Source organism: Bacillus sp. HMA207, assembly GCF_003402455.1.
GTDB lineage: Bacteria > Bacillota > Bacilli > Bacillales > Bacillaceae_G > Bacillus_A > Bacillus_A cereus.
Window position 1 is genome coordinate 1 of sequence record NZ_BEZT01000007.1, and the last position, 56,540, is coordinate 56,540.

Consider the following 56,540-nt stretch of genomic DNA (forward strand, 5'->3'; position numbering starts at 1 on the left):
AGCGTTCATCCTGAGCCAGGATCAAACTCTCCAATAAAGTTAGTTTGTCTAGCATCTAAAATAAAAATTGACGTTTCACGTTGTTTGTTTCGTTCAGTTTTCAAAGAACTACTTGATCGCTCGTTTGCGACTTCCTTATGTTAACATCTTCGTTAGTTAATGTCAACTAAGTTTTTCAATTTCTTTTTGTCGTTTTCTGCGTTTCCGCATCAGCGACGGTTATTAATTTAACATATACAAACTATTAACGTCAACACTTTTTAATAAAAAATTCTTTTTCTTACATAACGAATACATTCTTCTGTGTTAGCTACTCTCCGGAATAAACAGAAAATGATTTTATATCTTTCTTCCATGGCTTTTTTTACAACTTCATGAATACGCTCATCTTCAAAATCAAATAAAAGTTCCTCTAATTCTCTCTTCAATATGTATTCCATTTCTTTTCTCTCTTCTTTTGTCAACATCAGCCCAAGCAAACAATCACCTCAATAATTCCTTACGCAACAATAAACGTTCCGCTCATTTTCAATTATCACAATCCTATCATCCATTATATCCACTACTTACGATATTAATCCTTTGTTCTCTTTTTTATATTTCCAGCATATATGTAACTGAAAAGGATTGGACAAAGGGGCGTAATATTATGTTTTTCTTTTTTATTACGAGTAAGAGAAATTTTAAACACATTAGCTTAATAGTGATACTGTCCTTATTTACAGCATGGCTACTCTTTTTAAAAACATATTCACATGAATCTGCTTTTTCAACTGCTACAGGCCCTAAAGTAATTTACAAAGGAGACACCGCTAAAAAGCAAGTTGCATTTACGTTTGATATTAGTTGGGGAGACAAAAAAGCAATTCCAATCCTAGATACTCTTAAAGAAAAAGAAATTAAGAATGCAACCTTCTTCCTTTCTGCTGCATGGGCCGAAAGACACCCCGATATTGTAGAGCGAATCATGAAAGATGGACACGAAATCGGTAGTATGGGGTACAATTACACATCCTATACTTCTCTAGAGACAAATGAAATAAGACGAGACCTTTTACGAGCACAAGATGTTTTTACGAAACTTGGTGTAAAACAAGTCAAGCTGTTACGTCCACCTAGTGGCGAATTTAACAAAGCAACCCTTAAAATCGCAGAATCACTTGGATACACCGTCGTGCATTGGAGTAATAATTCAAACGATTGGAAAAACCCAGGTGTAAATAACATCGTTTCCACTGTCTCTAATAATTTGAAAGGTGGAGATATCGTCTTATTACACGCATCCGATTCTGCCCTTCAAACAAATAGAGCTTTACCGCTGCTCCTGCAAAAAATAAAAAGTGATGGATATGAGCAAATATCCGTTTCACAACTTATTTCCAACACAAGTACGAAAAGTGAGGATGTGAAGTAGCTTCTTCCCTACTACTCTTCACGCATAAAAAGCTCTACTACCTTTCAAGAAGGTGGTAGAGCTTTTTTAATCATACCATTTACAACATTATAACTGCTGTTGTATAAAACCTCTCTATTAAGCTGATTTACTTGTTTTTCCGATTAAACGATGTAATACAAGTAATTGATATGCATTACATAACAATAGCGGTATAACCATTAAATATAACCAATCTGTATCATTAATCCGAAGCGCCGGTACCCATTCAAGGATCGTTACAACAACCATAAAGAACAGAGCTGGCACAAATGCTTTTTTATTTGTTTCTTTACTTTTTACATAAGCAACAATTGCTCCAAACACAAATAACATTCCAGCAACAAGTATATTATTCCCTAACGAGACTTCCCCATTTGCAATAAGTACAGATCTTAAATACACAAAATCAAATAATACGAATGCAATAAAGAAGAGCTGGACTGCATTCCATAAAGAAGATGAGCGAAACATCCCTAGTCCAAAACGGTGGATTGTTAAATATGCAAAGAATCCCATTTGACTTATAACACTAAAAATAAATCCTACACCCATCAGCCAGAAAGATACTGCTAAAATCTCCTTACCGTCGAAATTTTGAAAAAATTTATCATACTTGTCCCACTCCAAAACAAAACCAATAATAACTGTGCTAATCCCACCAAGAAACAACGTCGTTAAAAATAGTCGTACCCACTTGCGGCTATTCACAACACATCCCCCATTATCCTTATATTTCTAATTAAATTGTATCAATGACAATTTCAAAAAGCTAGCCATGTTCATGTATAAATTCCTTAAAGATATTTATATTAAAAAGAGAGAACTGTGCTGAAAGGAGTTCCAACTTATGAAACGGATGCTATTCATTTTCGTTTCTTCTTTTCTACTTATCGCACTTGCAGCATGCGCACAAGGAAAAGAAACGAAATCCGAACTAGATTACGATCAAACAAAGAAAATGATTGTTGATATTTTAAAAACAGATCAAGGTAAGAAAGCTATTCAAGATGTATTAACTGATGAAAAAATGAAACAAGCACTCATACTAGATGAAACAGTAGTAAAGAAAACGATTGAAGATGCCATGGTATCCGATAAAGGGCAACAATTCTGGGAAAAGCTCTTTAAAGATCCTGAGTTCTCATCAAAATTTGCTAAAAGTATGGGGAAAGAACAAACTCAATTAATGAAAACCTTATTAAAAGACCCTGAATACCAAGCAGGCGTTATAGAAATTATGAAAAATCCTGAAGTAGAAAAAATGATGTTACAAACAATGAAGAGTAAAGAATACCGTCAATATCTACAACAAGTACTAACAGAAACTGCTGAAAGTCCACTCTTCCAAGCCAAGATGATTGATATCATTAGTAAAGGTGTGCAAAAAGCTGAAAAAGGCGGATCTGGCAAGAAAGAAGCAGGCGGTGACGGTGGTTCTCAAGGCGAGAAGAAGGAAGAACAGTAAAAAATAATAACTATAATAACGAGTGGACAATTTATATATTGTTCACTCGTTATTACTTTATCTTGCTATTAACAGACAAAATGGACCCCTCTAATTAAGCGAAAGGTTTACTAGCAACAAAAGCCTTATTGTTGTCAGTAACAGGTGAACCCCACTGATTAAAGTTTCACTTTATTTTTGTGTAACAGCTGTTTTATCAATTACTGTTTCAGCTATTTTACTATAAATAATGCCCGTTGTATGTGTATTTTCATATACTGAAGGAGCAAAGTCTTCTTTATTCCAATCGGGTTGTTGCAGTGGAATACGACCAAGAACATTCGTTTGTAATTCGGTAGCTAACTTATCTCCCCCACCTTTTCCAAATACATATTCTCTCTCACCAGTTACCTTACTTTCAAAATATGCCATATTCTCAACAACACCAAGAATACTATGTTCAGTGCGCAATGCCATCGCTCCAGCACGCGCTGCTACAAACGCAGCTGTTGGATGAGGCGTCGTTACAATAATCTCTTTGCAAGATGGCAACATTGAGTGCACATCTAACGCAACATCACCTGTGCCTGGTGGCAAATCTAGTACTAAATAATCTAAATCGCCCCATTCTACTTCTGTGAAGAAGTGGTTTAACATTTTCCCAAGCATAGGTCCTCTCCAAATAACTGGTGCATTATCCTCTACAAAGAAGCCCATTGAGATTACCTTTACACCTAAACGTTCCACCGGAATTATCTTGTCACCTCTTACGATAGGACGTTTTTCTATCCCCATCATGTCTGGCACACTAAAACCGTAAATGTCCGCATCAATAATACCAACTTTTTTTCCTAAACGAGCTAAAGCAACTGCAAGGTTAACGGAAACAGTTGATTTTCCCACGCCACCTTTTCCACTCGCTACTGCTAAGAATGTTGTTTTTGAATTAGGTGACAATAAAGATTCACTTTGCTCTTCTTCTTGTTCCGGTGCAAACTGAGCTAATTCCTCTTCTGTAAATTCTGCAAAACGAAGTCCAACTGTTGCTGCCCCAAGTTCTTTTACTAACTTTACAATTCCAGACTGCAACTGCATTTGTTCCGCTGTACCGGTTTTTACGATTGCAATTTTGACACTCACATGTTCCTTCTCTGGCTTGACTGTTACCTCTTTAATTGCACTTGTTTCTTTTAATGTTTTATGTAAAAACGGATCTACAATCCCTTCTAACGCTTCAACCACTTGCTCTTTCGTTACCATAATTAGCCCAGCCCCCTGTATGAAAAATAACGTAATGTTAATTGAATTTATCTCTGCTTATCCTTGAAATAAATGCGTTTACATTTCCAGTATAACATATTTTCCGAAAACTTCGTTAACGAGAGAAGCTCAAAAAAATCCTCCTTATTCTGGAGGATTTCCTTTTTCCGTGAAATAACGTAATATACCACGGTATATTGCAGCTGCTACCTTTTGCTGATATTTCTCCGAATTTAACATATACCTTTCGTTCACATTCGATAAAAAGCCAGCTTCAATTAAAGCACCTGGTGTTTTAGAATACTTTAATAAATATACATGCGAAATTGTCTTAGCAGAACGATTCGTGTTCTCTAAACTTGTTCTCAATTCAGCCTGTATAAATTTTGCAGCACGTTCATTTTCAATCGAAGAGCGGTAATAGAACGTTTGTGCGCCTTTCGATCCACTACTAGTTAAAGCATTTAAATGAATACTTGCAAAAAAGTCTACATCAGGTTTATTGATGATTTCTACACGTTTTTTTAAATCCTCTGCTTTACGTCTACTATATGACTTTGTATCTTTGTTAGCTAAATCATAATCTCCCTCACGCGTTAAAATAACTAGTGCACCTTGTTCTTGTAAATAGTCTTGTACCTTTTTTGTAATTTCAAGCGTAATATCCTTTTCTATAATATCCTTTCCACCAACAGCCCCTCCATCTGGTCCACCATGCCCAGCATCTAACACAATTACTTTCCCTGATAAGGGTAAATTCCAAGCTCGCCACGATTTTGTAATTTGAAATTCTTGCTTGACTAAAAAAAACAATACAACCGCAGCGAGTGCAAAAGAGATAATTCGAATTCTCTTCATACCTTTCCTCCTCCAGCTAGTCCCTCTAATTACTTATATGGGACAAGAGGAAAGTTTATGCTTGTCTTAATGAAGCTTTAATCGATATCTTCTTTCACCTTTTTCATACCCTTCTTGCCACCACAATCCTATAAACTGCTGACAAGATTCAAAAAGTAACTCCTCATCTTTCAACTTTATTTCTCGCATAGTCATACTCGTTAAAAATTGAAATAGCGTTTCAGTTAATTGTTGTTCTTCTTCTAAAGCTCTATATTTCACATCAAAAAACGATTCACCATAATAACCAAATTTACTGTATCTCGCTCCTAATAAATAAGATTCTATCCCTAATTCAATACAGTAATCTTCATACTGACGATGAAGCTCTTGCATTTGAAAGGCATCACGAATATTTGAACGCAATGTTTTTAATGATAATTCCCGCAACATCTTCCGCTCGTATTTTAACTGCTTTTCTTTTTGTTTTTCTTGTAAGCTGACAATGACATTCATAGTACATATAAACCTCCCTAATACGTATTAGTCTAAACTTCTAAAGAAGAAGCATACGCGTGGCGGGAGCACTAAAATATTCCAAGCTATAAAAATTGCAAAAGAGGAATGAAACATAAAAAACCCCAACCAAAATGGTTGGGGTTTGTAGTTCGCAAAAATTAACGTTTTGAGAACTGAGGTGCACGACGTGCGCCTTTAAGACCGTATTTTTTACGCTCTTTCATACGTGCGTCACGAGTTAATAGACCTGCACGTTTTAATGTTAGACGGTATTCTGGATCAGCTTTTAATAAAGCGCGAGAAATACCGTGACGAATAGCACCAGCTTGACCAGTGTATCCACCACCATTTACGTTTACAAGTACATCGTAGTTACCTAAAGTTTCTGTTGCAACTAGAGGTTGTTTCACTACTTCACGTAATGCAGCAAATGGGATATAGTTTTCAAAATCACGACCGTTAATGATAACGCGTCCTTCGCCTGGAACTAGGCGTACGCGCGCTACTGAACTCTTACGACGTCCAGTGCCATAGTATTGAACCTGTGCCAAAGTAAGCCCTCCTTTAATTAATTATCCGCGAAGTTCGTAAACTTCTGGTTTTTGTGCTTGGTGTGGATGCTCTGCTCCAGCATACACGTTAAGTTTCTTAGAAACTTGACGGCCTAAGCGTCCTTTTGGAAGCATGCCTTTAATTGCAAGCTCTAACATTTGTACAGGGTAGTTTGTACGCATTTCAAGAGCTGTTCTTTGCTTAAGTCCACCTGGGTGGTTAGTGTGACGGTAGTAAATTTTATCGTTTAATTTATTACCTGTTAAATGAATTTTCTCAGCGTTAATAATAATTACATGATCACCCGTGTCAACGTGTGGTGTAAATGTAGGTTTGTTTTTACCACGTAAAATGGATGCTACTTCACTAGCAAGGCGACCTAAAGTTTGACCTTCAGCATCAACCACATACCATTTACGCTCAACTTCGTTAGCTTTTGCCATAAAAGTCGTACGCATGTGTTTCCCTCCTCGTTATCTTTTCCATAGAAAAAATCTATTGTTTATCTTAAACACGATTTCCTTCCGGGGCTAATCGTGGTTTTAGAAACAATACCATATGTTATGATATACTTTTGAGTTTCTAATGTCAAGCAAATGTTACACCAGGATTAGTTGTTATAGTTTACCTCCCATAAGTAAAGCCCATGACCTGGAGCCATCTTTCCAGCAAACTGACGATTTTGTTTCGCTAAAATCTCTGGAATGCTATCAGGATCAAGCTTTCCTTGCCCTACGCTAAGTAACGTACCAACAATAATTCTGACCATATTATATAAAAATCCATTACCTACAAAACGAAAAATTATTTCATCATTTTGTTCAATTAACTCGATTTCATAAATTGTTCGCACTTTATCTTTTTTGTCAGTTTTTGCCGAACAAAAAGAAGTGAAATCATGTGTTCCAATAAAATAAGGAATTGCTTTTCTTATAGAGTTGATTTCGAGCGGGTATGGATATTGATATACGTAATTTCTACGGAATACATCCGCAGTCTTTGATAATAATACACGATAACGATATTCTTTTTTCTCAACACCGTAACGTGCATGAAATTCTTCTGTTTTTTTCTCTACTTGCCTAATAACAATATCATCTGGCAACATTGTGTTTAAAGCATTAATCCATTGCCATTCTTCAAGAGACAAAGGAGTATCAAAGTGTATTACTTGTCCTTTTGCATGAACTGTAGAATCTGTTCTACCAGATGCCTGAACACGAACAAGTTCTCCCTTATGCAATTTCTGCAATGCTTTTTCTATCTCCTGTTGAACAGTACGATGGTTCGGCTGAATTTGATAACCACAAAAATGCATGCCATCATATGCAACCGTACATTTTATTCTATCCATTTCTCTATTCTCCATTACGATCGCACCCATGCCAAAATACAAGCTAAACAAAATAAGCTGACAATCGTTACTGTATCGCTTGTTTTCCAGCGTAGTTGCCTAAATTTAGTACGTCCTTCACCACTTTGATATCCACGAGCTTCCATCGCAATGGCTAAGTCCTCTGCACGCTTAAAAGCACTGATAAACAGAGGAACGAGCAGTGAAATAATAGCTTTCATTCTATCTTTTATCGGTCCCCCGGCAAAATCAATACCACGTGACGCTTGTGCTTTCATTATTTTACTCGTTTCATCCATTAATGTCGGGATAAAACGAAGAGAAATTGACATCATTAATGCGATTTCATGAACAGGAACCTTTATACGCTTCAACGGCTTTAATAACGTCTCCAAACCATCTGTAATTTCAATAGGTGTCGTCGTTAACGTTAATAATGTCGTCATTAAAATAATAACGAAGAATCGTACAGAAATGTATATCCCTTGCTCTAATCCTTTTTCATATATCGAAAACCAACCAAGCTGGAATAGTACATCCCCCTCTTTATTTGTAAAAATATGCAGGAAAAATGTAAAAAGAAAAATCCATAAAATTGGTTTTAAGCCCGAAAGTACATAACGAATCGGCACTTTTGCAAAAAATAAAGCAATGAGTGCATATAAAAATAAAAATCCATATGAAATCGCATTATTTGCTAAGAAAACAACAAATACATATAAAAAGACAATCAGCAGCTTCGTACGTGGATCAAGTTGATGAATAAGTGAATTCCCCGGGATATATCTCCCAATAATCAACTGCTGCATGATTCATGACCACCTTTTCGTAACACCTGCACAACTTCATGAGTAAGATCCTCTAAAGATAAGGTAGCCTTTGGAATTGAAATACCAAACTTCTCTTCAATTGCACGTTTATACTTTAATGACATAGGAAGATCCACACCAATTTTCTCTAGTTCATCAGCATGTGAAAATACTTCCTCTGCACTTCCTTGCAAAAAGACCGTTCCTTTATGCATAACTACAATCTGCTCCGCATACTGAGCAGCATCCTCCATATTATGCGTTACAAGGATGACTGTAAGACCCTTCTCCTTGTGCAGCTTATAAAACATCTCCATAAGTTCGTTCTGCCCTTTTGGATCTAGTCCTGCTGTAGGTTCATCTAATACAAGCACTTCAGGTTCCATTGCCAGTACACCCGCTATAGCAACACGTCTCATTTGTCCACCACTTAATTCGAACGGAGAACGTGCTAACAGTTCTGGTTCTAGCCCTACAAGTTCAATTGCCTTTCTAGCCTTTTGCCTTGCTTCGTCTACAGATACTCCAAAATTAGTAGGGCCGAAACAAATATCTTTCTCCACAGTCTCTTCAAACAACTGATGTTCTGGGAATTGAAAGACAACCCCTACTTTCTTACGTAGTGGCTTTAGCTTTTTTTCTTTCTTTCCTGCCGAAATCAAATGTTCACCAATTTGAACTGTACCATTTGTCGGCTGCAATAAACCATTTAAATGTTGAATCATCGTCGACTTTCCTGAACCAGTATGACCGATAATGGCATAATAGCCCCCACTTGGAAACGACACGTCTACATCATAAAGTGCGCGTCTTTCAAATGGAGTTTTATATTGATAACGATGTTCTACTTTTTGGAATGTAATCTCCAAAGTTCGTTCACCAAGCTTTCCATTGTAAGATGCGTATTTTGCAAGAGAATTTCATTTCTTTTTAATAATTCTGCTATTTTCACCGAAAACGGTACATCTAAGCCAATTTCTTGGAGCATATGAGAGGATTTGAAAATTTTTTCTGGAGTCCCTTCCTCTAATATTTCTCCCTTATTTAAAATAATGACACGATCTGACTGTGCCGCTTCTTCTAAATCGTGCGTAATTGATAACACGGTAATACCTTTTTGAGTAACAAGTTGTCTAACCGTTTCTACTACTTCACGTCTCCCTTGAGGGTCTAACATTGACGTTGCTTCATCTAATATTAAAATAGATGGTTGAAGTGCTAAAACGCCTGCTATTGCCACTCGCTGCTTTTGCCCACCAGATAAGGAATGAGGCTCATCATTAAGAAAATCTTCCATACGGACAAGTTGCAAGGCCTGTTCTAATCTTTCAATCATTTGTTCTCTTGGCATTCCGATATTCTCCAAGCCAAATACAACATCATCTTGCACTGTCGTTCCAACAAATTGATTATCTGGATTTTGAAATACCATTCCAATTTGTTTTCGAACATCCCATACCGTTTCCTCTGATAAAACCATTGTATCATTTACTGTAATAGTCCCTGCTTCTGGCAAAAACAAACCATTCAATAATTTTGCAAGTGTAGACTTTCCTGAACCGTTTTGACCAATAATAGATACCCATTCTCCCTCATATAAGGAAAATGAAACATCTTTTAATGCATAAGTGGCTGCCCCAGGATATTGAAATGATATATTTTCTATCCGAAGTTTCTCTTTTTTCAATAGAAGGCACCCTTTCCTTCGCCAAGTTAGCCTATTTTTATATTTAAAAAAAAGGGCCATGACCAGTTTCTTGAAAAGAACTGTCCTGCCCTTTTAATTATCATTATACTAACTCGATAATTACCATTGGTGCTGCGTCTCCGCGACGTGGACCAATTTTTGCAATACGAGTGTATCCGCCTTGGCGCTCAGCATAGCGTGGAGCTACATCAGCGAATAGTTTTTGAAGTGCATCTTGACCAGTCTCAGCGTTAGCTACTTCATTGCGAATGAAAGCTGCTGCTTGACGACGAGCATGAAGATCTCCGCGTTTACCTAAAGTGATCATTTTTTCCACTACAGAACGAAGTTCTTTTGCACGAGTTTCTGTCGTTTGGATGCGCTCGTTGATAATTAAATCAGTAGCTAAATCACGTAACATAGCTTTACGTTGCGCACTTGTACGGCCTAATTTTCTGTATGCCATTCGTAGTTCCCTCCTTTGTTGATGGGTTTAAATCCTCAGTCGTCTTTACGTAAACCTAAACCTAATTCCTCAAGTTTATGTTTAACTTCTTCTAAGGATTTACGTCCTAAGTTACGAACTTTCATCATATCTTCTTCTGTTTTGTTCGCAAGCTCTTGTACAGTATTAATTCCTGCACGTTTTAGGCAATTATAAGAACGAACAGAAAGGTCTAGTTCTTCGATAGTCATCTCAAGAACTTTCTCTTTTTGATCTTCTTCCTTCTCGACCATAATCTCAGCATTTTGTGCTTCATCAGTTAAACCAACAAAGATATTTAAATGCTCAGTTAAGATTTTGGCACCTAAAGAGATAGCTTCTTTTGGCCCGATGCTTCCATCCGTCCATACATCAAGCGTAAGCTTATCATAATTAGCCACTTGTCCGACACGTGTCTTTTCCACTTGGTAAGTCACACGTGATACTGGAGTATAAATAGAATCAATAGGAATTACTCCTATTGGTTGATCTTCGCTTTTATTTGCATCAGCTGGCGTATACCCACGGCCACGCTTTGCAGTTAAACGCACGCGGAAATGCGCATCTTTTGCTAACGTTGCAATGTGTAAATCTGGATTTAAGATTTCTACATCACTATCGTGAGTAATATCAGCAGCTGTGACAATACCTTCGCCCTGTACATCAATTTCCAACGTCTTCTCTTCTTCAGAGTAGATTTTAAGAGCTAACTTTTTCAAGTTTAAGATGATCGTCGTAACGTCTTCTACTACGCCCTCAACTGTTGAAAATTCATGTAATACGCCATCGATTTGGATAGCAGTAACAGCGGCACCAGGGAGTGAGGATAAAAGAATACGACGTAAGGAGTTACCCAAAGTAGTACCATATCCACGCTCAAGCGGTTCAATTACGAATTTACCATATTTAGCATCTTCGTTAAGTTCAACCGTTTCGATTTTCGGCTTTTCGATTTCAATCATTAACTAAACCCTCCTTCAAAACGTCGAAACCCCGGTTAAACAAAGGTATAACCCCTGTCTAACCGAAAGTCCCCCTTAGGCAGTTCCCGATTGTGCACAACAAGCGATGTTTCTGTACGAAATTTCTCGATAATGCATCATATCCATTATAGACAAAAGGGAAAATTCTATACAGAAAAATTACACACGACGACGTTTTGGTGGACGACATCCATTATGAGGAACTGGAGTAACATCTCTAATTGCTGTTACTTCTAGACCTGCAGCTTGAAGAGCACGAATTGCAGCTTCACGACCAGCACCAGGACCTTTAACAGTAACCTCTAAAGTTTTTAAACCGTGTTCCATTGCAGCTTTAGCAGCAGTTTCAGCAGCCATTTGCGCAGCGAATGGAGTAGATTTACGAGATCCACGGAAACCAAGTGCACCAGCACTAGACCAAGAAAGTGCGTTACCGTGAGTATCTGTAAGTGTTACGATTGTGTTGTTGAAAGTAGAACGAATATGAGCTATACCAGCTTCAATATTCTTTTTCACACGTTTTTTACGAGTGTTTGTTTTACGTGCCATTGTTAGTTCAACCTCCTTTACTTATTATTTCTTTTTATTTGCTACTGTACGACGTGGACCTTTACGTGTACGAGCATTGTTTTTAGAGTTTTGACCACGAACTGGTAAACCACGACGGTGACGAAGACCACGGTAAGAACCGATCTCCATTAGACGTTTGATGTTAAGAGATACTTCACGACGAAGGTCTCCCTCAACTTTAATACGATCGATGATATCACGGATACGTCCTAATTCGTCTTCCGTTAAATCACGAACTCGTGTTTCTTCAGAAATACCTGCTTCAGCAAGAATTTTTTCAGCAGTTGTGCGACCAATGCCGAATACGTAAGTTAAAGAAATAACAACGCGTTTGTCTCGAGGAATATCTACACCTGCGATACGTGCCATTACGAATGCACCTCCTTCTGATTAACCTTGTTTTTGTTTATGTTTAGGGTTTTCACAAATAACCATTACTTTTCCACGTCTACGAATAACTTTACATTTTTCGCAGATTGGTTTAACTGACGGTCTTACTTTCATGTCTCGAACCTCCTTAAAGATTACGGAGTGCTATATTATTTAAAACGGTACGTAATACGACCACGATTTAAATCGTACGGAGATAATTCTACCGTAACTTTGTCTCCTGGTAAAATACGAATGAAGTTCATACGGATTTTACCAGAAACGTGAGCCAATACGACATGCCCATTCTCTAATTCTACTTTGAACATAGCATTTGGCAACGTTTCAAGAACGGTACCTTCGACTTCAATTACATCATCTTTAGCCATTCAATAGTTCTCCCTTCTTCAAATCAGTAACATTTTACACTGCTCTGAAATCCCGGAGAGCCAGCTACTTATAAAGTGGTAAGGATTTCGTATCCTGCTTCTGTAAGAGCAATCGTGTGCTCAAAATGGGCACACCATTTACCATCTACCGTTACCACTGTCCAGTCATCAGATAGTGTTTTTACATATCGTCTTCCTTGATTCACCATCGGCTCAACACAGATGACCATTCCCGGCTTTAATCTAGGGCCTCTATTTGGTGGACCATAGTGCGGGATTTGAGGGTCCTCATGTAAGTCTTGCCCGATTCCGTGACCAACATACTCCCTAACGATCGAGAATCCATTCTCTTCAGCATGGGTTTGAACCGCATGTGAGATATTTGATAATCTCTCGCCTGGTTTTACTTGTTCTAGACCAAGATACAACGATTTTTCTGTGACATCAAGTAGCTTTTGAACAGATTCAGAAATGTTTCCAACTGGATACGTCCATGCAGAATCTCCATGGTACCCATTGTATTTCGCACCAATATCGATACTGATGATATCGCCCTCTTTGAGCTTGCGCTTCCCTGGAATTCCGTGTACAAGCTCTTCATTTACAGAAGCACATATGCTCCCCGGAAATCCGTTGTATCCTTTAAAAGATGGCGTAGCACCATATTTTTGAATCGTCTTTTCCGCTATTTGATCGAGCTCTTTCGTTGTAATTCCTGGAGTAATGTGCTGTTTCAACTCTTGATGAGTCAAAGCAACGATCCTGCCAGCTTCTCGCATGATTTCTATCTCGCGAGGAGTTTTGCAGATTATCATTACGCTAAGCCTCCGATGAGAACATCGATATCAGCAAATACTTTATTGATATCTTGCTCACCATTAATGCTTTGTAAGTAACCAAGCTCTTCGTAGAAATCAAGCAAAGGTTTTGTTTGCTTAATATTTACATCTAAACGATTTGCTACAGTTTCTTCATTGTCATCAGAGCGTTGATATAATTCGCCACCACATTTATCGCACACATCAGCTTTTGCTGGTGGATTGAATTCTAAGTGGTAAGTCGCACCGCACTCTTTACAAATGCGACGGCCTGTAAGGCGTTTTAATAACAACCCTGAATCCACATTAATGTTTAAAACATAGTCGATTTTTTTGCCAAGATCTTTCATAATTTCTTCAAGAGCTGATGCTTGTGCAACAGTTCGTGGGAAACCGTCTAGTAAGAAACCTCTTACGCAGTCGTCTTGACTTAAACGTTCACGAACGATTCCGATTGTAACTTCATCTGGAACAAGTGCACCTTTATCAATAAAAGATTTTGCTTGTAGACCCATTTCAGTTTCAGCCTTCATAGCTGCACGGAACATGTCTCCTGTTGAAATGTGAGGGATGTTATACTTGGCAACAATCTGTTCGGCTTGTGTACCTTTACCAGCACCAGGAAGCCCCATTAAAATTAAGTTCATCCTTGTTCCCCCTCAGAGTACATGAGCATGTAGGGAAGACAATTCTTCCCACTTACTCACTGCTTGATAAACCCTTTGTAATGGCGTTTTACCAGTTGGCTTTCTAGCTGCTTCATTGTTTCTAAAGCAACGCCGACAACGATTAACATACTCGTTCCACCGATCTGTGCAGATGGAGGAAGATTTCCCAATTTCGTAAAGATAACTGGTAAGATTGCAATCGCTGCTAGGAAAATTGATCCTACAAAGGTCAAACGATACAAGATTTTTGTTAGATATTGTTCCGTATTCTTACCCGGACGAATACCTGGAACATATCCACCTTGCTTGTTTAGATTCTCTGACATTTGCTCTGGATTAACCTGAACAAATGCATAGAAATATGTGAAGGCTACAATGAGCGCAACATATATGATCATTCCCACTGGGTGAGAATAGTTAAAGTTTGCAATAATCCACTGCGATACATCATGTTTCGGGAAGAACTGTGCAATAGTCGGAGGCGTAATTAAGAATGAAACAGCAAAAATTACTGGAATAACACCAGCACTATTTACCTTAAGCGGTAAATGTGTGTTTTGTGCTCCAGCATAACCACCATTTCCTCCTGTTACACGCTTCGCATATTGAATTGGGATCTTTCTAACAGCCTGTTGAATGAAAATAACACCCACAATAACTGCTAGCACAGCTAGTAAAATCAATGCAACTTTAACGATACTCATGAACAATTGATCTCCGATATTTTGAAACTGTTGCTGATACACTTGAGATATAACACTTGGGATCGCTGCGGCAATACCGCCAAAGATAAGGATGGAAATACCATTACCTACACCTTTAGCTGTAATCTGTTCACCTAACCACATTAAAAATGCAGTACCAGCAGTCAGTACCGTAGCAATGTATAAATAAGTGCTCCAACCTGGATTCAAAATTAATTGTCCACCTACCATACCGTTAAAACCGATTGACATACCAAACCCCTGAATAAACGCAAGAACAATTGTAAAGTAACGGGTGAATTGCGTTAATTTACGACGGCCCATTTCACCTTGCTTCGACCATTCCGAAAATTTAGGAACAACATCCATCTGCAATAATTGCACGATGATGGATGCTGTAATATACGGCATGATTCCCATCGCAAAGATGGAGAAGTTTTTCAAGGCTCCACCGCCAAATGTATTTAGAATACCTAAAGCATTTAATTGATCTTGTGCCTTCAGTACGTCTCCATTTGTAAATGGCACGGGGATAAACGTGCCAATCCTGAATACGATTAACATCGCTAAAGTGAATAATATTTTACGTCTTATCTCAGCAACGCGCATAAAGTTGGAGATTGTACGAAACATTAGATCACCTCAACTGATCCGCCAGCTGCTTCAATTGCTTCTTTAGCACTTGAAGAGAACTTGTGCGCTTTAACAGTTAGTTTTTTCTCTACTGCTCCGCTTGCAAGAACTTTAACACCGTCGTTTAACTTGCTGATAACGCCAGTTTCCAGCAATAATTCAGGTGTTACTTCTGTACCATCTTCAAAACGATTTAACGTTGATAAGTTTACAATAGCAAACTCTTTACGGTTAATGTTTGTGAAGCCGCGTTTTGGTAAACGACGGAATAATGGAGTTTGACCACCTTCGAAGCCAAGACGAACACCGCCGCCAGAACGTGCGTTTTGTCCTTTATGACCTTTACCAGCAGTTTTACCGTTACCAGAACCGATACCACGACCGACACGGTTACGTACTTTACGAGAACCTTCTGCAGGTTTTAATTCATGAAGTTTCATTCCCAGGCACCTCCTTATATTAATGAGTTATCCTTAAGCTTCTTTTACAGTTACAAGGTGAGAAACTTTGTTGATCATACCAAGAATAGCAGGAGTTTCTTCCTTAACTACAGTTGAATTCAACTTTTTAAGACCTAAAGCTTCTACCGTCGCACGTTGATCTTGTGGACGACCAATTACACTACGAGTGAGGGTAATTTCTAACTTTTTCGCCATTTGTTTTCCCTCCTTAACCTAGTAGCTCTTCTACAGATTTACCGCGTAATTTTGCAACATCTTCAGCGCGCTTAAGTTCGCTTAATCCGTTCACAGTAGCGCGAATCATGTTGATTGGTGTGTTAGAACCAAGAGATTTCGAAAGAATATCTTGTACACCAGCTAATTCAAGGACCGCACGAACAGGTCCACCAGCAATAACACCAGTACCCTCAGCAGCAGGTTTTAAGAATACTTCACCAGCGCCAAAATGACCGTTGATTGTGTGTGGAATTGTTGTACCAACTAATGGTACAGCGATTAAGTTTTTCTTAGCGTCTTCGATAGCTTTACGGATTGCGTCTGGTACCTCTTGTGCTTTACCAGTACCGAATCCAACATGACCGTTTTTATCGCCAACTACAACTAGTGCAGCAAAGCGGAAACGACGACCACCCTTAACAACTTTCGCGACACGATTTATCGTAACTACACGTTCTTCAAGTTCTAATTTACTTGGGTCAATGCGATGCATCAATTTTCCCTCCTTTGACCATTAAAATTGTAATCCAGCCTCACGAGCAGCTTCAGCTAGAGCTTTAACACGGCCATGGTATAAGTAACCACCGCGATCAAATACTACTTCTTTAACGCCTTTCTCTACAGCACGCTTAGCAACTGATTCTCCAACTTTCGTAGCAGCTTCAATATTGCTAGTACCGTTAAGAGCAAGGTCTTTATCAAGAGTAGATGCACTTACTAACGTTACACCATTCACATCATCAATAACTTGAGCGTAAATATGTTGGTTAGAACGGAACACGTTTAAACGTGGACGCTCTGCAGTACCAGTAAGTTTAGCACGTACACGTGCATGTCTTTTCTTACGAGTCGCATTTTTATCAGCTTTAGTGATCATTCTTGTCACTCCTTTCTCTCACCTAACGGGTTTACTTAGCAGTTTTACCTTCTTTACGACGAACAACTTCGCCTTCGTAACGAATACCTTTACCTTTGTAAGGCTCAGGAGCACGTACAGCACGGATGTTAGCAGCGAATTCGCCAACACGTTGCTTGTCGATACCTTTAATTACGATCTTAGTTGGTGCAGGTACTTCAACTTCAAGACCTGCTTCCGGAGTCATTTCTACTGGATGAGAATAACCTACGCTTAATACAAGTTTATCACCTTGTTTTTGAGCACGGTAACCAACACCGACTAATTCAAGTCCGCGTGCGAAACCTTCAGTTACACCTTCAACCATGTTTCCGATTAAAGCACGAGTTGTACCGTGTAATGCACGGTGTTCCTTCTGTTCAGATGGACGCTCAACTGTTAATGTATTCTCTTCAATTTTGATAAGCATATCAGCATTGAAAGTACGAGTTAATTCACCTTTAGGGCCTTTTACTGTTACAGTATTGTCTTCTGCAACTGTAATAGTAACACCTGCAGGGATTTCAAGAATCTTTTTACCAATACGAGACATGTGGTCACACCTCCGTTCGTTTTAAATATATATTACCAAACGTATGCTACTACTTCTCCACCAGTTTGTAATTGACGAGCGTCTTTGTCTGTCATTACTCCCTTAGATGTAGAAACAAGAGCGATACCTAATCCGTTAAGTACACGTGGTACTTCGTCAGCTTTAGCGTAAACGCGTAAGCCAGGTTTACTGATACGTTTTAATCCAGTGATTACACGTTCATTGTTTGCACCATATTTCAGGAAAATACGAAGGATACCTTGTTTGTTATCCTCGATGTATTCTACATCACGAATGAAACCTTCACGTTTTAAAAGTTCAGCGATCTCTTTTTTGATTTTAGAAGCAGGAACCTCTAATTTCTCATGACGTACCATGTTCGCATTACGGATGCGAGTAAGCATGTCTGCAATTGGATCTGTCATCACCATGTGTTTTACCTCCTTCCCATTTGTGGGTTTTACCAACTAGCTTTTTTAACACCAGGAATTTGACCTTTATATGCAAGTTCACGGAAACAAATACGGCAAAGTTTAAATTTGCGGTATACAGAATGCGGACGACCGCAGCGTTCGCAACGTGTATACTCTTGTACTTTAAACTTAGGAGTACGCTTTTGTTTCGCTATCATAGATTTTTTAGCCACGTTTTCGCCTCCTCTACTTAGCGTTGGCTTCCATTATTTTTGGAATGGCATACCGAATTGTGTTAACAGTTCACGAGCTTCTTCATCAGTTTTCGCTGTAGTAACGATTACGATGTCCATACCGCGGACTTTGCTTACTTTATCATAATCAATCTCAGGGAAAATAAGTTGCTCTTTAACACCTAATGTATAGTTTCCACGACCATCGAATGATTTCTTAGAAACACCACGGAAATCACGTACACGTGGTAAAGAAACTGATACTAATTTGTCGAAGAACTCATACATTTGCTCGCCGCGTAAAGTTACTTTCGCACCGATTGGCATACCTTCACGAAGACGGAAACCAGCGATTGATTTTTTAGCACGAGTTACAACAGGTTTTTGACCTGTGATTTGTGTTAATTCTTCTACTGCGTTGTCTAACGCTTTTGAGTTAGATACCGCGTCACCAACACCAGTGTTGATTACGATCTTTTCGATTTTTGGTACCTGCATTACAGATTTATAGTTAAACTTGCTCACTAGAGCAGGAGTAATTTCCTTTTGGAACTTCTCTTTAAGGCGATTCAATGAAGTGACCTCCTTTCTTAAGAAAATTATTTATCTAATAATTCACCAGATTTTTTTGCAATACGAACTTTTTTACCATCTTCTACTTTGAAGCCTACGCGAGTAGGTTCACCTGTTTTCGGATCTAAAATCATAACGTTAGAAACGTGAATAGGTGCTTCTTTAGTAATAATTCCACCTTGTGGATTTAATTGAGATGGCTTAGAGTGCTTCTTAACGATATTGACACCCTCAACGATAACACGGTTTTGCTTTGGGAAAGCCACAAGGATAACGCCTTGTTTTCCTTTGTCTTTACCAGTGATTACCTGTACTTTATCACCTTTTTTTACATGCATCTTAATTCTGCACCTCCTTAGCAAGGCAATACCTTAAATTATAGAACTTCTGGAGCTAAAGAAACGATCTTCATGAAGTTGCTATCACGTAATTCACGAGCTACTGGTCCGAAGATACGAGTACCACGTGGGCTCTTATCGTCTTTAATGATAACCGCTGCGTTTTCATCAAATTTGATGTAAGAACCGTCCGGACGACGAGCTCCGCTCTTCGTACGTACTACTACTGCTTTAACAACGTCACCTTTTTTAACAACGCCACCTGGTGTTGCTTGTTTTACCGTAGCAACGATAATGTCACCAATGTTAGCATATTTACGACCAGAGCCGCCTAATACTTTAATTGTTAAAAGTTCACGTGCACCAGAGTTGTCAGCAACTTTCAAACGAGATTCTTGTTGGATCATGTTATGAAACCTCCCTTCGGACTAAAAATTCCGATTCGTCTATTTAGATAATAACCGCTTCTTCAACGATTTCAACTAAACGGAAACGCTTAGTAGCAGAAAGCGGGCGAGTTTCCATGATTTTAACGATATCGCCAAGTTTCGCTTGGTTTTGCTCATCATGGGCTTTGTACTTCTTAGAATACTTAACACGTTTTCCGTACAAGGAATGAGTTTTGTAAGTTTCAACTAAAACTGTAATCGTTTTGTCCATTTTGTCAGACACTACACGACCAGTATAAACTTTGCGTTGGTTACGTTCGCTCACTATGCAAACCTCCCCTCAATTTATCGATTAATTCCGATCTCTCTTTCACGAACTACAGTTTTCATACGAGCAATTGCTTTACGCACTTCACGAATGCGAGTTGGATTCTCTAATTGTCCTGTAGCAAGTTGGAAGCGAAGATTAAACAACTCTTCCTTTAAAGCTTTAACTTTTGTTTCGATTTCGGCAGTGGTTAATTCACGAATATCATTAGTTTTCATTAGATTCACCACCATTTTCTTCACGTTTTACGAATTTACATTTCACAGGTAACTTGTGAGCTGCAAGACGTAATGCTTCGCGTGCTACCTCTTCAGATACACCCGCGATTTCGAACATAATTTTCCCAGGTTTTACTACTGCTACCCAGCCTTCTGGTGCCCCTTTACCGGAACCCATACGTACTTCTAGAGGTTTTGCAGTGTAAGGTTTAGAAGGGAAAATTTTAATCCATACTTTACCGCCACGTTTCATGTAACGAGTCATTGCACGACGAGCAGCTTCGATTTGACGGTTTGTAATCCATGAAGCAGCTTGTGCTTGTAAACCGAATTCACCGAAAGCAATTTCAGTTCCACCTTTAGCACGACCACGCATTTTACCACGATGCTCTCTACGATATTTTACGCGTTTTGGCATTAACATATTATTTTCCTCCTTCCTCAGAAGCTTTCTTTTTTGTAGGAAGGACTTCTCCACGGTAGATCCATACTTTTACGCCTAATTTACCGTATGTTGTATCAGCTTCAACTGCTGCATAGTCAATATCAGCGCGAAGTGTATGAAGTGGAACAGTTCCTTCACTGTAAGATTCTGCACGAGCGATATCAGCTCCGCCAAGACGACCAGAAACCTGTGTTTTAATACCTTTAGCACCTGCACGCATAGCACGTTGAATAACTTGCTTTTGTGCACGACGGAATGATACACGGTTTTCTAATTGACGAGCGATGTTTTCGCCTACTAATTTAGCGTTAAGATCAGCTCTCTTAACTTCTAAAATGTTGATGTGTACACGCTTGCCTGTTAATTGGTTAAGAGCTTTACGAAGTGCTTCAACTTCAGTACCACCTTTACCAATTACCATACCAGGTTTTGCAGTGTGAATTGTAACATTTACACGATTTGCTGCACGTTCGATTTCTACTTTAGCAACAGCAGAATCTTTTAAGCGTACATTAATGTACTCACGGATTTTGATGTCTTCATGTAATAATGTAGCGTAATCTTTCTCAGCGAACCAACGAGATTCCCAGTCACGGATAACGCCGACACGAAGACCAATTGGATTAACCTTTTGACCCATCGATTATCCCTCCTTCTTTTCTGATACCACAACTGTGATGTGGCTTGTGCGTTTGTTAATTTGGCTTGCACGACCCATTGCACGTGGACGGAAACGTTTTAACGTCGGACCTTCGTCAACGAAAACTTTTTCTACAACTAGGTTGTTAATGTCCATCTCATAATTGTGCTCTGCATTTGCGATTGCAGATTTTAAAACTTTTTCTACAACTGGAGAAGCAGTTTTTGGTGTGTGGTTAAGGATAGCAATCGCTTCACCCACTTGCTTACCTCGGATTAAGTCTACTACTAAACGAACTTTACGAGGAGCAATACGAACTGTTCTCGCTACTGCTTTAGCTTGCATTGAAGTGCCTCCTCTCATTATCTTCTAGTTTTCTTATCGTCAGCAAGGTGACCTTTGTACGTACGAGTTGGTGCGAATTCACCTAACTTATGGCCAACCATATCCTCAGTGATGTACACAGGTACGTGTTTACGACCATCATATACAGCGATTGTGTGTCCGATGAACTGAGGGAAGATTGTTGAACGGCGAGACCAAGTTTTAACAACTTGTTTTTGCTCAGATGCAACTAATTTTTCCATTTTGCTCATTAAGTGATCATCGACAAATGGTCCTTTTTTTAAGCTACGAGCCATTTTGGTGCCTCCCTTCGTGATTGGCGTACGGTTCTAGAAATGAACCGTACTACAATCCCATTATTTTTTACGACGACGAACGATAAATTTGTCAGACGCTTTGTTTTTCTTACGAGTCTTGAATCCAAGAGTTGGTTTACCCCATGGAGACATTGGAGACTTACGTCCGATTGGAGAACGTCCTTCACCACCACCGTGTGGGTGATCAACAGGGTTCATTACAGAACCACGAACTGTTGGGCGTTTACCTAACCAGCGAGAGCGACCTGCTTTACCGATTTTGATAAGTTCGTGTTGTTCGTTACCTACTTGACCGATTGAAGCGCGACAAGCAGATAATACAAGACGTACTTCACCAGAAGTTAAACGTACAAGTACGTATTTACCTTCTTTACCAAGTACTTGAGCAGATGTACCAGCAGAACGAACTAATTGTCCGCCACGACCAGGCTTAAGCTCGATGTTATGAACAACAGTACCTACTGGAATGTTGATTAATGGTAATGCGTTACCGATTTTAATGTCAGCTTCTGGGCCAGACATAACTTCCATACCTACTTCTAAAGATTTAGGAGCAAGAATGTAACGTTTTTCACCGTCAACGTAGTTAATTAATGCGATATTCGCAGAGCGGTTTGGATCGTATTCGATCGTAGCAACGCGTCCTGGAATTCCATCTTTGTTACGCTTAAAGTCGATGATACGGTATTGACGCTTATGTCCGCCACCTTGATGACGTACAGTGATTTTACCTTGGTTATTACGACCAGCCTTCTTGCTTAAAGGAGCAAGTAATGACTTTTCGGGTCTATCAGTCGTGATTTCAGCGAAATCATTCGTAGTCATATTACGACGACCGTTAGTAGTTGGATTATACTTTTTGATTCCCATCTCAATTTCCCTCCTTCTTTAGTAAGAATTAAACGCCTTGGAAGATTTCGATTTCTTTGCTGTCAGCAGTTAGCTTAACGATTGCTTTACGACGACGGCTAGTAAAACCAGCGTGACGACCAACGCGTTTTGCTTTCGGCTTGTAGTTCATGATGTTCACTTTTTCTACTTTAACACCAAAGATCGCTTCAAGAGCATCTTTAACTTCTGTTTTATTAGATTTAACGTCCACATCGAACGTGTATTTTTTTTCAGCCATCATTTCCATAGAACGTTCAGTGATAACTGGGCGCTTAATGATATCACGAGGATCTCTCATTATGCAAGCACCTCCTCTACTTTTTCCACTGCCGCTTTTGTCATGATTAGCTTATCATGATGAAGCACGTCTAAAACGTTTACGCCATCAGCAGTGATTACTGTTACTCCAGGGATATTGCGAGCAGATAACTCTACAGATTCGTTTGCATCAGCAGTTACGATAAGAGCTTTCTTCTCAACAGTTAATCCTTTAAGTACTGCTAGCATATCTTTTGTTTTTGGTGCATTTAACACTAGGTCTTCAAGAACTACAATGTTGTTCTCAACTACTTTAGTAGCTAATGCAGATTTGATTGCTAAACGACGAACTTTCTTAGGAAGTTTGTACGCATAGCTTCTTGGTGTAGGTCCGAATACCGTACCACCACCACGCCATTGAGGAGAGCGGATAGACCCTTGACGAGCACGTCCAGTTCCTTTTTGACGCCATGGTTTACGACCACCACCGCGAACTTCAGAGCGAGTTTTTACTTTGTGTGTACCTTGACGTAAAGATGCACGTTGCATCATTACAGCTTCGAAAAGTACAGCTTCATTTGGTTCGATACCGAAAATAGCTTCAGCTAATTCGATTTCACCAACCTGTGAACCAGTTTGGTTATATACAGTAACTTTTGGCATTGGAATTCCTCCTTCCTATTGTGAATTATTTGCTAACCTTCACAGCGCCTTGAACAACTACAAGAGATTTCTTAGCACCTGGAACGTTACCTTTTACTAGTAATAAGTTGCGCTCAGTGTCAACTTGAACGATTTCTAAGTTTTGGATAGTAACTTGGTCTCCACCCATACGTCCAGCAAGTTTTTTGCCTTTGAATACACGGTTCGGAGCAACTGGGCCCATTGAACCTGGACGACGGTGATAGCGAGAACCATGAGACATAGGTCCGCGAGATTGTCCGTGGCGTTTGATAACACCTTGGAAACCTTTACCTTTAGAAATTCCTGTTACATCAACGATTTCACCTGTAGCGAATACGTCAACTTTTACCTCTTGACCAACCTCTAATCCGTCCACGTCTGCATCGCGGATTTCGCGAATGAAGCGCTTAGGAGTTGTAGATGCTTTAGCAGTGTGGCCTTGTTCAGGTTTGTTAGTTAACTTTTCACGTTTATCTTCAAATCCTAACTGGATTGCATTGTAGCCATCAGTTTCAGTTGTTTTCTTTTGAAGAACAACGTTTGGATTAGCAGCGATAACTGTTACTGGGATTAACTCACCGTTCTCAGCAAATACTTGAGTCATACCGATCTTTCTTCCTAAGATTCCTTTGGTCATGAGTTACACCTCCTACATTTTTAAGTTATATAAATTATAGTTTGATTTCGATATCTACACCAGATGGTAAGTCTAAACGCATTAATGAATCTACTGTTTGTGGAGTAGGACTCACGATGTCGATTAGACGTTTGTGCGTGCGCATTTCGAATTGCTCACGAGAATCTTTGTACTTATGAACAGCACGAAGAATTGTGTAAACAGTTTTTTCAGTTGGTAATGGGATCGGACCAGAAACTGTTGCCCCAGAACGCTTAGCTGTTTCTACAATTTTCTCAGCTGACTGATCAAGAATACGGTGATCGTAAGCTTTTAAACGGATACGAATTTTTTCTTTTGCCATTATTTTCCCTCCTTCGTTCGCCTATTTCTAAAATAGACCTTCTCCATGGAAATTTCCCCACACCATGCCATGGCAAAGCGGCCGGGTGTGTCAGCAACCTTCCACTTCATCGCAGTCAAAGACCAACATTGTCTATTATACAATGTTATTCGTCTAGATGCAAGCATCTTTTTGTTTGCATCTGCTTTTCTCTACTTTTGCTATTATACATGGCACTTTAAAGAATTTCAAGTTTTCATCTAACAGAATTCATTTTACAGTTTCTGGATTATCTTTTGTCGTTTTTATATTACTATAGAAGAAACTCGTCAAAACAAAAAACACCCTCTTCTTCCTTATATAAACGCAAACAAAAAACCTAAGGGAAAATCCCTTAGGTTTTTTTATATCAGTTAAGATTACTCAACGATAGTAGCAACTACACCGTAACCTACTGTACGTCCACCTTCACGAATAGAGAATTTAGTTCCCTCTTCGATAGCGATTGGAGCGATAAGTTCGATAGTCATTTCGATGTTGTCACCAGGCATTACCATTTCAGTACCTTCTGGTAATTGGATGATACCAGTTACGTCAGTTGTACGGAAGTAGAACTGAGGACGGTAGTTAGCGAAGAATGGAGTGTGACGTCCACCTTCTTCTTTAGATAATACGAAAACTTCAGCTTTGAATTTAGCGTGAGCTTTTACAGAACCGCTTTTTGCAAGTACTTGTCCACGTTGGATGTCTTCACGAGCAACCCCACGAAGTAAAGCACCGATGTTGTCTCCAGCTTGAGCTTGGTCAAGAAGTTTACGGAACATCTCTACACCAGTTACAGTTGTAGAAGCATTTTCTTCAGCAAGACCGATGATTTCTACTACGTCACCAACTTTAACGATACCGCGCTCAACACGACCAGTAGCAACTGTACCACGACCTGTGATAGAGAATACGTCCTCTACAGGCATTAAGAATGGTTTGTCAGTTTCACGTTCTGGAGTTGGGATGTAAGCATCAACTTCAGCCATTAATTCAATGATTTTTGCTTCCCAATCAGCTTCTCCTTGAAGAGCTTTAAGAGCAGAACCTTTGATTACAGGAATGTCGTCGCCTGGGAATCCGTATTCAGATAATAGGTCGCGAACTTCCATTTCTACTAATTCTAATAATTCTTCGTCATCTACCATGTCGCATTTGTTTAAGAATACAACGATGTAAGGAACACCTACTTGACGAGAAAGAAGGATGTGCTCACGTGTTTGAGGCATTGGGCCATCAGCAGCAGATACTACTAAGATACCGCCGTCCATTTGAGCAGCACCAGTGATCATGTTTTTAACATAGTCAGCGTGACCTGGGCAGTCAACGTGTGCATAGTGACGAGTTTCAGTTTCGTACTCAACGTGTGCAGTTGAGATTGTGATACCGCGCTCTCTTTCTTCTGGAGCAGCATCGATTTGATCGTATCCGCGTGCTTCAGCACCACCAGCTTTTGCAAGAACTGTAGTGATCGCAGCAGTTAATGTAGTTTTACCATGGTCAACGTGGCCGATTGTACCGATGTTAACATGGGGTTTAGAACGTTCGAATTTAGCTTTAGCCATTCTAAATTCCTCCTTAGTTTATATAGGTTATTTTATATTTAGACTAGAAAGTGAAACTTACGTCCCACTTTCTAAGCTTACATAAGTAGTTATACTTGAACAATCGATAAAAATCAATTATTCACCTTTATTTTTTTTGATAATTTCTTCAGAAACAGACTTTGGTACTTCTTCATAGTGGTCAAACACCATAGAGAATGTTCCGCGTCCTTGAGTGTTAGAACGTAATGACGTTGCATAACCGAACATTTCAGAAAGTGGAACCATAGCGCGAACAACTTGTGCGTTACCGCGAGCTTCCATACCTTCTACACGTCCACGACGAGATGTTACGTCACCCATAATGTCACCCATGTACTCTTCAGGAATTACAACTTCAACTTTCATCATTGGCTCAAGAATTACTGGGCTACATTTAGAAACCGCAGCTTTAAGTGCCATAGATGCAGCGATTTTGAACGCCATCTCAGATGAATCGACATCATGGTAAGATCCGTCAACTAATGCAGCTTTAATGTCAACTAGTGGATAACCAGCTAGTACACCATTTTTAAGTGCATCTTCAAGACCTGCTCCAACAGCTGGGATGTATTCACGAGGAACTACACCACCGACGATCTTGTTTTCGAATTCGAATCCTTTACCTTCTTCGTTAGGTTCAAACTCAATCCAAACGTGACCGAATTGTCCACGACCACCAGATTGACGAGCGAACTTACCTTCAACTTTCGCAGCAGCGCGGAAAGTCTCACGGTATGCTACCTGAGGAGCACCAACGTTTGCTTCCACTTTGAATTCACGACGCATACGGTCAACGATGATATCAAGGTGAAGTTCACCCATACCAGCGATGATAGTTTGGCCAGTTTCTTGGTCAGTGTGAGCACGGAATGTTGGATCTTCTTCAGAAAGCTTAGATAATGCTGTACCCATTTTATCTTGGTCAGCTTTAGATTTTGGTTCGATAGCTACAGAGATAACTGGCTCTGGGAATTCCATAGACTCAAGGATAACAAGGCTCTTCTCGTCACAAAGAGTATCACCAGTAGTAGTATCTTTTAAACCTACAGCAGCAGCGATATCACCAGCGTAAACTGTTGAAATCTCTTCACGGCTGTTAGCGTGCATTTGTAGGATACGACCTACACGCTCACGCTTACCTTTAGTTGAGTTTTTCACGTATGATCCAGAGTTTAACACACCAGAGTACACACGGAAGAACGTTAACTTACCAACATAAGGGTCAGTCATGATTTTGAATGCTAAAGCTGCGAATGGTTCTTCATCGCTAGACTTGCGTTCTACTTCTTCATCTGTATCCGGTAGAGTACCTTTAATAGCAGGTACATCTAGTGGTGATGGAAGGTAGTCGATAACTGCGTCTAACAGAATTTGAACACCTTTGTTTTTGAATGCAGAACCACAGATTACTGGGAAGAATTCTACAGAAGTTGTAGCCTTACGGATACCAGCTTTAAGCTCTTCTACAGTGATTTCTTCACCTTCTAGGTACTTCATCATCATTTCTTCATCAAGCTCAGCTACCGCTTCAATAAGTTTTCCACGGTATTCTTCAGCTAATTCTTTGTGCTCTTCAGGAATTTCAACACGTTGAATGTCTGTTCCTAAATCGTTACCGTACATGTAAGCACACTCTTCAACAAGGTCAATGATACCATTGAACTCATCTTCAGCACCGATTGGTAACTGAATTGGATGTGCGTTTGCTTGTAAACGATCGTGGATTGTTCCTACAGAGTATAAGAAATCTGCACCGATCTTATCCATTTTGTTAACGAATACGATACGAGGTACGCCGTAAGTAGTAGCCTGACGCCAAACAGTTTCTGTTTGTGGTTCTACACCAGATTGCGCATCAAGTACCGCTACAGCGCCATCAAGTACGCGTAAAGAACGTTCTACTTCTACTGTGAAATCTACGTGTCCTGGAGTATCAATGATGTTTACACGATGACCTTTCCATTGTGCTGTAGTTGCAGCAGAAGTAATTGTGATACCACGCTCTTGCTCTTGCTCCATCCAGTCCATCTGAGATGCACCTTCGTGAGTTTCACCGATTTTATGAATACGTCCTGTGTAGTACAGAATACGCTCAGTTGCTGTTGTTTTACCAGCATCGATGTGAGCCATGATACCAATATTACGAGTGTTTTCTAAAGAGAACTCTCTTGCCATTTGGTGTCTTGCTCCTTCCATATATGGATTGGATTTTTTTATTTTAAGTAGCAAAAAAGCCACTTTATATTGTTACACATGTCAGTATGTCCAGTACTCTCATTATGTAAAACGAGCGCCCGATGAAAGGGAGAGGCATTCTCCCTCTCCACACTTCCATAAGCGACAAATAAAGCGGTTTATGCTTACATTTATTTTACGTTGAATCCTACCAACGGTAATGAGCAAATGCTTTGTTAGCTTCTGCCATTTTATGAGTGTCTTCACGTTTCTTAACAGATGCACCAGCGTTGTTAGCTGCATCTAAGATTTCGTTAGCAAGACGCTCTTCCATAGTTTTTTCACCACGAAGACGAGCGTAGTTTACTAACCAACGAAGACCTAAAGTTGTACGGCGTTCTGGACGAACCTCAACTGGAACTTGGTAGTTAGCACCACCAACACGACGAGCGCGTACTTCAAGAACAGGCATGATGTTCTTAAGAGCTTGCTCGAATACTTCCATTGGCTCTTTACCAGTACGTTCGTTTACGATATCGAACGCATTATAAAGAATTGTTTGAGATTTACCTTTTTTACCGTCAACCATCATTTTGTTGATAAGGCGTGTTACTAGCTTCGAATTGTACATTGGATCTGGTAACACGTCACGTTTCGCAACAGGTCCTTTACGAGGCATATTGAGTTCCTCCTTTCATTTTAAAGTTATTATTTTTTAGCAGGTTTTGGTCTCTTAGTACCATATTTAGAACGTCCTTGCATACGTTTGTCAACACCAGCTGTGTCAAGCGCACCACGAACGATGTGGTAACGTACCCCCGGTAAATCCTTTACACGACCACCGCGAATTAATACTACGCTATGCTCTTGTAGGTTATGACCGATACCTGGGATGTAAGCTGTAACCTCGATACCGTTTGTTAAACGTACACGAGCGTATTTACGTAACGCTGAGTTAGGTTTCTTTGGAGTCATTGTACCAACACGAGTACATACACCACGTTTTTGAGGTGCAGAGATATCAGTTGATTTTTTCTTTAAAGAGTTAAAACCTTTGTTTAACGCAGGTGATTTAGATTTCCATACTTTATCAGTACGACCATTTCTCACTAATTGGTTAATAGTAGGCATTTGATTATCCTCCCTTCGCATGTTTGTATGACCACATATCCAGGTGGTTCATTATTAGTTGAAAACAAAGTTTTTGCAAGGAAGAGCAAATGCTCTCTCCTCACAAAAACAGTTTTAACTTATTATTCCTATTGCTGAAGCTCCCACTTGAATCCCCGAAGCTTTACCAAGCTTACGAACTGATTCAACTTTTGTTATGGGCACGTTATATTGCATTGCAACACGAATGATAGCATGGGTTAACCGCATGTCAGCATCCTCTGCGATGACAACTTCTTTAACTGTACCATTTTTGATTGCCTCCAATGTACGTTTATGACCAACGACTACATTTTCAGCAGTTGATACTTTTTGATAAGACATATAAATATCCTCCAAAGCATCGTTCAGGAGCAACCTTGATTATAGTAACATTTTGACTCATACAATGTCAACTAAGATTAATTGTTTTTATACAAAATTTATGCCGGAAAATTTTACTGTTCCACATAAACCTCATCGTTTTCTACATTCATGTCATCTTGTGTTGTTTTTACAAGATCCACTTTGCGATAACGATTCATACCTGTTCCAGCAGGAACAAGTTTACCGATAATAACATTTTCTTTTAATCCTAGAAGTTCATCGCGTTTACCCTTAATTGCTGCATCAGTTAAGACACGAGTTGTTTCTTGGAACGATGCTGCAGATAAGAATGAATCTGTTTCAAGTGAAGCTTTTGTAATACCAAGTAGAACAGGTCTAGCTGTTGCTGGTTGCTTACCTTGCAGTAAGACCTTAGCATTCGCATCAGTGAACTGATGGATATCTAGTAATGTTCCTGGTAATACATCTGTTTCACCTGCATCACTTACACGAACTTTACGTAACATTTGACGTACCATTACTTCTACGTGTTTGTCACCAATTTCTACCCCTTGCATACGGTATACTTTTTGAACTTCACGTAATAAGTATTCTTGAACCGCCGTAATGTCCGTTACTTTTAGTAATTCTTTCGGATCAATAGAACCTTCTGTTAACTCTTTACCGTGGCTAATTGGCTGTCCTGGAGTTACTTTCAGACGAGCACCGTAAGGAATAGCATACGTACGAGCTTCAACTTCACCCTGTACAACTACTTCTTGGCGATCTTTAACGTCGTTGATCGCTGCGATAACACCGTCGATTTCACTGATAACTGCCTGACCTTTCGGATTACGAGCTTCGAAGATCTCTTGGATACGAGGTAAACCTTGAGTAATATCATCTCCGGCAACCCCACCTGTATGGAATGTACGCATCGTTAACTGTGTACCTGGCTCACCGATAGATTGAGCTGCGATAATACCTACCGCTTCTCCTACTTCTACGTCTGTTCCAGTTGCTAAGTTACGACCGTAACACTTCTTACATACACCGTGGCGAGTATTACACGTAAACGCTGAACGAATGTTTACAGTTTCAACACCCGAATTTTCAACGATATGAGCGATATCTTCAGTAATTAATTGATTTTCAGCAACTAATACTTCACCTGTTTCAGGATGTTTTACAGTTTTTCTTGCAAAACGTCCAACAAGACGATCATATAATGACTCGATAACTTCATTACCCTCTTTAATCGCACCAATTAATAAACCGCGATCTGTTCCACAATCATCTTCACGAACGATTACATCTTGTGCAACGTCAACAAGACGACGTGTTAAGTAACCAGAATCGGCAGTTTTAAGTGCTGTATCGGCAAGACCTTTACGCGCACCATGCGTAGAGATGAAGTACTCAAGTACTGTTAAACCTTCACGGAAACTCGATTTGATTGGAAGTTCGATGATACGACCAGATGGATTGGCCATAAGACCACGCATACCAGCAAGCTGAGTAAAGTTAGATGCGTTACCACGGGCACCTGAGTCACTCATCATGAAGATTGGGTTGCGTTTATTCAAGGATTTCATCAGTTTTCCTTGGATAACATCTTTTGCATTACTCCAAATAGAGATAACGCGATCGTAACGTTCTTCTTCCGTGATTAAACCGCGACGGAATTGTTTAATTACATTATCTACTTTTGCTTGTGCTTCGTGGAGAATTTCATCTTTTTCGCCTAATACAAGAATGTCAGATACCCCAACTGTAATACCAGCTTTTGTAGAGTACTTGAATCCTAAGTTTTTCATACGGTCAAGCATGCGAGACGTTTCTGTAATTTGGAAACGTTTGAACACTTCCGCAATGATGTTACCAAGGATCTTCTTGCTAAATGGCGCCACTTCTTCGCGACTAGCAATAATTTCTTTAATGTTCGCACCTTTTTCAACGAAATATTTCGCTGGTGTTTCTTTTTCAAGGTTTGAATTTGTTGGTTCATTAATATAAGGGAACGACTCTGGTAAGATTTCGTTAAATATTAATTTACCAACTGTTGTTAATAGAAGCATACTCTTTTGCTCTTCAGTAAATGTTGCGTTGTTTACTGCACTTGCAGCTACTGCAACACGTGTATGAAGATGAACATATCCATTTTGATATGCAAGCAATGCTTCATTTGCATCTTTGAAGACCATACCTTCACCGATTGCACCTTCACGCTCAAGTGTTAAGTAATAGTTACCTAATACCATATCCTGAGATGGAGTAACAACTGGTTTACCGTCTTTCGGGTTCAAGATGTTTTGTGCCGCTAACATAAGAAGACGAGCTTCAGCTTGAGCTTCTGATGATAAAGGTACGTGAACGGCCATTTGGTCACCGTCAAAGTCCGCGTTGTATGCAGTACATACAAGTGGGTGAAGACGGATTGCGCGACCTTCTACTAATGTAGGTTCAAACGCCTGGATACCAAGACGGTGAAGTGTTGGTGCGCGGTTTAGAAGTACTGGATGTTCTTTAATCACAGACTCTAAAACGTCCCAAACTTCAGGTTGTACACGCTCGATTTTACGTTTCGCACTCTTAATGTTATGTGCTAATCCTTTTTCAACTAACTCTTTCATTACGAAAGGTTTGAACAGTTCAAGCGCCATTTCTTTTGGTAATCCACATTGATACATCTTTAAGTTCGGTCCTACAACGATTACAGAACGACCAGAGTAGTCAACACGTTTACCTAATAAGTTTTGACGGAAACGTCCTTGTTTACCTTTAAGCATGTGAGATAGTGATTTTAATGGACGGTTACCTGGCCCAGTAACTGGACGGCCACGACGACCATTATCGATTAATGCGTCTACAGCTTCTTGTAACATACGTTTTTCGTTTTGAACGATGATGCTTGGTGCACCTAAGTCCAATAGACGTTTTAAACGGTTGTTACGGTTAATTACACGACGGTATAAGTCGTTTAAGTCAGAAGTAGCAAAACGTCCACCGTCTAACTGTACCATTGGGCGTAGTTCTGGTGGGATTACTGGTAGAACATCTAAGATCATCCAAGACGGTTCATTTCCAGAGTTACGGAATGCTTCTAATACTTCTAGACGTTTAATAGCACGAGTACGGCGTTGTCCTTGTGCTGTTTTTAATTCTTCTTTTAAGAAGTCTACTTCTTTATCTAAATCGATGTCTTGTAGTAGCTTTTTAATTGCTTCTGCACCCATAGCAGCTTGGAATGTGCTACCATATCGATCACGATATGCACGGTATTCTTTTTCAGAAAGTAATTGCTTCTTATCAAGTGGTGTATCTCCACTTTCTGTTACAACATAAGAAGCGAAATAAATTACTTCTTCAAGCGCGCGAGGGGACATGTCTAAGACAAGTCCCATGCGGCTCGGGATACCTTTGAAATACCAAATATGAGATACAGGAGCAGCTAATTCGATATGACCCATACGTTCACGACGTACTTTTGCACGCGTTACTTCAACGCCACATCGATCACAAACTACACCTTTATAACGTACACGTTTGTATTTTCCGCAATGACATTCCCAGTCCTTTTGTGGTCCGAAAATACGCTCACAGAACAAGCCATCTTTTTCAGGCTTTAACGTACGATAGTTAATAGTTTCTGGTTTCTTAACTTCACCGTATGACCAAGAACGAATCTTGTCAGGTGAAGCAAGTCCAATCTTCATATATTCAAAGTTATTTACATCTATCAAGGGGCCTACCTCCCTTTTAGTCTACAGGTTATCCCAATTATTCCTTAGTTGTCTCAACTTCGACATTCAATTTATCTGCTGATTGATGATCATCGTCATCTTCTGTATCACGCATTTCAATTTCTGTATCGTCGCTAGACATCATTTTAACGTCCATACCTAAACTTTGCAGCTCTTTAATCAATACTTTGAATGATTCAGGAACGCCTGGTTCTGGAACATTTTCGCCTTTAACAATTGCTTCATAAGTCTTAACACGTCCAACAACATCATCAGACTTCACTGTTAAGATTTCTTGAAGAGTATAAGCAGCACCGTAAGCTTCAAGTGCCCAAACCTCCATCTCACCGAAACGCTGTCCACCGAACTGAGCTTTACCTCCAAGAGGTTGCTGCGTTACAAGTGAGTATGGTCCAGTAGAACGAGCATGAAGTTTATCGTCAACCATGTGCGCAAGTTTGATCATATACATGACACCAACAGATACGCGGTTATCGAATGGTTCACCAGTACGTCCGTCATACAGGATTGTTTTCGCGTCATTTGCCATACCAGCTTCTTCAATTGTGCCCCAAACATCTTCCTCACGAGCACCATCGAATACTGGTGTTGCAATGTGAATGCCAAGGTATCTTGCTGCCATACCAAGATGAAGCTCTAATACCTGACCGATATTCATACGAGATGGTACCCCTAATGGGTTTAACATGATATCGATTGGCGTACCGTCTGGTAGGTAAGGCATATCTTCTTCTGGTAAAATACGAGAAATAACACCTTTGTTACCGTGACGTCCGGCCATCTTGTCACCTTCAGAAATTTTACGTTTTTGAACGATATATGCACGTACAAGTTGATTCACGCCTGGTGGCAATTCATCGCCATCTTCACGGTTGAATACTTTTACGTCTAAGATAATACCGCCACCACCGTGTGGTACACGTAGTGATGTATCACGTACTTCACGCGCTTTTTCTCCAAAGATAGCATGTAATAGACGTTCTTCAGCTGTTAATTCTGTTACACCTTTAGGTGTTACTTTACCAACAAGTAAATCTCCATCTTTTACTTCAGCACCAACGCGAATGATACCGCGCTCGTCAAGGTTACGTAATGCGTCTTCCCCAACGTTTGGAATGTCACGTGTAATTTCTTCTGGTCCAAGCTTCGTATCACGAGCTTCTGATTCATATTCTTCAATATGAATAGAAGTGTACACATCATCTTTTACAAGGCGCTCACTCATGATGATCGCATCCTCGTAGTTATAACCGTCCCAAGTCATGAAGCCAACAAGCACGTTACGTCCAAGTGCTAGTTCACCTAATTCCATAGAAGGACCATCCGCAAGGATTTCACCTTTTACAACTTCATTTCCAACACTTACGATTGGACGTTGGTTGTAACAAGTTCCTTGGTTAGAACGAATGAATTTTTGCATTTTGTAGCGATCTAAGTCGCCTTTTACTGTTTGACCGTCAACTTCTACATAGCGACGTACCCAAACTTCACGTGCTTCTACGCGCTCAACAACACCAGGATGTTTACAGATTACTGCAGCACCTGAGTCTTTTGCTGATACGTACTCCATACCTGTACCTACAATCGGAGATTCCGGATTCATTAACGGAACCGCCTGACGTTGCATGTTCGCTCCCATAAGTGCGCGGTTAGAGTCATCGTTTTCTAAGAACGGAATACAAGCTGTCGCTGCCGACACTACTTGTTTTGGAGATACATCCATGTAGTCGATGCGTTCTCTATTTGTGACAATGTTTTCACCACGGAAACGAGCTACGATATCTTCACTTAGGAATTCACCTTCGTCAGATAATTTCATATTCGCTTGGGCTACAACATAGTTATCTTCTTCATCTGCTGTTAAGTAATCAACATGCCCTGTTACAAGACCAGTTTCTGGGTCAACACGACGGTATGGTGTTTCAATGAAACCAAACTCATTTACTTTCGCGAACGAAGATAATGAGTTAATCAAACCGATGTTTGGTCCCTCTGGTGTTTCAATCGGACACATACGACCGTAGTGAGAGTAATGAACGTCACGCACTTCAAAGCCTGCGCGCTCACGCGTTAAACCACCAGGTCCTAATGCAGATAGTCTTCGTTTGTGAGTTAACTCTGCTAATGGGTTTGTTTGGTCCATAAACTGAGATAACTGAGAACTTCCGAAGAACTCTTTAATAGATGCAATAACAGGACGAATATTAATTAGTGCCTGTGGTGTAATTGCATTTGTATCTTGGATCGACATTCTCTCACGAACAACACGTTCCATACGAGAAAGACCGATACGGAATTGATTTTGTAACAGTTCTCCAACAGAACGCAGACGACGGTTTCCTAAATGGTCAATATCATCTGTATCCCCTACTTTGTATAGTAGGTTGAAGAAGTAACTGATAGAAGCAAGGATATCACCTGGTGTGATGTGTTTCACATCACGAGTAATGTTTGCATTACCAATTACATTAATTACGCGTTCGCCTTCCGACTCAGGAGCATAAATCTTAATAGATTGCAGCTCAACATCGCCTTCTACCACTCCACCCATTGGTTTCGCTGTTTTGAATCCAATGTTTTTCTCTAAGTAAGGTAAAATGCGATCAAGTGTACGACGATCTAAGATTGTTCCTTCTGCCGCTAAAATTTCACCAGTTTCTGGATCCACTAATGTTTCAGCTAAACGTTGATTAAACAATCTGTTTTTAATGTGTAACTTCTTGTTGATCTTATAGCGACCTACATTTGCTAAATCGTAGCGCTTTGGATCAAAGAAACGAGACACAAGTAAGCTCTTAGCATTTTCTACTGTTGGTGGTTCACCAGGACGTAGACGCTCATAAATTTCAAGCAATGCTTTTTCTGTGCTATCTGTGTTGTCTTTTTCTAATGTGTTGCTTAAGTATTCGTTATCACCTAAAAGCTCGGTGATTTCTTGATCAGAGCCAAACCCTAATGCGCGTAACAAAACAGTTACAGGAAGTTTACGCGTACGGTCAATACGCACATATACAACATCCTTAGCATCTGTCTCATACTCTAACCAAGCTCCGCGGTTTGGAATTACAGTAGCAGTAAAACCACGTTTTCCGTTTTTATCCACTTTGCCACTATAGTATACGCTTGGAGAGCGAACTAACTGGGAAACGATAACACGTTCTGCACCGTTAATTACGAATGTTCCAGTCTCTGTCATGAGTGGGAAATCTCCCATGAACACATCTTGTTCTTTTACTTCACCAGTTTCCTTGTTGATTAGACGCACTTTTACACGAAGTGGTGCTGCATACGTCACATCACGCTCTTTGCATTCGTCTACAGAGTATTTAGGTTCACCTAAGCTGTAGTCGATAAATTCAAGCGATAGATTTCCCGTAAAGTCTTCAATCGGAGAAATGTCTTGGAACATTTCTCGCAAACCCTCATCAAGAAACCACTGATAAGAAGAGGTTTGAATTTCGATAAGATTTGGTAACTCTAATACTTCACTAATACGGGCATAACTTCTTCGTTGGCGGTGGCGTCCGTATTGAACTAGTTGACCTGTCAACTGCTTCACCCCTCAAATCATGAGTATTATAAATGCACAAAAAAATTTGTGCAAAATCACAAATAAATACAACTACTGCTATTAGCGTAGTCTCTTTCTCTTAAAGATAAATACGTTGAGTCTTTCTACCTGCTCAAAAAAGAAAAATGGCTTCTATAAGAAAACCATCATTCTGTTTCATAATCTGCTGATTTTACTATCTTTTCCAAGAGAAACAAAAATATACATCTTTCTCAACGCAGAAAATCATATATTGGCATTGTATAATGTTAACATAGCCAAAAATAACCGTCAACGTTTTTTTGATTTTATGATATAATATCCTTTTTTCTTTTCTACAACCTCAACTTCAGAAAATGCTTCTTCTAGTTTTTTTAGCGCAGACGGTGCACCTTGTTTCTTTTGAATAACAATCCAAAGCTCTCCATCTGGAACTAAATACTCCACAGCTTTTTCTAAAATCTCATGTACGATATCTTTACCCGCACGAATCGGAGGGTTAGATAGAATAGCAGCATACTTACCATCTACATTTTCATAGACGCTACTTTGAAAAATACGTATATTCTCGATTTTGTTATTAGCGGCGTTTTCTTTCGCAAGCCCAAGTGCCCTCTCGTTCACATCCACCATGTGAACTTCACGACCTTGAAACTCTTTCGCTAACGACAAACCAATAGGACCGTATCCGCAACCTACGTCTAATATATTACCTTTAATATCTGGCATTTGAAACGCTTCAATTAAAAGACGGGAACCAAAGTCCACTTCGTTTTTCGAGAACACCCCATGATCAGATAAGAAAGTAAATCGAGATCCACGAAGGGCAAACTCCCATCGCTTACGATCACTTTTACTAGAAGGGTCGTTAGAAAAATAATGGTCTGCCATATGGCCACCTCTTTTCTTTACAGTTAAAAAAAAAGCTCGCATGAGAGCGAGCTTTTTTTAAAGCATCAAAAGTTAATTACTTAACTTCTACAGCAGCGCCAACTTCTTCAAGTTTAGCTTTGATTTCTTCAGCTTCTTCTTTAGCAGCAGCTTCTTTGATTACTTTTGGAGTGTTGTCAACTAATTCTTTAGCTTCTTTTAAGCCAAGACCAGTGATTTCACGAACAACTTTGATAACTTTGATTTTTTGTGCACCAGCGCTAGTTAGTTCCACATCAAATTCAGTTTTCTCAGCAGCAGCTTCTCCAGCGCCACCAGCAACAGCTACAGGAGCAGCAGCAGTTACGCCGAATTCTTCCTCGATAGCTTTTACTAAGTCGTTAAGTTCTAATACAGTCATAGATTTAACTGCTTCAATGATTTGTTCTTTAGTCATTGTAAATATCCTCCCTTAAATAGGTTTGTATTGTTTTATCGATAATACGTAATTATCTTTTAAAAAATTAAGCGCCTTGCTCTTCCTTTTGGTCTGCAACTGCTTTAGTAGCAAGTGCAAGGTTACGGATTGGAGCTTGAAGAACGCTAAGAAGCATAGAAAGTAAGCCTTCACGTGATGGAAGAGTAGCAATTGCTTTAACCTCATCAAGTGTTACAAGTTTACCTTCGATTACGCCCGCTTTAATTTCTAAAGCTTCATGATCTTTAGCGAAGTCGTTTAATACTTTCGCAGGAGCAACTACATCCTCGTTACTGAACGCGATTGCGTTTGGTCCTGTTAAGAATTCATTTAACTCAGCCATTTCAGCAGATTCTGCAGCACGACGAGTTAGAGAGTTTTTGTAAACTTTGAACTCAACGCCAGCTTCACGTAATTGCTTACGTAATTCTGTTGCTTCAGAAACTGTTAAACCACGGTAGTCAACAACGATTGTAGATTTACTAGCGCGAAGTTTGTCCGCGATTTCAGTTACAACTTGTTGTTTAGTTTCGATTACTTTGCTCATGTTATTACACCTCCTGTAGATTATATAGAAGATGTACCGAAAGTGCACTAAAAACCTCCATGCCCAACTTGTAGACATGGAGGCATATAGTCACAGAAAAAAGATTCCGCTTCGTATATTAACACCTAGGTAGGAAATTAAGTCTATTGACACCTACTGTCTACGGTACACTAATTAAATTCACAACATAAATGATTATATTAAAACTTCTTTATGAAGTCAACTTCCAAAATTTACGCTAATGTAGAAACGTCTACACGTACGCCAGGTCCCATTGTAGAAGCAACTGTTACGTTCTTCATGTAAGTACCTTTTGCAGCAGCTGGCTTAACTTTTTGTAAAGTGTCAGCAATTGTTTTGAAGTTTTCTACTAATTTAGCATCTTCGAAAGATACTTTACCGATTGGAACGTGGATGTTACCAGCTTTATCAACGCGGTATTCAACTTTACCAGCTTTGATTTCGTTAACAGCTTTAGTTACATCGAAAGTAACTGTTCCAGTTTTAGGGTTTGGCATTAAACCTTTAGGTCCTAATACGCGACCAAGTTTACCAACTTCACCCATCATGTCAGGAGTTGCTACTACTACATCGAAATCGAACCAACCTTGTTGGATTTTACCGATGTAATCAGTATCGCCTACAAAGTCAGCTCCAGCAGCTTCAGCTTCTTTAGCTTTTTCACCTTTAGCAAATACTAATACACGTTGTACTTTACCAGTACCGTGTGGAAGAACAACTGCACCACGGATTTGTTGGTCAGCTTTCTTAGGGTCAACACCTAAACGGAATGCAGCTTCTACAGTTGCATCAAATTTAGCTGTGTTTGTTTTCTTTACTAATTCTACTGCTTCTGTTGCAGAGTAAGCAGCTGCACGATCAACAAGCTTTGCAGCTTCTACGTACTTTTTACCTCTTTTAGCCATTTTTATTTCCTCCTCGAATGTGGTTTTAGCGGAATAACCTCCCACGTTTACGCCTGTTTTCAGGTATAACCTGAGGATGAGCGCCATCCATTTATTTAAAAACGATAATCATTTACGATAATAAAGGTTGCGAATTGGAATTCCAGACCCGCAACCTTTTTTAAAAACAAATCGAATTAGTCTTCGATAACGATGCCCATACTGCGTGCAGTACCTTCAACCATACGCATTGCAGCTTCTACGCTAGCAGCGTTTAGGTCAGGCATTTTAGTTTCAGCGATTTCGCGTACTTTATCACGCTTAACAGTTGCCACTTTATTACGGTTTGGTTCACCAGAACCAGACTCAATACCAGCTACTTTCTTAAGAAGAACAGCAGCAGGAGGAGTTTTAGTAATGAAAGTGAATGAACGGTCCTCAAATACCGTAATTTCAACAGGGATGATAAGACCAGCTTGATCTGCTGTACGAGCGTTAAACTCTTTACAGAAGCCCATGATGTTAACACCTGCTTGTCCTAATGCTGGACCAACTGGTGGAGCTGGGTTAGCTTTACCTGCAGGAATTTGAAGCTTTACCATTTTAATTACCTTTTTAGCCACGAGACACACCTCCTTAAGTCCGTGATGTGGTCAATTGGACAGTGATTTGCCCTCCCACGTCATATTTTATCTGTAAGGATAAAATCTTTCAAAAAACGTCTCCGATAACGAAGACGTACTGACTTAAAAGATATTATCACTTTTTACAATTCATTTCAAGTTTCATTTTATAATTTTTCAATTTGATGGAAGTCAAGTTCAACTGGAGTCTCGCGACCAAACATGTCCACAAGCACGCTAACCTTTTTCTTCTCCACATCAATTTCTTCAATAGCACCTGTATAATCTGCGAATGGCCCCTCATTTACACGTACTGTCTCATGAAGTTCAAAGTCGAAATCAACCACTTCGTTGTCCATTCCCATATGTTTCATAATGGTAACAACTTCCTCTTCTAATAGAGGTGATGGTTTAGATCCAGAACCAGAAGAACCAACGAACCCAGTTACACCCGGCGTGTTACGTACAACATACCAAGAGTCATCAGTCATGATTAATTCTACTAATACATAACCTGGGAACACTTTTCTTTTCATTAATTTTTCTTTTCCGTTTTTCATTTCTACTTCTACTTCTTCCGGGACAACAACACGGAAAATTTTATCTTGCATACCCATTGATTCTACACGTTTCTCTAGGTTTGCTTTTACTTTATTTTCATATCCAGAATAAGTATGGACAACATACCAACTTTTTTCCATTCATTTAGGACGAGCGTCCTTCCCTCCCTGACGTACATTTTTTTGCGCAAATGAAAAAACCCGTTCACCGGGCTTTTACACAGTTCTTATAAATAACATTATATCATGGATAAGTGCTTCTTATTCAAGAATTAACCAAGAATTAACCGAATTAAAGAAGAAATGCCCATATCAACTACTGCGAAGAAAATCGCAAAGAACACAACTGTAGCAACAACAGTCGCTGTTGAGCGGAGTAATTCATCTTTTTTAGGCCAACTTACTTTTTTCATTTCGCGACCTACATCGCCGAAAAAGTTCGTTAAACGCATCTGCGGGACCTCCAGTGTATTATTTCAATTATTTATTTTGTTTCCTTGTGAACTGTATGCTGATTGCATGTTTTACAAAACTTTTTTATTTCAAGTCGCTCTATTGAGCTCGTATCTTTCATAGTAGAGTAGTTTCGATTTTTACACTCTTCACATGAGAGTACAACTTTTTTCCTCATTAGTTACACCAACCTTGTAACATTATGTCCCTAAAAATGTATCATACAATAAAAGACAATGTCAATGACATGCATTTTGTACTCTCTACAAAAGAAAACAGGTGATTTATTTTACACCTGCAGCACTTGTTACTTCTTATGAATTTAAAGTTGTACTTTCTCTCATTTCCATATATCGTTCCAATTTCCTCTTTACTCTTTGTAAAGCGTTATCAATAGATTTCACATGCCTGTTTAACTGTTCTGAAATCTCTTGATAAGAACGACCATCTAAATATAAAGAAAGCACTTTTCTTTCTAAATCGCTTAATAATTCAGATATTTTTGATTCTATGTCTGTATATTCTTCCTGGCTAATGATCATCTCTTCAGGATCAGTCACCTTCGCTTCAGAAATAACATCCAATAACGTTCGATCAGATTCCTCATCGTAAATCGGCTTATCTAAAGACACATACGAATTTAAAGGAATATGTTTTTGTCTTGTTGCCGTTTTAATAGCGGTAATAATTTGTCGAGTGATACATAGTTCAGCAAATGCTTTGAATGAAGACAGCTTGTCCTCTTTATAATCACGAATTGCTTTAAACAACCCTATCATACCTTCTTGAACAATGTCTTCTCGATCGGCACCCACTAAAAAGTAAGATCTTGATTTCGCACGAACAAAGTTCTTATACTTGTGAATTAAATATTCTAGAGCGTCAGTATTACCTTTTCGAACTAACTCAACGATTGCCTCATCCTCTAAATCACGAAATGTAACGTCGCCTATACTTACGAAGCCTGCTTCCACCTTGATCCCTCCGACCGCTATTTATTTAGCAATATTATACAGTAAAAAGATAAAGAGCGTCAATGCTTCAACGCTCTCCTCTTCTTAATTTTTCTAATTTTTCTGTAATATCCTTACTAAATATCTTTCGCATGGCGGGCTGCTGTTCTTTCGCGTCTTTTGTACGCCTTCTTACTTGTTGTTCCATTGCTTGTACTTCCAACTCTAATTCACGCGCAGATTTTCGAAGGGCACCTTGCGCAAATATAACCCATTGTTCTGTATAATCAGAAGTCGCAACATATATTTGTGTATTTATATTTCTAAGCTCTATCGCAAGTTGCTCTATCTTTTCGTCTGCAGTTTGATTCTTTCGTGTGAATATTACTTCTACACGAGATTGTTTCATCTTTTTTTCAATACCATGGACTGTATAGGCATCAAAGACTATCATCACTTTTGTGCCTGTATAACCTTGATAATCCGCCATCTTATCAATAAGCGCATCTCTTGATGATTGTAAATCTACATCCCGCAGTTTCTTCAAATCTCCCCAAGCTCCGATAATGTTGTAGCCGTCAACGATTAAAATATCGTTCATTTTTTATTTACCAATTTCGTGACGTTTACGATATACCTCATACATTAACAAACTTGCGGCTACTGAAGCATTTAAGGATGTAACTTTACCAACCATCGGTAGAGTGATTAAGAAATCACACTTTTCACCAATAATACGACTCATACCTTTTCCTTCACTACCAATTACTAATCCAATCGGCATTGTACCATCTAAATTACGGTAATCCGTTTTTCCTTTGGCATCTGTACCAGCAATCCAAAGTCCACGCTCTTTTAATTCATCAATTGTACGAGATAAGTTTGTTACGCGCGCAACAGGAATGTATTCAATCGCTCCTGTTGATGCTTTCGCAACTGATGCGGTAAGTCCCACAGCTCTTCTCTTCGGAATAATAATTCCATGAGCTCCTGTTGCATCAGCAGTACGCATAATAGAACCTAGGTTATGCGGATCTTCAATCTCATCTAAAATCAAGAAGAACGGATCTTCATTACGTTTTTCTGCCACTTTGAATAAATCTTCTAACTCTGCATACTGATATGCAGCTACTTGAGCAATTACACCTTGATGATTACCCTCAACTAATTGATCTAACTTTTTCTTTGGTGCATGTTGTAAAATAATCTTATTTTCTTTCGCTAATGCTAGTACAATTTGTACTTGTCCTTTGGCAGCACCTTCTGCGATCCAAATTTTATTAATATCTCTCCCTGATCTTAACGCTTCAATTACAGGGTTACGTCCGATAATATATTCACTAGTCATGATGATGTGCCCCCTTCCTTTTCTTCTAAAACTGCTATTGCCTTATATACAATTTCGTCTAATCTTTCACGATTATTTAATAAATGATGGTAACCAATTAGCGCTTCAAAGGCTGTACTATGTCGATATGTTTGTACATCCGTATTTTTCGGAACTGTACCTGAATTTGCATTACGCCCTCTTCTTAATACCGCCTCTTCTTCCTCTGTCAAAAATGCCGTCTCTAATAAATGATAAACAACTTTCGCCTGTGCTTTTGCTGAAACAAAGCTCGTCCCTAAGCGGTGTAATTGATTAGGTCGAACTTTTCCTTTTTGAAGGAGGTGATAGCGGATATATTGTTCATATACCGCATCACCCATATACGCTAACGCCAAGCTGTTTAATTGCTTTGCATCGATCATCCTTATCCTCTTTTCCATCTTGTACCTTGAGCGGTATCTTCTAAAATAATATTACGTTCTTTTAAATCGTCACGAATTTGATCAGACAATGCAAAATCACGATTTTTACGAGCTTCAATGCGCTTTTGGATAAGCTCTTCAATTTCTTCATCCAGTAATTCTTCTTTTGATAATTCTAATCCTAAAATATCAAATAACGTTTCCAGTTGTTTTACGTATGCTTCAATCACAACTTTAGATGTATGCTCTTCAAGTAAATATTGATTTGCATGATTTGCTACGTTGTATAATTCGGTAATTGCATTTGCAGTGTTAAAGTCATCATTCATTGCCTCTTCAAATGCAGTCTGGAATTTCTCTATTTCAGCTAACCATTTCTCATTATGGTCCGTTAAATCCGTACTACTCTCCATACGATGCTTTAAGTTTCCATAAGCTGTTTTAATTCTTTCCAGTCCATTATTCGTACTTTGTAATAACTCTTCACTAAAGTTAATCGGGTGACGATAGTGTACTGATAACATAAAGAATCTAATTAACTGCGGGTCGTATTGCTTAATAATATCGTGAACTAAAATAAAGTTACCCAGCGATTTAGACATCTTCTCATTGTTAATATTAATATATCCATTATGCATCCAGTAACGTGCAAACGTTTTTCCAGTCAATGCTTCTGACTGCGCAATTTCATTTTCATGATGTGGGAATGCCAAGTCTTGACCACCAGCATGAATGTCAATTGTATCCCCTAAGTACTTACGCGCCATTGCTGAGCATTCAATATGCCATCCTGGACGTCCTTGCCCCCAAGGGCTTTCCCAGAAGATTTCTCCTTCTTTCGCAGCTTTCCATAAAGCAAAATCAAGAGGGTCTTGTTTCTTTTCCCCTACCTCAATACGAGCACCGTGACGTAAATCTGCGATTGGTTGATGTGATAATTTACCGTAACCTTCGAATTCCTTCGTCTTAAAGTACACATCACCCTCTGATTCATATGCATACCCTTTATTCACAAGTTCTTGAATAAATTCAATAATGATATCCATATTTTCTGTTACACGAGGATGAACTGTTGCGTGTTTGCAACCTAGTGCTGTTACATCTTCAAAGTACGCTTCAACAAAGCGATCAGCAATTGTCGGTACATCTTCACCTAATTCATTTGCCGCTTTAATTAATTTATCATCTACATCCGTAAAGTTAGATACATATTGCACATCGTATCCTTTGTATTCTAAATAACGACGCACTGTATCGAATACCATAGGAGGCCTTGCATTCCCAATATGAATGTAGTTATAAACTGTAGGTCCGCATACATACATCTTTACCTTATTTTCTTCTAATGGAACAAACTCTTCTTTTTGACGTGTTAACGTATTATAAATGTGAATAGTCATTTTTATCCTTCCTTTCTACCTTTAATTCCAATTGTTTCTTCAATTTATCAAGTTCTACTTCCATAGCCTTTAATTTATCAAAAATCGGATCCGGAAGGTCAGAGTGATTTAATTCTTGACCAATCTTTACTCCATTTTGAATAACGACACGGCCAGGTATACCTACAACTGTAGAATGTGCAGGAACTTCTTTTAATACGACAGACCCTGCTCCGATTTTAGAATTCTCTCCCACAGTAATAGAACCAAGAACTTTAGCACCCGTCGCAATTAATACATTATCCTGAATTGTTGGATGCCTCTTTCCTTTTTCTTTTCCTGTACCACCTAATGTAACCCCTTGATAAATCGTTACATTATCACCAATTTCACAAGTTTCTCCGATTACAACTCCCATTCCATGATCTATAAAAAAACGTCGACCAATAGTTGCTCCTGGATGGATCTCAATGCCAGTAAAAAAGCGGCTCACTTGTGAAACAAAACGTGCAAGAAAGAAAAAATTTCTTTTATAAAAAGCATGTGCAATTCGATGGGCCCAAACTGCATGTAATCCAGAGTAAGTTAAAATGACTTCGAAATAACCTCTTGCCGCTGGATCCTGTTCAAAAACGACTTCAATATCTTCCCGAAGCCTCTTAAACATCGGTGTTCCCTCCCCTTTATGGGCTGCTTTTTTGTCGAGCGAACTAACTCCCCTAACTCATCACTTCTCCCCTAATTCTTTATATAAGGAGATAAATTCTATATTCATACCTATTTACACGGTATAAAAAAAAGGCGTCTCTGTCATATTGACAGAGACGCCTTTTAAGCGCGGTTCCACTCTGTTTAGGCTTAAAAAAGCCTCAAACTCATCCATGATAACGGTGTACACCGCTTCTGCTTACTTTGCGGCCTAAGACATCCCACGAAGCAATTCGCTGTTCAGCAGAAGACTCGAAGGGGCATTTCAAAAATCCGCTTATAAACCACTCCCAGCCTAAAGGTGGTTCTCTCTGTAAAAAGCCTGATTTTCTACTTCTCCTTCTCGTCGCTTTTCCTTATTAGGTTTTAGGTATACTTATTATATTTCTAAACCTAGAAAATGTTAACCAATTACTTTTTGAAGACGATTTAAAACTTTTTCTTTTCCAAGAAGTGCAATAGCATTCGGAAGCTCTGGACCATGCGTTTGTCCTGTAGTTGCAACACGGATTGGCATAAATAAATTTTTACCTTTATGTCCTGTTTCCTTTTGAACTGCTTTAATCGCTGCCTTAATTGCTGCTGGCTCCATTGCTTCTAGAGCTTCTATTTGACCAGCAAATGCACGAAGTACTTCAGGTACTTGTTCACCATTTAATACTTCTTGTCCTTCTTCTTCATAATCAACATGATCTTTAAAGAACATTTCAGAAAGCTCTACAATTTCAGCTCCAAAACTCATTTGTTCATGGTATAAAGCAATTACATCACGAATCCAAGCTTGGTCTTGTTCGCTTAAAGTTTCTCCCACACGTCCAGCTTTCACTAAATGCGGTAAGCTTAACTCTACAACCGTATCTAAATCTTGCTTTTTCATATACTGGTTGTTCATCCATTTTAGTTTTTGAGAATCAAATAATGCAGGTGATTTTGATAAACGAGCTGCATCGAACATTTTGATAAACTCATCTTTAGAGAAGATTTCTTCTTCTCCTACCGGAGACCAACCTAGTAGTGCAATAAAGTTAAAGATTGCTTCTGGAAGATACCCAAGCTCTTTATATTGCTCAATAAATTGAATAATAGATTCATCACGCTTACTTAACTTTTTACGACTTTCATTAACAATTAGAGTCATATGACCGAATTGTGGAATATCCCAGCCGAAAGCTTCATAAATCATCATTTGTTTCGGTGTATTTGAAATATGATCATCACCACGAAGTACATGTGTAATTTCCATTAGATGATCATCTACTGCTACTGCAAAGTTATAAGTTGGAATTCCATCCTTTTTCACAATAACAAAATCACCGAAATCATTTGAATGGAACGCAACTTCATCTTTTACAATATCTTTGAATGTGTAGTCACGATCAGCTGGTACACGGAAACGAATACTTGGAATACGTCCCTCAGCTTCAAATTCTTTCACTTGTTCTTCAGTTAATTCACGGTGGTTACCTGCGTAACGAGGTGTTTCACCACGAGCGATTTGTCCTTCACGCTCTGCTTCTAGCTCTTCTTCTGTCATATAACATTTATAAGCTAGACCACGCTCTAATAAATCTTCATATAATTTTTTATAAATATCTAAACGCTCTGTTTGGCGATATGGTCCAAATTCACCACCAACATCAACACCTTCATCCCAGTCCATACCGAGCCATTTCAAGTATTTTAATTGGCTTTCTTCTCCACCAGCCACGTTACGTTTTACATCAGTATCTTCAATACGAATAATAAATTTGCCATCTAAATGACGAGCAAATAAATAATTAAATAATGCCGTACGCGCATTTCCGATATGTAAGTGTCCTGTTGGACTTGGCGCGTAGCGCACTCTCACTTGCTTTTCCATAATTGGTACACCTTCCATTCTTAATGTCAACACATTCTATAATTGTACACCAAAAAAATGTGATTATCCATCTTACGAATTAAAAACCATTATTTTTTCTGTAATAAAACAACCGCTTGAGAAGCAATCCCTTCTTCTCTACCTGTAAATCCTAATTTTTCTGTTGTTGTTGCCTTTACATTAATGTTATCGATAGACGTTTCTAACAGTTCACTAATGCGCTTACGCATACTCTCAATATGTGGTGCCATTTTTGGTTTTTGAGCAATAATTGTACAATCTAAATTTCCTAACTCGTAACCTTGTTCACGCACAAATTCCCAAACTTTTTGTAACAATACAGCTGAATCTGCATCTTTAAAAGCTGGGTCTGTATCAGGAAAATGCTTTCCGATATCTCCTGCTGCAATCGCACCTAAACATGCATCAGCAATCGTATGTAACAATACATCTGCATCTGAATGACCGATTAATCCTTTCTCGTGTGGAATTGTAATTCCACCGATAATCAACGGGCGCCCTTCCGCAAATTCATGTACATCAAAACCTTGTCCAATTCGAAACATCCTTACTTCCTCCTTAAGCTAAACTACTGAGCTTTATGACTCTATATTATATCGCTATCCTTATAAAGAAAAGCCCGGCTGTTGCCGAGCTTTTCTTTATTAACACGTCATCAATGTTATTTCTTCTGAACACGTAGGAAACTTTCAGCAATTAATAGATCTTCCGGAGTCGTCACTTTAATATTATAGTAACTCCCCTCTACTACACCTACTTGCTTCCCCACACGTTCTACGAGACTTGCATCATCTGTGCCAAGAAAACAACTTTGCTTTGCGCTTCTATGAGCTTCTAGCAAAAGAGAAACAGAGAATCCTTGTGGTGTTTGTACAGCGTTAAGTTGAGATCGCTCTACCGTTTCTACAACAACACCCTTCTCTACTTTCTTAACAGTATCTTTTACTGGCACTGCACAAATGGAAGCTCCATATTTTTCTGCTGCAGTTAATACATCGCGAATCACTTTATTCGTTACGAACGGGCGCGCCCCGTCATGCACAAGAACATATTCGACACCACTCGCATACTGAAGTGCGTTATAGACGCTATCTTGTCTTTCGGCTCCACCCTGAATGAATTGTACGTGCTTTTCAATCTGGTACTTCTGCATTAACTCTTCAAAATACGGGCGTTCTTCTTCGTTAATTGCCATAATAATACTTTTGCACGCTTTATCTTTTTCAAAAGCACGCAATGTGTGCACAATAATTGGTACTTCATCTATAAGTAAAAATAACTTATTTTTACCAGCACCCATTCGTTTTCCTTGGCCCGCTGCCGGAATAATTAATGTATACATATTAATAATCCTCTACTTATAATGCTTTTTCTAGCAATTTACGTTTTGCGAAAATCATACGACCAGCCGATGTTTGTAATACGCTAGTAACAAGTACGTCAAGTTGTGAACCCACATACTCTCTACCATCTTCTACTACAATCATCGTACCATCATCTAAGTATGCAACACCTTGATTTTGTTCTTTACCATCTTTCACAACATAAACACTTAATTCTTCACCAGGGAGTACGACTGGTTTAATCGCATTAGCTAAATCATTAATGTTTAACACCGTAACCCCTTGTAATTCAGAAACTTTGTTTAAATTGAAATCGTTTGTTACTACAGTTCCACCAGTGATTTTTGCCAACTTTACAAGCTTGCTATCTACTTCTTGGATATCATCGAAATCGCCTTCATAAATTTCTACCGGAATTGGCATCTCCTTTTGAATACGATTTAAAATGTCTAGCCCTCTGCGGCCACGATTACGCTTTAAAGCATCTGAAGAATCGGCAATATGCTGAAGCTCTTCTAATACGAATTGCGGAATGACAATTGTTCCTTCTAAAAACTTTGTTTGGCAAATATCTGCAATACGTCCGTCAATAATTACACTCGTATCGAGAATTTTCCAATGAGTCGTAGATTTTTCTGCTTCGACCTCTACCTCTTCATTCTCACTATTGTTTTTCTTCTTACCTCCGCGTTGGGGTAATGTAAATAATCCTAGCAATTCATTCCTCTTTTTAAATCCTACTTGGAATCCTAAATATCCAAGTAAAAGGGTGAAGAACACTTGCAACACCGTACTAATAACTGGAATTGTAAATTCACGAATTGGTATCAAAATTAAATATGCAACAATAAGACCAGAGATTAATCCTAATGTACCAAATAAAACATCTGCTACAGGCGCCTTTACAAGAGCCTCTTCAATATGCTTAATAAGTTGAACAATATAATCTACAAGCCAAAATGTTGTTAAAAATAAAATAATTGCACCAATAATTGCACGAACATACGATCCTTCCAACAAAGGAACCGCACCGATATCTAATACATTAATAATTTTTGGGATTAAGTAAATCCCTAACGCTCCCCCGATCACTAAAAAGAAGAGCTGTACAATCCGTTTTAACATCCAACCACCTCCTACTCATTATTAACCATTGTTTCGCTAATCAAAACGCCGAATGCAAAAGCGGACGTGTTTTTTTGTAAATAGTTTTATTTACCAATATATCATATCATATACCAAAAATGTTCTAGTGTCGTTATATTATAGAATCAATGTAATATTCTTAATTGTGTCTACTCATATAGAGATGCTCTTGAATTCTTTTTAGACCTTCTCGTATTTTCTTCGCTCTCACTTCTCCAATTCCTTCCACATCATCCAATTCATTAATAGTTGCTCGGCAAACACCTTGCAATGTTTTAAATCGATTAATTAAATTCTCGATAATAAGTGGCGGAACACGAGAAATCTTGCTTGTGATTCGGTACCCTCTAGGTGTCACACTTTCTTCTAAACTTGTTTGTCCTGGATAGCCAAGCAATTTAACTAAATCACTATCCTCTAAAAGTTGTGTATTTGCAAGATCTTGTAACTTTTTCAATATTTGATGATGGTCTTGTGTTTTCTCCTGGTGATAATCTTTAATTAACAATGCTGCCTCTGCCTCTAAATCAGCTAGTAATTCTGTAAGCTGTAAACGAATTAACCTACCTTCTGTTCCTAACTCATGAATATAGCTCAATATTTCATTTTTAATACGCAGCACCATTTCAACACTATGTAAAACGTGAACCACCTCGGACATTGTAACGACCTCTTCAAATTCTAGAATACCCAAATTCGTAATGCCGTCATTCCATACAGCCTTATATTTTTCTAGCGTTTGAATTGCTTGATTTGCCTTCGTTAAAATGACACCTATATCTTTTAATGTATAACGTAAGTTCCCTTGATATAGCGTAATTACATTACGTCTTTGTGAAATGGCCACAACAAGGCTGCCCGTCTGCTTTGCTACACGCTCTGCTGTTCGGTGACGCATACCTGTTTCAATAGAATCAATAGATGAATCCGGAACTAACTGTGCGTTTGCAATTAAAATTTTACTTCCAGTTTCATTTAAAATAAGTGCTCCATCCATTTTTGCTAATTCATATAAACTAGCAGGAGAGAATGCGCAATTAATATGAAAACCACCATCAACAATGCTTTTAATCTGCTCATTATACCCAAGAACAATTAGTCCCCCTGTTTGTGCGCGAAGTACATTATCTATCCCTTCGCGCAGTGGTGTTCCCGGGGCCACGAGCTGTAAAATATTAATTATACTTTTGACACGTTGCTTATTTTCTTCCATAGCCTAGCCTCCTAATGTCAAACGAAGCGCTTCTCCTAAATTAGAAACACCTACAACCTCAATCCCCTCTGGAATTGTCCACCCCCCTAAATTTTTTCTAGGAATGATAGCACGTTGAAATCCTAATTTAGCTGCTTCTTGTACACGTTGTTCGATTCTTGATACTCTTCTTATTTCTCCAGTTAATCCAACTTCTCCTATTACCGCATCAGTTGGTGCCGTAGATTTATCTCTAAAACTTGAAGCTATACTTAAGGCAACAGCTAAATCAATTGCCGGTTCATCTAATTTCAAACCACCAGCTACTTTTAAATACGCATCTTGATTTTGTAATAGTAAACCTGTTCTTTTCTCTAGTACCGCCATAATAAGCGAGACACGATTATGATCAATTCCTGTCGCCATTCTTCGAGGATTTCCAAAACTAGTAGGGGAAATTAATGCCTGTATTTCTACTAAAACTGGTCTTGTTCCTTCCATTGAGGCAACTACTGTTGAACCTGCAACTCCAACTGGTCTTTCCTCAAGGAAAATTTCAGAAGGATTTAAGACTTCTGCAAGGCCAAGTTCTTTCATTTCAAAGATACCCATTTCATTCGTAGAACCAAAACGATTCTTTACAGCTCGTAAAATACGATATGTATGGTGTCGATCTCCTTCAAAGTAAAGAACTGCATCGACCATATGTTCTAGCATACGCGGTCCCGCAATTGCACCTTCTTTTGTCACATGCCCTACGATAAAAATTGGGATTCCCTTTGTTTTTGCAAGTTTCATTAATTCTGCTGTACATTCACGTACTTGCGCCACACTACCAGGAGCTGATGTCACTTCAGGTAAATGTATCGTTTGAATAGAATCAATAACAACAAAAGCAGGATTCATCTCTTCAATATGTGCTGCAATACGCTGTAAATCTGTCTCTGATACAACAAATAGATTACTACCATTTACATGTAAACGATCTGCACGAAGTTTAATCTGCTTTGCTGACTCCTCACCTGATATATACAATACATCATATGAAGCATCTGCTAATTGCGAGGAAATCTGTAATAATAACGTTGATTTTCCAATCCCAGGGTCCCCACCAATAAGTACTAAAGATCCATCTACAATTCCGCCACCTAGTACACGGTTAAACTCCTGAAATTTTGTTTCAATACGTGCCTCAGACTTTGTTTCTACTTCTGTAAGACGTCTTGGTTTTGTTACTTCTGTTTGAATTGCATTTGCATAATTTAGGCGTCTGGATGATACAACGGGTTCCATCTCTTCAACAAGCGAATTCCATTGACCACACCCTGGACATTTACCCATATATTTTGGTGATTGATAACCACACTCTTGACATGTGAATTTTGTTTTCTTTTTAGCCATATCTTTTTATATTTCACTTCGCTTTCATCTATAAACATTTGACCTTCTCGTACAAGAAAGAGGGCTATCTCGTAGCCCTCTTAGTTTGTCTATACTTATTTTACCTTTTCAGCACTATGAATGACAAATGTTTCCCCTTCTACATCAAAGATAACTTTTTGCCCTTTCTCAATAGCACCTTTTAAAAGTTCTTCCGATAGTCTATCTTCTACATGCTTCTGAATTGCTCTACGTAGTGGACGAGCACCATATTCACGATCAAACCCTTTATCAGCAATAGCTGCAATCGCCCCTTCTGTTAATTGCAATTCAATTTCTTGTTCTTTTAAGCGATTCACTAACTGATTTACCATAAGAGTCACAATTTCTTGAATATGTTTTTTCTCAAGCATATGGAATACGATAATTTCATCAATACGGTTTAAGAATTCTGGACGAAATGCCTTTTTCAGCTCATCCATTACTTTACCTTTCATATCCGAATAATCACGGCTTTCATCTTGTACGTTAAATCCAAGATGTTTGTTACGTTTTAACGCCTCAGCACCAACGTTAGACGTCATAATAACAATCGTATTACGGAAGTCAACTGTACGTCCTTTAGAATCAGTTAAACGACCATCTTCCAATACCTGTAGTAAAATATTAAATACATCGGGATGCGCCTTCTCTACTTCATCTAATAGGACAACTGAATACGGCTTACGACGAACCTTCTCTGTTAATTGTCCGCCTTCTTCATACCCAACATATCCTGGAGGAGAACCAACTAAGCGAGAAGTTGAATGTTTCTCCATATACTCAGACATATCAATGCGAATCATTGCATCCTCATCACCGAACATAGATTCTGCCAATGCTCTTGCTAATTCTGTTTTACCTACACCTGTTGGCCCTAAGAAAATAAATGAACCAATTGGACGTTTCGGATCTTTTAGTCCTGCTCTTGCACGACGAACAGCTTTCGCTACAGCCACTACCGCTTCATCCTGGCCAATGACACGATCATGAAGAATGGATTCTAAGTTTAATAATTTATCAGTCTCTGTTTGTGCAAGTTTAGAAACAGGGATACGTGTCCATGTAGAAACGACATTTGCAATATCTTCTACCGTAACCTCTGAATTTTCTTTTCCTTGTTGCTCTTTCCACTGACGCTTTGTATCTTCCAATTTCTCACGTAAGCGTTGTTCCATATCACGTAAGGAAGCAGCCTTTTCAAACTCTTGACTTTGTACAGCCGCATCTTTTTCTTTTCGAATTTCCTCAAGCTTCACTTCAAGCTCTTTTAAGTTTGGTGGTGTTGTATAAGAGCGTAAGCGAACCTTTGAAGCAGCTTCATCAATTAAATCAATTGCTTTATCCGGTAAGAAACGATCCGTAATATAACGATCAGAAAGTTTTACAGCTGCATCAATTGCATCATCTGTAATAGACACACGGTGATGCGCCTCATAACGATCGCGTAAACCTTTCAAGATTTGAGTTGATTCTTCTAGACTCGGCTCATCAACATGAATTGGCTGGAAACGTCTCTCTAAAGCTGCATCCTTTTCAATATATTTACGATACTCATCTAAAGTTGTCGCACCAATACATTGTAATTCTCCGCGTGCTAAAGATGGTTTTAAAATATTTGATGCATCGATTGCACCTTCTGCTCCACCTGCACCGATTAATGTATGAAGTTCATCAATAAATAGAATAATATTCCCTGCTTGACGTATTTCATCCATTACTTTCTTTAAACGATCTTCAAACTCACCACGATATTTCGTCCCAGCTACCACTGTTCCCATATCTAGTGTCATAACACGCTTATCTCTTAACGTTTCAGGAACTTCATTATTTACGATTTGCTGTGCTAACCCTTCAGCAATTGCTGTTTTACCTACACCAGGTTCTCCAATTAACACTGGATTGTTTTTTGTTCTACGGCTTAACACTTCAATTACACGTTGAATTTCTTTACTACGTCCAATAACAGGATCCAAACGATTCTCACGTGCAACAACTGTTAAGTCGCGTGCTAAACTGTCTAGTGTCGGTGTATTGGCATTTGTCGATGAACCACCTTGGTGACCTGAACTTGCTTCGTTACTTCCAAGAAGTTGTAATACTTGTTGTCTTGCTTTGTTGAGGCTTACGCCTAAATTATTTAAAACACGTGCCGCTACACCTTCACCTTCACGGATTAAGCCAAGTAAAATATGTTCTGTTCCAACGTAAGAATGTCCTAGCTTACGCGCTTCATCCATAGACAATTCAATAACTTTTTTAGCACGAGGTGTATAATGTACAGTTTGAGAAGCTTCTGTTCCACGTCCAATTAACGCTTCTACCTCTTTTTGCACTTTTTCCGGGCTCAATCCAAGAGCAATTAACGCTTTTGCTGCAATTCCTTCACCTTCGCGTACAAGCCCAAGTAAAATATGTTCTGTTCCAATATTATTATGCCCAATGCGAATTGCTTCCTCTTGAGATAAAGCTAATACTTTCTGTGCTCTTTCTGTAAATCTTCCAAACATCATAGAAATCGCCTCCTACTTGCGCTTAGTTTTTTTCAATACGTAATCGCTCACGGATTAAGGTTGCTCTTCGATAATCTCTTTCTTCTGGTCCTAAAGGTCCTCCTGCATATTGTTGTAAAATACCTGGTTGCGTAAGAACCATTAGCTCAGTCAAAATATTTCTCGATATACCTTTTATATATCCTAGATCAATACCAAGTCGTACATCCGATAAGCAAGTTGCCGCTTCTGCAGATTGAATTAAACGACTGTTTGCTAGTATACCGTAAGAACGATAAACCTTATCTTCAAGCTCAATACTCGAATTTTGTACAATTAATTCTCTGGCCAATTTTTCTTGTTGTATAATTTGCTGCATGACACTCTTTAAATCTGCAATAATATCTACTTCGGATTTCCCTAGCGTCATTTGATTTGATACTTGAAATATATTACCTAACGCTTCGCTACCTTCACCGTATATTCCTCTTACTACTAACCCTAATTTTTGTATTACTTGTATAATACGGCTAATTCTTTTTGTTAAAACCAGCCCTGGTAAATGAATCATTAC

At 39.0% G+C, this 56,540-nt stretch carries 72 protein-coding genes and 2 other annotated features (1 of these 74 running past the window's edge); of the genes, 2 read left to right on the top strand and 70 right to left on the bottom strand.

From position 1 onward, the window contains the following. Positions 1-260: 260 nt before the first annotated feature. Positions 261-479, bottom strand: a complete 219-nt coding sequence (locus HMAS_RS26510) for a hypothetical protein (RefSeq protein WP_000901147.1) — start codon at positions 477-479, stop codon at positions 261-263. Between the two features lie 170 nt (positions 480-649). Between HMAS_RS26510 and pdaB the strand changes: the two genes are divergently transcribed. Beyond that, positions 650-1,414 carry a polysaccharide deacetylase family sporulation protein PdaB gene (gene pdaB / locus HMAS_RS26515; RefSeq protein WP_000464703.1) on the top strand — a complete coding sequence of 255 codons (765 nt, stop codon included), beginning with the start codon at positions 650-652 and terminating at the stop codon, positions 1,412-1,414. Between the two features lie 117 nt (positions 1,415-1,531). Here the strand turns inward: pdaB and kbaA are convergent, their stop codons facing one another. After that, complete coding sequence (gene kbaA / locus HMAS_RS26520; protein ID WP_006921137.1) at positions 1,532-2,143, bottom strand: KinB signaling pathway activation protein KbaA; 612 nt, start codon at positions 2,141-2,143, stop codon at positions 1,532-1,534. A gap of 139 nt (positions 2,144-2,282) precedes the next feature. Here kbaA and gerD point away from each other — a divergent pair, with 139 nt between their 5' ends. After that, on the top strand, positions 2,283-2,900 hold the full coding sequence (gene gerD / locus HMAS_RS26525; protein WP_000827295.1) for a spore germination lipoprotein GerD: 618 nt from the start codon (positions 2,283-2,285) through the stop codon (positions 2,898-2,900). Between the two features lie 171 nt (positions 2,901-3,071). On the opposite strand, the gene HMAS_RS26530 is transcribed toward gerD, so the two are convergent. From HMAS_RS26530 to HMAS_RS26870, 68 genes are all read right to left on the bottom strand, one after another. Next, a complete protein-coding gene (locus HMAS_RS26530) occupies positions 3,072-4,139 on the bottom strand; it encodes a P-loop NTPase (protein ID WP_116345144.1) in 1,068 nt (355 codons plus the stop codon). Positions 4,140-4,283: 144 nt separating this feature from the next. Further along, positions 4,284-4,997 carry an N-acetylmuramoyl-L-alanine amidase CwlD gene (gene cwlD, locus HMAS_RS26535; RefSeq protein WP_000822439.1) on the bottom strand — a complete coding sequence of 238 codons (714 nt, stop codon included), beginning with the start codon at positions 4,995-4,997 and terminating at the stop codon, positions 4,284-4,286. 66 nt (positions 4,998-5,063) lie between these two features. Further along, the gene (locus HMAS_RS26540; RefSeq protein WP_001101005.1) at positions 5,064-5,492 is read right to left on the bottom strand and encodes a DUF2521 family protein; all 429 of its coding nucleotides are present in this window, start codon (positions 5,490-5,492) and stop codon (positions 5,064-5,066) included. Between the two features lie 161 nt (positions 5,493-5,653). After that, positions 5,654-6,046 carry a 30S ribosomal protein S9 gene (gene rpsI, locus HMAS_RS26545; RefSeq protein ID WP_000079986.1) on the bottom strand — a complete coding sequence of 131 codons (393 nt, stop codon included), beginning with the start codon at positions 6,044-6,046 and terminating at the stop codon, positions 5,654-5,656. Between the two features lie 21 nt (positions 6,047-6,067). Further along, positions 6,068-6,505 (bottom strand): 50S ribosomal protein L13, encoded by a 438-nt coding sequence (gene rplM / locus HMAS_RS26550; RefSeq protein WP_001260793.1) that lies wholly within the window; start codon positions 6,503-6,505, stop codon positions 6,068-6,070. 152 nt (positions 6,506-6,657) lie between these two features. After that, the gene (truA, locus tag HMAS_RS26555; protein ID WP_002098927.1) at positions 6,658-7,401 is read right to left on the bottom strand and encodes a tRNA pseudouridine(38-40) synthase TruA; all 744 of its coding nucleotides are present in this window, start codon (positions 7,399-7,401) and stop codon (positions 6,658-6,660) included. A 14-nt stretch (positions 7,402-7,415) separates the two neighbouring features. Continuing rightward, complete coding sequence (locus HMAS_RS26560; RefSeq protein ID WP_001186526.1) at positions 7,416-8,210, bottom strand: energy-coupling factor transporter transmembrane component T family protein; 795 nt, start codon at positions 8,208-8,210, stop codon at positions 7,416-7,418. Further along, the gene (locus tag HMAS_RS26565; protein WP_000406533.1) at positions 8,198-9,079 is read right to left on the bottom strand and encodes an energy-coupling factor ABC transporter ATP-binding protein; all 882 of its coding nucleotides are present in this window, start codon (positions 9,077-9,079) and stop codon (positions 8,198-8,200) included. The genes HMAS_RS26560 and HMAS_RS26565 overlap by 13 nt, the downstream gene beginning before the upstream one ends. Further along, positions 9,055-9,897 carry an energy-coupling factor ABC transporter ATP-binding protein gene (locus HMAS_RS26570; protein ID WP_000711757.1) on the bottom strand — a complete coding sequence of 281 codons (843 nt, stop codon included), beginning with the start codon at positions 9,895-9,897 and terminating at the stop codon, positions 9,055-9,057. The genes HMAS_RS26565 and HMAS_RS26570 overlap by 25 nt, the downstream gene beginning before the upstream one ends. Before the next feature lie 103 nt (positions 9,898-10,000). Continuing rightward, positions 10,001-10,363 carry a 50S ribosomal protein L17 gene (gene rplQ, locus HMAS_RS26575; RefSeq protein WP_000331490.1) on the bottom strand — a complete coding sequence of 121 codons (363 nt, stop codon included), beginning with the start codon at positions 10,361-10,363 and terminating at the stop codon, positions 10,001-10,003. A gap of 35 nt (positions 10,364-10,398) precedes the next feature. Then, the gene (locus HMAS_RS26580) at positions 10,399-11,343 is read right to left on the bottom strand and encodes a DNA-directed RNA polymerase subunit alpha (RefSeq protein ID WP_000569643.1); all 945 of its coding nucleotides are present in this window, start codon (positions 11,341-11,343) and stop codon (positions 10,399-10,401) included. Between the two features lie 180 nt (positions 11,344-11,523). After that, the gene (gene rpsK, locus HMAS_RS26585; protein WP_000101798.1) at positions 11,524-11,913 is read right to left on the bottom strand and encodes a 30S ribosomal protein S11; all 390 of its coding nucleotides are present in this window, start codon (positions 11,911-11,913) and stop codon (positions 11,524-11,526) included. Between the two features lie 24 nt (positions 11,914-11,937). Continuing rightward, complete coding sequence (gene rpsM / locus HMAS_RS26590; protein ID WP_000090788.1) at positions 11,938-12,303, bottom strand: 30S ribosomal protein S13; 366 nt, start codon at positions 12,301-12,303, stop codon at positions 11,938-11,940. 21 nt (positions 12,304-12,324) lie between these two features. Beyond that, positions 12,325-12,438 carry a 50S ribosomal protein L36 gene (gene rpmJ, locus HMAS_RS26595; protein ID WP_000868344.1) on the bottom strand — a complete coding sequence of 38 codons (114 nt, stop codon included), beginning with the start codon at positions 12,436-12,438 and terminating at the stop codon, positions 12,325-12,327. Between the two features lie 35 nt (positions 12,439-12,473). Next, positions 12,474-12,692 carry a translation initiation factor IF-1 gene (gene infA, locus HMAS_RS26600; RefSeq protein WP_001029884.1) on the bottom strand — a complete coding sequence of 73 codons (219 nt, stop codon included), beginning with the start codon at positions 12,690-12,692 and terminating at the stop codon, positions 12,474-12,476. Between the two features lie 68 nt (positions 12,693-12,760). After that, a complete protein-coding gene (gene map / locus HMAS_RS26605; protein WP_000582539.1) occupies positions 12,761-13,507 on the bottom strand; it encodes a type I methionyl aminopeptidase in 747 nt (248 codons plus the stop codon). Then, complete coding sequence (locus HMAS_RS26610; protein WP_001048989.1) at positions 13,507-14,157, bottom strand: adenylate kinase; 651 nt, start codon at positions 14,155-14,157, stop codon at positions 13,507-13,509. The genes map and HMAS_RS26610 overlap by 1 nt, the downstream gene beginning before the upstream one ends. A gap of 56 nt (positions 14,158-14,213) precedes the next feature. Beyond that, the gene (secY, locus tag HMAS_RS26615) at positions 14,214-15,515 is read right to left on the bottom strand and encodes a preprotein translocase subunit SecY (RefSeq protein WP_000490117.1); all 1,302 of its coding nucleotides are present in this window, start codon (positions 15,513-15,515) and stop codon (positions 14,214-14,216) included. Beyond that, positions 15,515-15,955: a 50S ribosomal protein L15 gene (rplO, locus tag HMAS_RS26620; protein WP_000766081.1), complete on the bottom strand. Its 441-nt coding sequence runs from the start codon at positions 15,953-15,955 to the stop codon at positions 15,515-15,517. Before rplO ends, secY begins: the two co-directional genes overlap by 1 nt. Before the next feature lie 33 nt (positions 15,956-15,988). Further along, positions 15,989-16,171 (bottom strand): 50S ribosomal protein L30, encoded by a 183-nt coding sequence (gene rpmD / locus HMAS_RS26625; RefSeq protein ID WP_001085234.1) that lies wholly within the window; start codon positions 16,169-16,171, stop codon positions 15,989-15,991. A 13-nt stretch (positions 16,172-16,184) separates the two neighbouring features. Then, the gene (gene rpsE / locus HMAS_RS26630) at positions 16,185-16,685 is read right to left on the bottom strand and encodes a 30S ribosomal protein S5 (RefSeq protein WP_000554646.1); all 501 of its coding nucleotides are present in this window, start codon (positions 16,683-16,685) and stop codon (positions 16,185-16,187) included. Between the two features lie 21 nt (positions 16,686-16,706). Beyond that, entirely contained in the window at positions 16,707-17,069 is a 363-nt protein-coding gene (gene rplR / locus HMAS_RS26635) for a 50S ribosomal protein L18 (protein ID WP_000628816.1), read from the bottom strand. A gap of 31 nt (positions 17,070-17,100) precedes the next feature. Continuing rightward, positions 17,101-17,640: a 50S ribosomal protein L6 gene (rplF, locus tag HMAS_RS26640; protein ID WP_000086558.1), complete on the bottom strand. Its 540-nt coding sequence runs from the start codon at positions 17,638-17,640 to the stop codon at positions 17,101-17,103. A 32-nt stretch (positions 17,641-17,672) separates the two neighbouring features. Beyond that, positions 17,673-18,071, bottom strand: coding sequence for a 30S ribosomal protein S8 (gene rpsH / locus HMAS_RS26645; RefSeq protein WP_000245511.1), 399 nt, complete (start codon positions 18,069-18,071; stop codon positions 17,673-17,675). Positions 18,072-18,100: 29 nt separating this feature from the next. Further along, positions 18,101-18,286, bottom strand: coding sequence for a 30S ribosomal protein S14 (rpsN, locus tag HMAS_RS26650; RefSeq protein WP_001085700.1), 186 nt, complete (start codon positions 18,284-18,286; stop codon positions 18,101-18,103). 33 nt (positions 18,287-18,319) lie between these two features. Further along, complete coding sequence (gene rplE / locus HMAS_RS26655) at positions 18,320-18,859, bottom strand: 50S ribosomal protein L5 (RefSeq protein ID WP_001080831.1); 540 nt, start codon at positions 18,857-18,859, stop codon at positions 18,320-18,322. Between the two features lie 26 nt (positions 18,860-18,885). After that, positions 18,886-19,197: a 50S ribosomal protein L24 gene (gene rplX / locus HMAS_RS26660; protein ID WP_000558200.1), complete on the bottom strand. Its 312-nt coding sequence runs from the start codon at positions 19,195-19,197 to the stop codon at positions 18,886-18,888. A 38-nt stretch (positions 19,198-19,235) separates the two neighbouring features. Continuing rightward, positions 19,236-19,604, bottom strand: coding sequence for a 50S ribosomal protein L14 (rplN, locus tag HMAS_RS26665; RefSeq protein WP_000615912.1), 369 nt, complete (start codon positions 19,602-19,604; stop codon positions 19,236-19,238). A 43-nt stretch (positions 19,605-19,647) separates the two neighbouring features. Further along, entirely contained in the window at positions 19,648-19,911 is a 264-nt protein-coding gene (gene rpsQ / locus HMAS_RS26670) for a 30S ribosomal protein S17 (RefSeq protein WP_000004106.1), read from the bottom strand. 20 nt (positions 19,912-19,931) lie between these two features. Beyond that, positions 19,932-20,132: a 50S ribosomal protein L29 gene (rpmC, locus tag HMAS_RS26675; RefSeq protein WP_000855718.1), complete on the bottom strand. Its 201-nt coding sequence runs from the start codon at positions 20,130-20,132 to the stop codon at positions 19,932-19,934. Further along, complete coding sequence (gene rplP, locus HMAS_RS26680; RefSeq protein WP_000928969.1) at positions 20,122-20,556, bottom strand: 50S ribosomal protein L16; 435 nt, start codon at positions 20,554-20,556, stop codon at positions 20,122-20,124. The genes rpmC and rplP overlap by 11 nt, the downstream gene beginning before the upstream one ends. Before the next feature lies 1 nt (position 20,557). Then, entirely contained in the window at positions 20,558-21,217 is a 660-nt protein-coding gene (gene rpsC / locus HMAS_RS26685) for a 30S ribosomal protein S3 (RefSeq protein ID WP_000529956.1), read from the bottom strand. 3 nt (positions 21,218-21,220) lie between these two features. Then, positions 21,221-21,562 (bottom strand): 50S ribosomal protein L22, encoded by a 342-nt coding sequence (gene rplV / locus HMAS_RS26690; protein WP_001148024.1) that lies wholly within the window; start codon positions 21,560-21,562, stop codon positions 21,221-21,223. Positions 21,563-21,579: 17 nt separating this feature from the next. Next, complete coding sequence (gene rpsS / locus HMAS_RS26695) at positions 21,580-21,858, bottom strand: 30S ribosomal protein S19 (protein WP_000124454.1); 279 nt, start codon at positions 21,856-21,858, stop codon at positions 21,580-21,582. A 60-nt stretch (positions 21,859-21,918) separates the two neighbouring features. Continuing rightward, the gene (gene rplB, locus HMAS_RS26700; protein WP_000511583.1) at positions 21,919-22,749 is read right to left on the bottom strand and encodes a 50S ribosomal protein L2; all 831 of its coding nucleotides are present in this window, start codon (positions 22,747-22,749) and stop codon (positions 21,919-21,921) included. 28 nt (positions 22,750-22,777) lie between these two features. Beyond that, positions 22,778-23,068, bottom strand: a complete 291-nt coding sequence (gene rplW, locus HMAS_RS26705) for a 50S ribosomal protein L23 (RefSeq protein WP_001205558.1) — start codon at positions 23,066-23,068, stop codon at positions 22,778-22,780. Beyond that, positions 23,068-23,691, bottom strand: coding sequence for a 50S ribosomal protein L4 (gene rplD / locus HMAS_RS26710; RefSeq protein WP_001127258.1), 624 nt, complete (start codon positions 23,689-23,691; stop codon positions 23,068-23,070). Before rplD ends, rplW begins: the two co-directional genes overlap by 1 nt. Positions 23,692-23,716: 25 nt before the next feature. Further along, positions 23,717-24,349, bottom strand: a complete 633-nt coding sequence (gene rplC, locus HMAS_RS26715; protein WP_000160207.1) for a 50S ribosomal protein L3 — start codon at positions 24,347-24,349, stop codon at positions 23,717-23,719. Between the two features lie 34 nt (positions 24,350-24,383). After that, complete coding sequence (gene rpsJ / locus HMAS_RS26720; protein WP_001040596.1) at positions 24,384-24,692, bottom strand: 30S ribosomal protein S10; 309 nt, start codon at positions 24,690-24,692, stop codon at positions 24,384-24,386. A gap of 398 nt (positions 24,693-25,090) precedes the next feature. Then, positions 25,091-26,278, bottom strand: a complete 1,188-nt coding sequence (tuf, locus tag HMAS_RS26730) for an elongation factor Tu (RefSeq protein WP_001029614.1) — start codon at positions 26,276-26,278, stop codon at positions 25,091-25,093. Between the two features lie 117 nt (positions 26,279-26,395). Then, positions 26,396-28,474 carry an elongation factor G gene (fusA, locus tag HMAS_RS26735; RefSeq protein ID WP_000090370.1) on the bottom strand — a complete coding sequence of 693 codons (2,079 nt, stop codon included), beginning with the start codon at positions 28,472-28,474 and terminating at the stop codon, positions 26,396-26,398. Between the two features lie 208 nt (positions 28,475-28,682). Further along, positions 28,683-29,153, bottom strand: a complete 471-nt coding sequence (gene rpsG / locus HMAS_RS26740; protein ID WP_001137491.1) for a 30S ribosomal protein S7 — start codon at positions 29,151-29,153, stop codon at positions 28,683-28,685. Positions 29,154-29,182: 29 nt separating this feature from the next. Next, a complete protein-coding gene (gene rpsL, locus HMAS_RS26745) occupies positions 29,183-29,605 on the bottom strand; it encodes a 30S ribosomal protein S12 (RefSeq protein ID WP_001142341.1) in 423 nt (140 codons plus the stop codon). Positions 29,606-29,719: 114 nt separating this feature from the next. Beyond that, positions 29,720-29,968, bottom strand: coding sequence for a 50S ribosomal protein L7ae-like protein (locus HMAS_RS26750; protein ID WP_000121837.1), 249 nt, complete (start codon positions 29,966-29,968; stop codon positions 29,720-29,722). Positions 29,969-30,081: 113 nt separating this feature from the next. Further along, the gene (rpoC, locus tag HMAS_RS26755; protein ID WP_000567939.1) at positions 30,082-33,693 is read right to left on the bottom strand and encodes a DNA-directed RNA polymerase subunit beta'; all 3,612 of its coding nucleotides are present in this window, start codon (positions 33,691-33,693) and stop codon (positions 30,082-30,084) included. 37 nt (positions 33,694-33,730) lie between these two features. After that, the gene (gene rpoB / locus HMAS_RS26760) at positions 33,731-37,264 is read right to left on the bottom strand and encodes a DNA-directed RNA polymerase subunit beta (protein WP_000147553.1); all 3,534 of its coding nucleotides are present in this window, start codon (positions 37,262-37,264) and stop codon (positions 33,731-33,733) included. A 291-nt stretch (positions 37,265-37,555) separates the two neighbouring features. Continuing rightward, complete coding sequence (locus HMAS_RS26765; protein ID WP_000763264.1) at positions 37,556-38,155, bottom strand: class I SAM-dependent methyltransferase; 600 nt, start codon at positions 38,153-38,155, stop codon at positions 37,556-37,558. Positions 38,156-38,231: 76 nt separating this feature from the next. After that, positions 38,232-38,591 (bottom strand): 50S ribosomal protein L7/L12, encoded by a 360-nt coding sequence (rplL, locus tag HMAS_RS26770; RefSeq protein ID WP_000159736.1) that lies wholly within the window; start codon positions 38,589-38,591, stop codon positions 38,232-38,234. A 67-nt stretch (positions 38,592-38,658) separates the two neighbouring features. Next, the gene (rplJ, locus tag HMAS_RS26775) at positions 38,659-39,159 is read right to left on the bottom strand and encodes a 50S ribosomal protein L10 (RefSeq protein WP_000048716.1); all 501 of its coding nucleotides are present in this window, start codon (positions 39,157-39,159) and stop codon (positions 38,659-38,661) included. Between the two features lie 39 nt (positions 39,160-39,198). Then, positions 39,199-39,343, bottom strand: a sequence feature (ribosomal protein L10 leader region). Positions 39,344-39,392: 49 nt separating this feature from the next. Then, the gene (rplA, locus tag HMAS_RS26780; RefSeq protein ID WP_001987630.1) at positions 39,393-40,085 is read right to left on the bottom strand and encodes a 50S ribosomal protein L1; all 693 of its coding nucleotides are present in this window, start codon (positions 40,083-40,085) and stop codon (positions 39,393-39,395) included. A gap of 176 nt (positions 40,086-40,261) precedes the next feature. After that, the gene (gene rplK, locus HMAS_RS26785; RefSeq protein WP_001085872.1) at positions 40,262-40,687 is read right to left on the bottom strand and encodes a 50S ribosomal protein L11; all 426 of its coding nucleotides are present in this window, start codon (positions 40,685-40,687) and stop codon (positions 40,262-40,264) included. Positions 40,688-40,854: 167 nt separating this feature from the next. Beyond that, entirely contained in the window at positions 40,855-41,388 is a 534-nt protein-coding gene (gene nusG / locus HMAS_RS26790) for a transcription termination/antitermination protein NusG (protein ID WP_000415794.1), read from the bottom strand. 131 nt (positions 41,389-41,519) lie between these two features. Continuing rightward, entirely contained in the window at positions 41,520-41,699 is a 180-nt protein-coding gene (secE, locus tag HMAS_RS26795) for a preprotein translocase subunit SecE (protein WP_001241323.1), read from the bottom strand. 32 nt (positions 41,700-41,731) lie between these two features. Beyond that, positions 41,732-41,878, bottom strand: coding sequence for a 50S ribosomal protein L33 (rpmG, locus tag HMAS_RS26800; RefSeq protein WP_014481927.1), 147 nt, complete (start codon positions 41,876-41,878; stop codon positions 41,732-41,734). A 136-nt stretch (positions 41,879-42,014) separates the two neighbouring features. After that, positions 42,015-42,674 (bottom strand): RNA polymerase sporulation sigma factor SigH, encoded by a 660-nt coding sequence (locus HMAS_RS26805; RefSeq protein ID WP_000387193.1) that lies wholly within the window; start codon positions 42,672-42,674, stop codon positions 42,015-42,017. 67 nt (positions 42,675-42,741) lie between these two features. Next, entirely contained in the window at positions 42,742-43,254 is a 513-nt protein-coding gene (locus HMAS_RS26810) for an NYN domain-containing protein (protein ID WP_000997880.1), read from the bottom strand. Positions 43,255-43,257: 3 nt separating this feature from the next. After that, the gene (gene rlmB / locus HMAS_RS26815) at positions 43,258-44,001 is read right to left on the bottom strand and encodes a 23S rRNA (guanosine(2251)-2'-O)-methyltransferase RlmB (protein WP_000200237.1); all 744 of its coding nucleotides are present in this window, start codon (positions 43,999-44,001) and stop codon (positions 43,258-43,260) included. After that, entirely contained in the window at positions 43,998-44,405 is a 408-nt protein-coding gene (locus HMAS_RS26820) for a Mini-ribonuclease 3 (RefSeq protein WP_000564261.1), read from the bottom strand. The genes rlmB and HMAS_RS26820 overlap by 4 nt, the downstream gene beginning before the upstream one ends. Positions 44,406-44,407: 2 nt before the next feature. Next, positions 44,408-45,805: a cysteine--tRNA ligase gene (cysS, locus tag HMAS_RS26825; protein ID WP_000152276.1), complete on the bottom strand. Its 1,398-nt coding sequence runs from the start codon at positions 45,803-45,805 to the stop codon at positions 44,408-44,410. Then, the gene (gene cysE, locus HMAS_RS26830; protein WP_000476497.1) at positions 45,786-46,451 is read right to left on the bottom strand and encodes a serine O-acetyltransferase; all 666 of its coding nucleotides are present in this window, start codon (positions 46,449-46,451) and stop codon (positions 45,786-45,788) included. Before cysE ends, cysS begins: the two co-directional genes overlap by 20 nt. A gap of 150 nt (positions 46,452-46,601) precedes the next feature. Beyond that, positions 46,602-46,848: a binding site (T-box leader), on the bottom strand. A gap of 47 nt (positions 46,849-46,895) precedes the next feature. After that, on the bottom strand, positions 46,896-48,353 hold the full coding sequence (gltX, locus tag HMAS_RS26835) for a glutamate--tRNA ligase (RefSeq protein WP_000415143.1): 1,458 nt from the start codon (positions 48,351-48,353) through the stop codon (positions 46,896-46,898). An 89-nt stretch (positions 48,354-48,442) separates the two neighbouring features. Beyond that, positions 48,443-48,919 carry a 2-C-methyl-D-erythritol 2,4-cyclodiphosphate synthase gene (gene ispF / locus HMAS_RS26840; RefSeq protein WP_000488386.1) on the bottom strand — a complete coding sequence of 159 codons (477 nt, stop codon included), beginning with the start codon at positions 48,917-48,919 and terminating at the stop codon, positions 48,443-48,445. A 116-nt stretch (positions 48,920-49,035) separates the two neighbouring features. Continuing rightward, a complete protein-coding gene (gene ispD, locus HMAS_RS26845) occupies positions 49,036-49,716 on the bottom strand; it encodes a 2-C-methyl-D-erythritol 4-phosphate cytidylyltransferase (protein WP_000288283.1) in 681 nt (226 codons plus the stop codon). 16 nt (positions 49,717-49,732) lie between these two features. Further along, positions 49,733-50,842, bottom strand: coding sequence for a PIN/TRAM domain-containing protein (locus tag HMAS_RS26850; RefSeq protein WP_000919677.1), 1,110 nt, complete (start codon positions 50,840-50,842; stop codon positions 49,733-49,735). 160 nt (positions 50,843-51,002) lie between these two features. Further along, positions 51,003-52,076, bottom strand: a complete 1,074-nt coding sequence (disA, locus tag HMAS_RS26855; protein WP_000392158.1) for a DNA integrity scanning diadenylate cyclase DisA — start codon at positions 52,074-52,076, stop codon at positions 51,003-51,005. 3 nt (positions 52,077-52,079) lie between these two features. Continuing rightward, positions 52,080-53,456: a DNA repair protein RadA gene (radA, locus tag HMAS_RS26860; RefSeq protein ID WP_001085202.1), complete on the bottom strand. Its 1,377-nt coding sequence runs from the start codon at positions 53,454-53,456 to the stop codon at positions 52,080-52,082. A 95-nt stretch (positions 53,457-53,551) separates the two neighbouring features. Next, complete coding sequence (clpC, locus tag HMAS_RS26865) at positions 53,552-55,987, bottom strand: ATP-dependent protease ATP-binding subunit ClpC (protein ID WP_000971184.1); 2,436 nt, start codon at positions 55,985-55,987, stop codon at positions 53,552-53,554. 22 nt (positions 55,988-56,009) lie between these two features. Then, a protein-coding gene (locus HMAS_RS26870) for a protein arginine kinase (protein ID WP_000050843.1) crosses the window boundary here: on the bottom strand, positions 56,010-56,540 show its final stretch. 534 nt of this gene lie beyond the right edge of the window; 531 of the gene's 1,065 nt are visible here — the last part of the coding sequence; its start codon lies beyond the right edge, outside the window; the stop codon is at positions 56,010-56,012.

Bases quoted from the DNA above. Each gene is read 5' to 3' on its own strand.
- rplX (WP_000558200.1), bottom strand. From the start codon at position 19,197: ATGCATGTAAAAAAAGGTGATAAAGTACAGGTAATCACTGGTAAAGAC.
- cwlD (WP_000822439.1), bottom strand. From the start codon at position 4,997: ATGAAGAGAATTCGAATTATCTCTTTTGCACTCGCTGCGGTTGTATTG.
- rplF (WP_000086558.1), bottom strand. From the start codon at position 17,640: ATGTCTCGTATTGGTAAAAAGATTCTTGAAATCCCTGCAGGTGTTACT.
- rplV (WP_001148024.1), bottom strand. From the start codon at position 21,562: ATGCAAGCTAAAGCAGTAGCGAGAACAGTTCGTATTGCTCCTCGTAAA.
- infA (WP_001029884.1), bottom strand. From the start codon at position 12,692: ATGGCTAAAGATGATGTAATTGAAGTCGAAGGTACCGTTCTTGAAACG.
- disA (WP_000392158.1), bottom strand. From the start codon at position 52,076: ATGGAAGAAAATAAGCAACGTGTCAAAAGTATAATTAATATTTTACAG.
- rpsS (WP_000124454.1), bottom strand. From the start codon at position 21,858: ATGGCTCGTAGCTTAAAAAAAGGACCATTTGTCGATGATCACTTAATG.
- HMAS_RS26810 (WP_000997880.1), bottom strand. From the start codon at position 43,254: ATGAACGATATTTTAATCGTTGACGGCTACAACATTATCGGAGCTTGG.
- rplO (WP_000766081.1), bottom strand. From the start codon at position 15,955: ATGAAACTTCATGAATTAAAACCTGCAGAAGGTTCTCGTAAAGTACGT.
- rpsC (WP_000529956.1), bottom strand. From the start codon at position 21,217: ATGGGTCAAAAGGTTAATCCAATTGGTCTTCGTGTCGGCGTTATCCGT.
- rpmC (WP_000855718.1), bottom strand. From the start codon at position 20,132: ATGAAAACTAATGATATTCGTGAATTAACCACTGCCGAAATCGAAACA.
- rplP (WP_000928969.1), bottom strand. From the start codon at position 20,556: ATGTTAATGCCAAAACGCGTAAAATATCGTAGAGAGCATCGTGGTAAA.
- HMAS_RS26530 (WP_116345144.1), bottom strand. From the start codon at position 4,139: ATGGTAACGAAAGAGCAAGTGGTTGAAGCGTTAGAAGGGATTGTAGAT.
- rpmG (WP_014481927.1), bottom strand. From the start codon at position 41,878: ATGAGGAAAAAAGTTGTACTCTCATGTGAAGAGTGTAAAAATCGAAAC.
- pdaB (WP_000464703.1), top strand. From the start codon at position 650: ATGTTTTTCTTTTTTATTACGAGTAAGAGAAATTTTAAACACATTAGC.
- radA (WP_001085202.1), bottom strand. From the start codon at position 53,456: ATGGCTAAAAAGAAAACAAAATTCACATGTCAAGAGTGTGGTTATCAA.
- HMAS_RS26850 (WP_000919677.1), bottom strand. From the start codon at position 50,842: ATGTTAAAACGGATTGTACAGCTCTTCTTTTTAGTGATCGGGGGAGCG.
- rpsE (WP_000554646.1), bottom strand. From the start codon at position 16,685: ATGCATCGCATTGACCCAAGTAAATTAGAACTTGAAGAACGTGTAGTT.
- HMAS_RS26765 (WP_000763264.1), bottom strand. From the start codon at position 38,155: ATGGCAGACCATTATTTTTCTAACGACCCTTCTAGTAAAAGTGATCGT.
- rplM (WP_001260793.1), bottom strand. From the start codon at position 6,505: ATGCGTACGACTTTTATGGCAAAAGCTAACGAAGTTGAGCGTAAATGG.
- map (WP_000582539.1), bottom strand. From the start codon at position 13,507: ATGATAATCTGCAAAACTCCTCGCGAGATAGAAATCATGCGAGAAGCT.
- nusG (WP_000415794.1), bottom strand. From the start codon at position 41,388: ATGGAAAAAAGTTGGTATGTTGTCCATACTTATTCTGGATATGAAAAT.
- rpsG (WP_001137491.1), bottom strand. From the start codon at position 29,153: ATGCCTCGTAAAGGACCTGTTGCGAAACGTGACGTGTTACCAGATCCA.
- secE (WP_001241323.1), bottom strand. From the start codon at position 41,699: ATGCGTTTAACGAACTTTTTCGGCGATGTAGGTCGCGAAATGAAAAAA.
- rlmB (WP_000200237.1), bottom strand. From the start codon at position 44,001: ATGACTAGTGAATATATTATCGGACGTAACCCTGTAATTGAAGCGTTA.
- HMAS_RS26750 (WP_000121837.1), bottom strand. From the start codon at position 29,968: ATGTCTTATCAAAAAGTATCAACTGCTGAAAATGTAGTCGTTGGTCAT.
- HMAS_RS26610 (WP_001048989.1), bottom strand. From the start codon at position 14,157: ATGAACTTAATTTTAATGGGGCTTCCTGGTGCTGGTAAAGGTACACAA.
- gerD (WP_000827295.1), top strand. From the start codon at position 2,283: ATGAAACGGATGCTATTCATTTTCGTTTCTTCTTTTCTACTTATCGCA.
- rpsK (WP_000101798.1), bottom strand. From the start codon at position 11,913: ATGGCACGTAAAACAAACACTCGTAAAAAACGTGTGAAAAAGAATATT.
- HMAS_RS26560 (WP_001186526.1), bottom strand. From the start codon at position 8,210: ATGCAGCAGTTGATTATTGGGAGATATATCCCGGGGAATTCACTTATT.
- rplB (WP_000511583.1), bottom strand. From the start codon at position 22,749: ATGGGAATCAAAAAGTATAATCCAACTACTAACGGTCGTCGTAATATG.
- cysE (WP_000476497.1), bottom strand. From the start codon at position 46,451: ATGTTTAAGAGGCTTCGGGAAGATATTGAAGTCGTTTTTGAACAGGAT.
- ispD (WP_000288283.1), bottom strand. From the start codon at position 49,716: ATGTATACATTAATTATTCCGGCAGCGGGCCAAGGAAAACGAATGGGT.
- rplC (WP_000160207.1), bottom strand. From the start codon at position 24,349: ATGACCAAAGGAATCTTAGGAAGAAAGATCGGTATGACTCAAGTATTT.
- rplN (WP_000615912.1), bottom strand. From the start codon at position 19,604: ATGATCCAACAAGAATCTCGTTTGAAAGTTGCTGACAACTCTGGTGCA.
- rplR (WP_000628816.1), bottom strand. From the start codon at position 17,069: ATGATCACTAAAGCTGATAAAAATGCGACTCGTAAGAAAAGACATGCA.
- gltX (WP_000415143.1), bottom strand. From the start codon at position 48,353: ATGGAAAAGCAAGTGAGAGTGCGCTACGCGCCAAGTCCAACAGGACAC.
- HMAS_RS26540 (WP_001101005.1), bottom strand. From the start codon at position 5,492: ATGAATGTCATTGTCAGCTTACAAGAAAAACAAAAAGAAAAGCAGTTA.
- rplA (WP_001987630.1), bottom strand. From the start codon at position 40,085: ATGGCTAAAAGAGGTAAAAAGTACGTAGAAGCTGCAAAGCTTGTTGAT.
- rpsH (WP_000245511.1), bottom strand. From the start codon at position 18,071: ATGGTGATGACAGATCCAATTGCAGACATGCTTACTCGCATCCGTAAT.
- rplD (WP_001127258.1), bottom strand. From the start codon at position 23,691: ATGCCAAAAGTTACTGTATATAACCAAACTGGTTCACAGGTTGGTGAA.
- rplL (WP_000159736.1), bottom strand. From the start codon at position 38,591: ATGACTAAAGAACAAATCATTGAAGCAGTTAAATCTATGACTGTATTA.
- rpsL (WP_001142341.1), bottom strand. From the start codon at position 29,605: ATGCCTACTATTAACCAATTAGTGAGAAATGGTCGTACTGATAAAGTA.
- rpsJ (WP_001040596.1), bottom strand. From the start codon at position 24,692: ATGGCAAAAGAAAAAATTCGTATCCGTTTAAAAGCTTACGATCACCGT.
- clpC (WP_000971184.1), bottom strand. From the start codon at position 55,987: ATGATGTTTGGAAGATTTACAGAAAGAGCACAGAAAGTATTAGCTTTA.
- rplW (WP_001205558.1), bottom strand. From the start codon at position 23,068: ATGAGAGATCCTCGTGATATCATTAAGCGCCCAGTTATCACTGAACGT.
- cysS (WP_000152276.1), bottom strand. From the start codon at position 45,805: ATGACTATTCACATTTATAATACGTTAACACGTCAAAAAGAAGAGTTT.
- rplQ (WP_000331490.1), bottom strand. From the start codon at position 10,363: ATGGCATACAGAAAATTAGGCCGTACAAGTGCGCAACGTAAAGCTATG.
- truA (WP_002098927.1), bottom strand. From the start codon at position 7,401: ATGGATAGAATAAAATGTACGGTTGCATATGATGGCATGCATTTTTGT.
- HMAS_RS26820 (WP_000564261.1), bottom strand. From the start codon at position 44,405: ATGATCGATGCAAAGCAATTAAACAGCTTGGCGTTAGCGTATATGGGT.
- fusA (WP_000090370.1), bottom strand. From the start codon at position 28,474: ATGGCAAGAGAGTTCTCTTTAGAAAACACTCGTAATATTGGTATCATG.
- HMAS_RS26580 (WP_000569643.1), bottom strand. From the start codon at position 11,343: ATGATTGAAATCGAAAAGCCGAAAATCGAAACGGTTGAACTTAACGAA.
- tuf (WP_001029614.1), bottom strand. From the start codon at position 26,278: ATGGCTAAAGCTAAATTCGAACGTTCTAAACCCCATGTTAACATCGGT.
- secY (WP_000490117.1), bottom strand. From the start codon at position 15,515: ATGTTTCGTACAATCTCCAACTTTATGCGCGTTGCTGAGATAAGACGT.
- rpmD (WP_001085234.1), bottom strand. From the start codon at position 16,171: ATGGCGAAAAAGTTAGAAATTACCCTCACTCGTAGTGTAATTGGTCGT.
- rpsM (WP_000090788.1), bottom strand. From the start codon at position 12,303: ATGGCACGTATCGCAGGTGTAGATATTCCTCGAGACAAACGCGTTGTT.
- ispF (WP_000488386.1), bottom strand. From the start codon at position 48,919: ATGTTTCGAATTGGACAAGGTTTTGATGTACATGAATTTGCGGAAGGG.
- rpmJ (WP_000868344.1), bottom strand. From the start codon at position 12,438: ATGAAAGTAAGACCGTCAGTTAAACCAATCTGCGAAAAATGTAAAGTT.
- rplJ (WP_000048716.1), bottom strand. From the start codon at position 39,159: ATGAGCAAAGTAATCGAAACTAAACAACAAGTTGTAACTGAAATCGCG.